Genomic DNA, 47,060 nt, shown 5'->3' with positions numbered 1-47,060 from the left:
GAACCCCGATTCTCCCTGCGCGGCAGGCACCTGTTCTCTTACGACGATCTACAAGACCCCAACATCAACGCCCAACTGGCGGATGTAGGTCTGACCAGGCAACCACCCGCCCCCGCCATGTCTCGGGCCGGCTCAACGCAACAGCGCCGCTCAAGCTTCTCGACCCGCGACCGGTCCCGCTCCCCCTGCCCTACACTGACCAGGAGGGGTTCCGCGCACATCGCACCGCGAACCCCTTCCGGTTCAGGCGGACGACTCCAGGGAGCACATGCCTAAGCAGGCCTGCGGATGTGGGTACCGATACTCACCTTGCTGGATCGCAGCAGCACGACTGGACCAAGCACCGCGATGCGCCGGGTTCGTCAGACAAGTGTTGGAGCGCACATCGGCAGTCGCATCCCGAAAGGACAGGTGAGCAGTGAGTCAGCCGGTGCAAGACGTCGCCTCCGCTTCAAGTCGACGGGATGGCGACCGGAAGGGAGAATGGCGCCGGTCCGCCGAGACGCGACGGGCTGTGCTCGACGCGGCTCGCCGCTTGTTCGGCAGCAACGGGTATGAGGGCACCAGTATCGACGACATCGTGCGTGAATCTGGTGTCAGCGTCGGCAGCATTTACCACCAGTTCGGTGGCAAGAGCGAAGTGTTTATGACACTGGTCGAGTCAGCTTTGGCAAGACACTCGGAGGTGTCTGCGCGGGAGACCCGTAGGGCGATCAATGCCGGTGAAACGGACCCACTCCGTATCTACATAGCCGGCGCCAAGGCATACCTGATGGAGACCTGGAAGCAGCGTGACCTAGATCGCATCAGCTTCGCCGAAGACGGTCCACCCGGGTTTGCAACGTTTCTTCGTGAGCGTCACGCAAGGTACTTGCGCGGTTCTCGCGGGCTCACTATCGGCAAGCCGCCATTGCCGGATTCAACTGCACATGCGCTTACGGCTCTCCTTCTGGCCGCAGCCACCCAACTAGTGGACGTCAATGACCGGCGCACCGCGAAGGCGGTTGTGGACTACTTTACGAATCTTATTCTCCGGATGGGTGATCAAGATTAGGTAGAGTGCGCTTCCGTCGAGCATGCCGGAGAGCTTGAGGGCGCGCAGGGTCTGGGCGAGGGCGGCGCGGTCGATCAGCGCGACGGGTGGGCTGGGGGTCATGGGGTGGGCTCCCGAGTGAGGTGGGCGAACACGTGCAGGGGGTGGCCGGCCAGCTGTCCGTCGGCCTCGTGGCAGCCGGCGAAGCCGCGCCGGTCGGCGCGGGTCGGTTCGGCGTGGTGGCCGGTCGTACCGAGGGCTTCGGCGAGGCGGTCGACGGCGGCGATCCGCTCGGCCTGGGAACGGCCGGTGGCGGTGGCGGGGTGGAGCTGGATGGTGATGCGGGCCGCATAATAGAATTGTCTACTAAATCGGGAACGCTCCAAACGGCAGCCAGCGGACCAGGATGGCGGCAGCTCGGGCACCTGCAACCGGTCGGTCGGCGAGCTCGTCCGGCAGTGGCGGCGCAGATCAGCCCCGACGAGTGCCCTACGGCGAAGGCCAGCCTCGCGGCCTGTGCCCGCTCGCAGCGGCCCGGGACTCACCGAGCCGGCCCGAGCTGACGGTAACGACTGGCGTGGAAGACCATCGGCGCGACCTCCGGGTGGCTCTGCAGCGCATGGATGCGCAGCACGACGATGTCGTGGTCGCCGGCCGCCACCTGGCGGTCGACCTCGCACTCGAGCCACAGGGTCGAGCCGTGCACGAACACCGCGCCCGTGGTCGACGCCGCCCAGGCGACCTCGGCGAACCGATCGCCTCTCTTGGCCGACAGCGCCGTGGCCACCGGGCCGTGGTCCTGCGCGAGCACGCTCACCCCGAGCCGCGGGAGAACGGCGAGCACCGGCCAGGTCGTCGAGGTGTGCGCCACGCACACGGAGACGAGTGGTGGGTCCAGCGACACCGACGTGAAGGAGCTCATCGCCATGCCCGTGGGCCGGCCATCGGCCATGGCGCACACCGCCGTGACGCCGCTCGGGAAGCAGCCGAACGCCAGCCGGAGCAGGGTCCCGTCGAGCGGGCCACCACCCTCTGAAGCCTCGGTCCAAGCGCCGGTCATGAACTCACCAGCCGCCGAGCGACCGGGCCCGGTCGAGCCAGGCGTCCAGGACCGGTCCCTCCTCGTACGCCGCGTCGAGCAGGTACAGCGCCGGCGTCGGGCCTGACTTCCCTCACGTTGATTCTTCTCGCAAGATCGTAAGGCTGTGACCTGCGGCTTCGCCGGCGCCAGCGACGAAAATTGTGCACTAATCGGAGGCGCCGAGTCGTTGCCGGAGACTGCCGCCGGGCCCACAAGGAGATCCACTCGCACGACACGGGCGGCAGTTGTACCAACAGATCGGCAACCAACTCTCGCGCCAAGCCCTCACGCCGGACCCGCGCCTCACTGTCCGTAGCATTACGATCTTGACCGCTGCATCGGGCCGCGCACGTGCGCACTAATTTGAGGGAAGTCAGGTCCACGGACATAGACGGACAAATTACCAAGATCTCTTAATCCGTGGGTCGACTCGTCTCAACGCTCCGTAGCCGCCGTTGGCGGGATGCCGCACGCCAGTCGTCCTGCAACGGGGGTGAAGGTCAGTGGACGACCGTGGACATCATCGTCGGTGGGGCATCGCCACCCTGCCTGCTGTGTGCGCCGTGATCAGGTGGCGCTATCGATCAAAATTCATTCGATCTTGGTTTCAGAGGCCGAAGTCATCGCCCAATGGCGTTTCGTGCGGGCCGGATGGCTGGCCCTCCTGCGGGTCCGCTGGCTCGGTCCCGGCCGGCCTCGGCAGCTGTCTGTCGGGCAGGCTTGGTAGCTCTACCCTGGGCCGCGACGATGGTTCTACCGCATGGTCGCCCGGCCGCTCGGTCTCGGAGGCGCCCGGCTGCTCGGCTTCGGGTGAGGTTGGTCGTTCTGTTTCGGGCGTTCTTTCGATGGGGCTGGGGAGGAGCTGGCGGGGGACGAGGCGGGCTACCGCTTCGGCGGCGTCGCGGTCGACTTCTTCGAAAAGGGTGGTGTAGGTGTCGCCGGTGAAATGGACGGAAGCATGGCCGAGGAGTTCGGAGACGAGCTTGAGGTCGCGGGTGGCCAGGTAGGTCAGACTGGCGGCAGTATGTCTGAGATCATGGAAGCGGATCGGTGGCAGCGGGCCGAAGGCCAAGGCGACCTCGATGACAGTGACGGGCATCCGGTGGCGGGTGGCGAGGTGGTCCGCTGACCAGCCTTTCGTGGCGTGCTCATGACGAACCTTGTTGAATCGGTCGATGAGGCGTCCGAAGCGTTGGCTGAGGCCGTCCGGGCGTAGGTGGTGCCCATCGGGGTGGGTGAAGACGCGGCCGTTGTCGATCCAGGCTGGGCCTGCCTGCTCTTGTTCCTCGATCTGCCGGGTCTGCCAGGTGTTCAGGACGCGCAGGCTCTGCTGGTCGAGGCTGATCGGCCGTGTTCCTCTGACACTTTTCGGGTCGGGCCATTCGTCGTCGTCGAGGTCATCGAGCTCGTCGGGGTCGGGTAGGTTGTCGCGGATGTAGACGGTCGCCGTGGTCAGGTCGGTTTCCGCCCAGCCGAGTGCGACGACTTCGCCGCGGCGCAGGGCGCGGTGCGCGACGAGGTGCCAGACCGGGTAGAAGCGGTCGTCGATCACGAAGTCGAGGAACGCGCCGGCTTGGGCCGGGGTCCAGACCATCACCTTCGATGGGCGCCGCCCGGTGCGGACCCAGGCGGCGACGCGTGGGGCTGTCCAGGCGAGTGGCTTGGGTACGCGGGCGGGTTCGAGCTCGACGTGCTCGGCCGGGTTGTACGGGATCTTGCGGCGTTTGACAGCGCTGTTCAGGGCATTGTTCAGGGTGGTGGCCACACTGTGGATCCGGGCAGGGCTGAGCCGCCTGCGCCGCGCCGGGTCGTCCTTGCGAGCCTCCAGCAGCCGGGTCAGCAGCGGGGAAGGGCGCTTGCCTTTGAGGTCGCGGCCGATCTGGCGCATCGCCGCGTAGAGCTGTTCGACGTGGTGGTCCCGGAGTTCGGTCAGGCGCAGATAGCCGAGGCCTGGTCTCAGGTACAGGCGGATGTGTGCCGCGTAGCCTTTGACGGTGCTCGGGTCGAGGCTGACCTTGCCCGCGAGCCAGTCATCCAAGTACTGGCCGACGGTCAGCCCTGCGGGGGTTTCCGTGCGCAGGCCCGCGTTCAGCTCGGCCAGGGACGCCGTCAACGCGGTGTCGGCGGCCTCCTTCGTCGGGAACGGGCCGACCGCGGGCCGGTGGCGCTTGCCGGCCTGACCTGTCGGCACGTCGTGCGTGAACCACCAGCCGCCGTGGTCTGAGCGGGCCACCAGCGGGCAGCTGCGGCCGTACTGCTTCCCGGTCGCGGGGTTCTTGCACGCGCACCGTTTGTACACCGAGCCCCTCATCGGCCGGCGCTCGCAGAAAGCCGCCCGCGGGCGCACCAGGTACTGGGGAGGGCGTGAAAATCCTCGGCAAATGGCCGTGGCGGAAAGATGAACCGGTCCATGACCGCGCAGCGTTCCGGCCGCTGTCACCACGGCGGCCATCCGCGACGACACCCTCGCCGACGTCGCCGAGGTTCGGGCATCGCGCAGGACACCGCACAGCACGCGGGGCGCTGGCACCGCGGTCACCCGCGCCAACGCCCCGCGACGTGGCTGTCTAGAAAGAGATCCCCGGGTACTCGCCTGCGGCTTCGCGTACCCGCCGCACGAACTCGGCGAAGACCTTCTGGTGAATCTCATGATGTTGCTCGTCATCGACGTCGTCGTCGTCGATCGGACGGTCGTCGTCTCTGTCTGTACCGGCTCGCTCGGCGACGACCGCGCTGTAGGCGTATTCGTCGAAGAGCAGGTAGCAGCCGCGCACGCCGCGCAGTAGATCCTCCAGGAGGTCGCGGGCCGGGCGCAGCGGGTCGAGCGGGGTCAGGCGATGGGGTATGACGTGCGCGTGGACGTTTTCGCCGTCGACCTCGAACAAGATGTCGGTCCGGCTGTTCGCCTCGTCGATCTGCTCGAGGAGCCGCGTCAGGTTCGGGATCACTCCGTCCGCGATGTCCCGTGCCTCAGCGACCAGGCCGAGGACGACATCCTGCGGCGACTCACCGTCCACGAGCCGTTCCAGGACGAAGGTCGGTGTCTCGTGCGGTAGGGCTTCGATGTTGTCGGACTCCACGAGGACCTGGTCCGGGTCCCCACCCCAGACCTCGGCGGTGACCGTCGCGGCCGCGTACAGCCACCGGGCCGCGGCGATCGCCGCAGCGGTCGGCTCGACCTCGGTAAACAGCCGGCCGTCACCGAACACGTTGTCTCGCAGCGCAGCGTCCGCCGCCGCGACCTGTAGCGGTGAGGCATCGGCCCGGGTGAGCACGACCGCCTGGCGGCCCCGACCTCGCAGATCCCCCCGTTCGGCCTGCTCCACCGCGTCAAGCTCGGCGCGGACGTCGTCGACGACCCGCCGGGTCAGCTCGCCGCTGCCGACGGCGTGCAACGCCCGGCCCGCACGGTGCGCCGCCTCCTCGACGACCCGGTAGAAGTGCAGCGTCTGCGCGGAGCCGTGAAGGTACGGGTTCTCGATGGCGGCCAGCACCTTGGCGAAAGCCTGCCGCGCCATGTCGCGGCGCCACCCTTCACCATTCACCTCAAGATCCGCGCTGCCGCTCGCCGGATGGGTGTAGGTCCGCCAGGCCGCCTTGGACAGGAACGTCAAGGCGTTCGCCAGGCGCAACACGTCACGGTCGGCCACCCCGTCCGGGAGCGACACGACCACGAGGGCTGTGTCGCCGGCGCCCGTCGCCCAGGACACCAGCAGCGACCGTGCCTCCGGATCAACCGCATAACGGCTCACGTGATCCTCCTCAGATAGATGCCGAGGTCCGGGCGCCGTGTGCTGCCACAACGTGGCGCCGGCGATGGGACAGGCGGGGCACCCGCACGAACCATCGCCTCCGGTGTAGGCGGCGATGTCATCGCGACCGTCATCCGCAGGGACATCGCGGACGCCCTCCGCGTGGAAGAGCCATCCGCGAACGCATCGCCGATACCCACCACCGCCGACCGTTGGACGGCCCGAATGTCGTGACGGACACCTGAGCTACGGCGTGGCACCAGAGCGGCGTGGGCTACCGCGCGTGCGGGATGAACCGGCAGCACGGTAGCACCGCGACGGCCATCGGGACCGACATCGTGCCGGCCACTGCGGCAAGTCTGTGCATCTGCGAGGACACCGCGAGCGGGTAGCCCTCGGGCGGATCGCACCGCCGTCGAGACCAAGGCTCGGTCGGTACATCCGGTCTCGCGCGACGCGACGCTGCTCACGACCGCTGGATGGCGCCCGCGCGCAGCGGGTCAGGGTGTCCTGAGTCCGGGTGGTCCGTCGGCGCGGGCACGTCGGATGAGGCTGGTCAGAGTGAGGGCCTTCTCGGCGGGCTGGGCGGACAGCCACGAAAGGACGTGTTCGTCGTCCGTGCCGAGGCCGAGGCCCGCCAGTGCGACGTGCAGCTCGTCGTTGAGGTCGCCGGGGGTGAAACCGGCGAGTTCTTGGCCGAGCGGGCCGGTCGGGGTCACGACGGCGAGCGGGATGAGATCGCCGGCGTCCGCGCGGGCCGCGGGAACCCCGGCCGGAGAGGGCGCTGCCTGGGGGCAGAACACCAAGGTGGTTTCGCCGAAACTCTCAGCGAAACGCGCTCCGGCGGGCAACCGGGCGAGGGCCGCGGTCAGGCAGGCGACGGTGTCCTCGGGGCGGACGGTGACCTCGAACGTGCCGTCGGCGGTGAGCCGCGCGCGGCCCGCACCGGCCAGCTGTTCGAGGGTCTGACCGGTGGCGATCCCGGGCACGGGAACCAGCCGTAGTGCGCCGGTGGCGCGCTCGTCCAGGACGAGGATCTCGATCACAGCCTCGGTGAAGCGCTGGTCGAAGACCTCCCATGCAGCCGGCGTGGCCGGCAGATGGGCCAGGTCAGGGATGATCAGCACTCCGTCCGGGTGAGAGGCGATCTCGTCCAGCAGAAGTGCCAACCCTGGGCGGTCGTCCTCGTCAGGACCGGTGTTCCGGTCCACGTAGACCTCGACCAAGGTCAGGCCGGCTCGTTGCGCGTGGGTGACGAGCCGGTGGTGCAGGCCGTTGATCCGATCCTCGTCGGCGTCGACGGTGGCGAGGTAACCGAACGCCGACCGGGCCGGCGTGGGCGGCGCCTCCGGATCCGGCTTGCTCGTGTGGGCATCGAGGGCGGGGTAGGGGCGTGGCGCGGGCTGGGCCATCGCGTCCTCCTGACCGGTTCCTGGAGTCATTCGGCTCCGCGGAGCCGTGGACGCCCCGATCGTCAGTCAGATTGCAATGAAATGCAAGTGCATCTCACGTCTCGCAGGATGAGATGCTGCTGCGGTGCAACCATGTCGGACTACGGTCGATCACCCGACGGTGACCGTCCCGGATCAGGCGAGGAGCAAGGAACCGATGGCAGCGGACACGACCCCTACGCTGCGGCGCCGCCAGCTCGGCGCCGAGCTACGCCGGCTACGGGAGGACCGCGGCCTGACCATCGACGACGCCGCGGCGCACCTCGACTGCTCCGCCTCAAAGATCAGCCGGCTGGAGACCGGCACCAGTTCCCAGCGCCCACGCGACGTCGCGGCCCTGCTCGACCTCTACCAAGCGCCTGACGACCACCGGACGCGACTGCTCGACATCACCCGCGATGTTCGCCAACCCGACTGGTGGCACCGCTACACCGATGCCGTCCCCCGCTGGTTCGAACGCTTCATGGCCGCCGAGACCAGCGCCACCACCTGGGACTGCTTCGACGCCCAGCTCGTCCCCGGTCTGCTCCAGACACGCGACTACGCCTTCGCCGTCATGCGCGCCGCCAACACCGCCCTCGACGACACCGAGATCGACCGCCGCGTCGACCTGCGCATGGAACGCCAGAAGCGGCTATCGGGCGAAGATCCGCTCGCCCTGCGGGCCGTCCTCGACGAAGCCGTCCTACGCCGCCACGTCGGTGGATCCGCCGCCATGCGAGCCCAACTCGACCACCTGGCTGCCGCCGCCCGCCAGCCGAACATCACCATCCAGATCCTGCCGTTCACCCTCGGCGCCCACCCCGCCCTCGGCTTCTCGTTCAAGATCCTCGGCTTTGGCGGGAACGGTGGCGGCGAGGTCGTTCACGTAGAACAGCTCAACAGCGGCCTCTACCTGGAACGGGAAGCCGATCTTCGCCGCTATAAGCTCGCGATGAACCGCCTCCGAGCCTTCGCGCTCGACCCCGAGCGGTCCCTCGACCTGATCACCAAAGCGGCGGAGGACCTTCAATGAGCACCACCCCGACCAGTCCCCTCGCCTGGCGCAAGTCCAGCCACAGCGCTGGCAACGGCGGCGAGTGCGTCGAGGTCGCCGCCCTCCCGGACGGTGGTCGCGCCGTCCGCGACAGCAAAGACCCTGAGGGCCCGGTCCTCCGCTTCACTGCTGCCGAGTGGCGAGCGTTCCTCGCCGGCGCCCGAGACGGCGAGTTTGATCGATGACAGGGGCGGCCGTGAACGAAGCCCGGCGTCGAACCGCATGAACCGCTCGACGGCAGACGATCGGGGCGCCTCCTCGGCGCGCTAAGGGTCGAGGGCCGCTCGCCCGATCCACCAGGGCCGGATGGTCGGAGTCTTCCGAGGGACGTATCAAGGTGGAGGCCTGGTTCCGGACCGCAAAGATCGCCTGCGACGGGCGGTCGGGGCGCCTCCCGGGGTGCTGAAGGTGGAGGGCGATCGCCATTCGCGCGATCCACTCAGACCGGACGGTCGGAGTCTTCTGGGGCCCGTATTAAGGTGAAGGGCAAATTTCGGACCCGAGCCCTTTGATCATCGGCGCGGTGAGCAGCGCCAGCAGGCGGTCAACTCCTCGATTCGTCGAGGATTTAACTGCTACATGACCACAAGTTGATGTTGCTCATAGATGCGCCAAAACCAAGGCAGAGCCACCAGATATTGGTGGTTCTGCCTTTTTCTATCTGATCGAGAATGAGCGAGGAGAACTGCCGTGACAATGGCCAACCTGTTGGACTTTATCCAGATCGCATCGGCGATCGTGACGGTGATCAAGATTTTTCCGCCGGTCCTGGCTGCGGCCAGGGCGATGCGGTCCAGTCCGTTCTCCTTGTTCAGGCTCCGGACACCATCCACGCACGCAGCCGGGCACCGGGACTCTGCCGGGACGGGCGGCCCGTCTTATGGCTGGTTGCTCATCTACCGCAGTGGTCGGATCTCCGCAGGTACGCTCATCATATGGCCAATCAGCGTTCGCGATTGGGGGACGCCACAGTTGCTGCTGGTTGGGACGTGCCAGGTTTCGACGCCCGCACCTTTCTGACCAGGGCAGGGCTGACAACTTGCCCATGCGGCCGGCTCCGTTCACTGCAATGGTCGCCGACAGTCTCGCCTGTGGCCCGGCTCAGGACTGAGCCGGGCCACAGGCGAGGCAGCACTACTCAACTACTGATGTGGTGCTCGCCGACGTCGTGGATAAGCCAGGTCCCTACCGCATCGGACAGGTCCCAGGGCCTGGTCAACATCATCCTGCGGACCGCGGTCAGGTCCGTTCCGGCTGGGGGTGGCGGTATCGGCCCCCCCCCAGCCAGATTGGGTGGTTCGGATTGTCGAGCGCAGCAAAGACAGCGGCGACATGTGCCGGATATCCAGCGGTTCCCCACCAGCCGGTGGCGGACAGGGTGCTGAACAACGCCGGGACGTAGAACACCAACCGCGGGTCGTGTTCGTCCATGCTCAGCAGCACGGATCCGGCCGCCTGGCGGACTTGTTCTTCGTACGCGGCCAGTTCGCTTGCCGGCGTGACGTCGTCCGGGACGTCGCAGTCAGGATCGGCACGCGCGTTGGCGAGTGTCGTGGCGACCACCGAGTAGAGCGTCGCGCCAGTCACGAGAACCCGCTTCGGGTTAATCATCCAGCGGTAGAGCCGGAAGAGGAGGTGTTCCAGCGGGCCGGGGTCTGCGGCAGCGACGTCGACCATGGTGCGGATGCTCTGCTGGCGGCACCACGCCCGGAGCCGGTCTCGTACCTTCGCGGTCGTGTGCGTGTTGATCCGGTACATGTCCACGTCCGACAACGCGCCGTCGGAACCAGCATGCCAGTCCTCGACTTTGGTGTTCCTCCACCATTCAACCGTGATGCCGGCCGCAGCCACGCCCAGCATCTGCCCAAGGTTATCCGGATCGAGCCCGGCCTCGGCGAGCAGCTCGCGGAGAGTATCTGGGGACAGGTACCGTGCCCCGTCCGCACCGCCGTCGGGAGAATCGCCGACTCTCATCCGCAGGAATCTCCTCCGCTCGATGTGATAGTAACTCGCCGTGCTCAGATACTGGCACATGGCAGATGTTGGAGTCCGGCGTCTTTCATGACCTCGCTTCGTTCAGAGGCCTCCGACGGCGGAGTCTGTCGCCCTCGCTCCCAGCCTGTGGTCATTGCTCCACGGCCATCCGGTCGATCGCCCCCACCGCCGCGGCTGGCTTACAAAGGCAACGTCGCGCTGAACGGTCCGTCGAACTGGCAGGCGTTGTCGTAGCTGGCTGCTGCCGGCCCATCGGGGCGAATTCCGAGGGCTCGCCGTGTTGGGTCGATGGCCTCCCTGTCGGCCGAAGTGCCGTAGGGCAGGCCGAGGTGGCGGTGGCGGTAGTCCTCGACGCGGTGCGCGGATTGCTGCCAGGCGGTGGCGGCGGGTTCGGTGTCGGGCTGGGGGCCGAGCAGGCCGGTGAGGTACTCGGCGGGTTCTGCGGTGGCGCGGGAGACGGCGTGGGTGATCTGGCGGTCGAGGGCGGCCTCGACGCGGGCCAGCCGGATGGTGCTCGACGTCCTGGGGGTCTGGGGCTGACCAGGTCGCGTCTGATGGTCGCCGACCGGCTCCGGACTTGCTTCGAGTAGGCCACTGTGGAGGTCACGCCAGGTGGCCGCGAGGGTCGATGTGGGCTGTGTCGCCAGATAGTTGATCTCGACCGTGCTGAGGATGCTCGTGACGGTGTTCCACTCCTGCTGCGCGGTCGTTGGGGCGGGCAGGTCGTAGAGCGTTGCGTCCACGCCGGCCAGGCGACAGAGGTCAGTGATCCGTTGGTCGAGCACGGCGGCTCCGACATGGACGTCGGCCAGCGGTTCTGCCGAGAGCGCCTGGTGGAGCTGGCCGGGGTGATGGCCGTGGTCAAGCAGGGCATGCAGGCCAGCGAGCGCGCGTTCTCGCGGGACGGTGGCGGCTGCCGCGTAGAACCGGTCGCGGGCCGGTGGCGGGAGGGCGCGGGCCCAGGCATCGACGAGACGTGCCGCCTCGTCGCGGTGGCGAATCCAGGGATCGGCCTGTAGGTCGTGAGGATGTGCCCCGGGTGGCGGTCCGGGGTCGTCGGTGTGGGCGGCCGGCTGGTGGCGAGCGTGGTAGACGGCGAGCGCGCCGACGGCCGCTTCCCAGGCGGCGCGGTCCGGGCCGGCCGCCGGACGCGCGCCGATCCGCGCCACCAGGGCCGGCGGTGGGGAGTGAACCGCGTCGATGCGCACGGCGGCTTCAGCCGCGAGTTCGGCGCGGCGCAGCAACACCTGGCTCGGCTCGTTGACGCGCCGAGCCGAGCTGTCGGGCGCCGGATTCGGCGGGAACGGCTCGTTCGGCGCGTCGTCAGGCCGCGCCGAACGAGCCGCGACGCGCGCCGCCGGCGGCGGCGGCGCGGTTTCGGGAAGGGCCGAAGGCGCGATGGCCGTCGGCGCGTCGTCGGTGCGGGTAGGCGTCGCCTCGACGCGGCGCGCCGGAACCTGGCTTGGCTTGGTCGGCTCGGACGCGCCGCGGCGCGAGCTGGCGCCGCGCAGCGCGGCCAACTCGGCGAGGGTGTACCCGCGGCGCAGCTCGTGCGCAGCCGCGGCGAGTGGGTCGTGATCGGTGGCGAGCCGTTCGGTGCAGGAGCGCTCGAGCCGGTCAGCGAGCCGGTCCAGCGGATCGCCGGGGTCGGCGACGGGCGGCAGCCAGGACTCGTCGTCGTCACGGTCGTCGAGATCGACACGGCGCACCACGTAGGCCGCGACGTCGGTACGAGCGCGGGAGAGCATCACGTACAGCCCGGAACGGCTCGTGTCATCGGAGACGACAGCGCGGGCGGTGTCCATCGTCGCGCCCTGCGCCTTGGCCGCGGTGATCGCGTAGGCGTGGCCGAGGCCGCCGTCGCGACCGTCGTCGAACCGGTGGGTCAGGTACTCCCACGGCACGCGGACTGTGCCCTTGCTCGGGAAGTACACCGTGACGAACTGTGCCGCCGGGTTATCGGGATCGACGTGCACGGCGGTGATGACCCCGACCGTGCCGGTGCGGATGTATGCCGATGCCCGCCGACCATCGGGGACCAGGGTGTGGCCGGCCTGGGTCAAGGTGATGACCTCGTCGCCCGCCTGGAACTCCTGACTCGCTGCGTGCAGCACCGGGCCGGTCAGCGTGCCGTCGGCGGAGAGGCGTGCGCGGGCGGCCCGGTTCAGCTTCTCGACGTCCCTGTGCCGCTCAGCCATCATCCGGACCTTCGTCGGTCCCGTGGCTTTCACGGCTGCGCGCCGATCCCGGTCGAGTTCGGGCTGCCCGATGGCGGTGTTGGTGACGATGTCCGTGTCGGTGCCCCGATCTTTGGCGATGTCGGCGCGGATGTCGTCGACGGTGTCCGGGACGGTGCGCGCCCGGCTAGCGACGCTGCCGAGGGTGGCCGTGCCGGCGGTGGCGCCGGTGTGCGCGCTGTCGGCGGACTGGTTGGCGCGGGCGTGCTGTTGGCGTTCGGCGTACCAGTCGTCGACGGCGCGTTCGAGGAGCGCGTCGGCGCTGTCGGCCAGGTGCAGCCGGCCGTCGACGGCGAGGCGTTGCAGCGCGGCACGGGTCGCCGCGCCGCTGTCCGCGCCGACGACGCCGAGGGCTGCGCGCGTCGCCGGGTCAGGAACGGCGCGAAGCGCGCCGAGGGCGGCGCGGACCGGCGCGAGGTCCGGCCCGGCCTGGCGGTGAACCGTGGCCAGCGCCGGGATGTCGGGCGTGTGGGCGGCCAGGTGGGTGAACCAGCCGCCGGCGGCGACCGAGCCGAGCTGGGCGGGGTCGCCGAGCAGGATGACGACTGTGCCGGTGCGGGTGGCGTAGCGCAGGAGCCGTTCGGCGTCGCGGGTGCCGATCTGAGTGGCCTCGTCGACGATCAGCACCGATCCGGGCGGCCAGACGTCGGCCGGGTCGTCGGTGTGGTCGAGCAGCGTCAGCCAGCTGGCCACGACTCGGGCGGGGATTCCGATCCGGTCGGCGAGCTCCTCGGCCTGCCGGCCGCCGTGCGCGGTCGCGAACACCCGCCGGCCGACGGTGTGCAGGATCGCGGTGAGGGCACGCATCGCCTCCGTCTTGCCTGTGCCCGCCGGGCCGACGGCGGGGCGGACCAGGTCCTGGCTGGCCAGCAGCCGACGCACCAGCTCGACCTGCTCGGCCGACAGTTCAGGCGCGTCGCGCCGACCCGCGCCCTCGCCCGCACCGGCCTCGCTGCCGTCCACGCCGTGCCCGCGTGACGCGGTGGCGGTGGCTGTGGCGGTGATGGCTTCCAGGTGCCGCCCGAGAATCGCCGGGTCGACGAGCAGGCGGGGAACCGCGCCGGCGGCGACCTCGCCCTGGCGGTACAGGGCGAACAGGGTGTCCTCCGCTCGAAGCAGCCCTTCGACGGTGTAGAGCGGTTCGGGCTTGTTGCGGCGCCGGTGGCCGGGACCAGTGACCGTGGCGTGCAGGACCACGACCCTGGGGTCAGTGAGGAACCGGTCAGCCAGCCGCTCGACCGCCTCGTCGTCCAGCCGGTCACCGGCCCAGGCCGCGACGCATTGGACGACGTCGCGGCGCAGGAACGTCGTGGCCTGCCCGGTCAACCCGGCCGGGCCTGCGAGCAGATCAAACAGGTCAGCCAGATCCCGCTCGTCAGGCGGTTGCGGGCGATGCTCGGTCGTCGTGGCGAGTGCGCGAACCTGGTCGACGGTCCACCCGGCGGCCGTCAGACGCTCGACCTGAAGTGCCTGCACGGCGGCGTCGGCGAGGACCCGTTTGGGTGCCCGCGAGCCCCGTTGGGCCGCGGCCGCCGTCGCCCCCGAGGGTTCGAAGCCAGCGGCGACGAGCTGCGCGAACTCGTCCATCACCTCGCCGTGCCGGGTCGAGAACGCCCCCAACAGTTCGGTCGGGAACGCCGCCAACTCCGCGACCCCGTTGCGGACCGGTCCCCACTGCACGCCGCGCCGCACAGACAGCTCGTGGCGCAGGACCGCGGCACCGAGATAGCCAGCCGTCTTGACATGGCCGAGCAGCACCTCCCCGTCGATCGCCCGCCATTCCCATCCGGCCGCCCGCGCCGGCCGGCCGGCGGACGAGGCCGTCTCCCCGCCGGCAGCTCCTGCGCGGTCAGGGTCGCCGGTCTCGGTGGGTACGGCGACCGCGTTGATGATGATGTTGTGGATGTGCAGGTGGGCCTCGGTACTGCGGGAGACGTCATGCAGGTAGGAGGCGACCCCCAGGCCGAGTGCCTGCCGGTTCACCCCACCGACCATCCCGAACGTCGCGTGACGCTCCAGGTAGCCGATGACCGCGTCGACCGCGGCGTTCAGCGCGGCCGCGACGTCCGCGCGCAGCGCCTCATCCCCGAACGCCCACAGCAGGCTCACCGACTTCGGCGCCGCGCACACCACGTCATAGCCGAGAACCGTCGCCGGCGGCGTCCGCTGCGCCGACCAACGGTCCAGCTCATCGCGGCGTACCCGCCAACGTCCGTCCGCCCCACGTTCCCCGACGAGTTCGTCGACCTTCAGTGGCCCTCCCGGTCGGCGGCCGGATGCCGACGCACGGCGGGCGCCGGCCGTGGCCGTCGTGTCGGTTCCCGCCCGGTGCTGCTTGTCGTCGTTCGCCTCGTTGCTCGGATCGGCGCTGAGGCCCTGAGCCCGTGCGGCAGCAGCTTCGGCCGTGCGGCGGGCGAGCCGACGTAGGTAGGTCGCGCTGACCCCGACGATCGTCGACGCCTCCGCCAACGTCAGCAGCTCCGCGTCGCGCGGCTCATCTGGACCCGCACCGTTCTGGAGCCCGCCGGCACCACCAGCCGCGTGGGCAGTGCGTTCAGCTGTGGCCCCGCCGCTGGCGTCATCGGCAGCGGCGGCAACGCGCGAGACCCGGCCGGCGGAGCCCTTCCCGACCGGGGCCAGCAACAGCCGGCCGGTCACGGCATGCTCACCACGCAGCAGCCGGGCCAGCGCCTCGCCCGGCACGTCGCCGCGCAGACCCACCAGGTCGGCAGCCAACCCGCGGGCCCGGCCCCGAGCGTGGCCCCGGCCGTAGTAGCCGGCCAATCCGGCACGACTCTCCGGTTGCCCGCCCTGCACATAGGCGACCACCGCCACCGCGGCATCGGCGATCGCGCCGGGATTACGAGCCCGGACCCGCAGCACCTTCGCCGTCGCGATCACCGCGTCGCTCGCAGCTCAGCGCGAGGCCAGCCGGTCCGTGGACAGCGAGCCAAGGGTTGGACCTGGTGCGGCATCGGGCTCTCCGAGCGCCGAGGGCCGGTCGCCCCGGCCAGGGCCGGCCGGCTGAAACACCGGACCGGCCCTGCACGCTGCCCGGGACTGTCATCGCAAGGGACATCGCGAAGGTCCTCGCGCACGACACCACAGGCACCATCCGCGACGCGATCACCAGGCCCGGCCTGCCGATCACGCGACCGAGTACGGCCTGAGCATCACGCCGGCCTTCGTGGACGACATCGCGGCTGTCATCGCGTTCAACTCGGTCATCGCGCGGGACATCGCGTTGGGACCGCTGCCGCATCAGGCCCATCAGGCGGTGCTGGGCTGTGGATAGCCAGACCGGCCCGAACCATTCGTACATATCATGATGCTATGAACGAACGAACGGACGTGGTGGATCGGCGGACAGTCTGTGCCTACCCCGGCTGCGGCGAGCCGGCCGCGGCGCCGCCGGCGACCGGCGGACCACCCCCCCGATACTGCGTCCGGCCGGACCACACGGCGCAGACGGCGTTCCGTGCGCGCCGAGCCGGCAAGTCCACAGCCACGCAGCCCGAATCGGCGGGTGGCGGCGATCGGCCGGCGAGCCTCGCGGGCGCGTCGCTGCGGGCAACCGTCGATCGGCTCGGCGAGCTGCTCGCCGAGTTCGAGGCCACCGCCGGGACGGCCCGGGAACTACTGGGAACCGCGACCGATCCGGAAGCTGTCGCCGCCGAACTCGCGGCCGTGCGCGCCGAGGCGATGAAGACGGTCGCGGACGCGGAGGTCAACCTGGCCGCCGAGCAGCAGGCCCGGCTGACCGCCGAGGACGCCGCGTCCGAGATGCAGGCCGAGTTGGAGCGTGCCCGCGCCGACGCCGCCCAGGCCCGCCAGGAGGCCGCCACGGCAGCCGCGCAGGCGGCACAGCAAGCACAGCGGGCGCAGGCCGCCGACGACCGGGCCACGGAAGCCATCCGCCGTGCGCAGGTCGCCGACGCCGCACGCGCCGCCACCGAGGCCGGTCGCGACCAGGCACAGCGCGCAGCCGAGGCCGCCGTCCACCGCGCCGAGATCGCCGAGACCGAGGGTGCGCACCAGCGGACCGACCTCGACCGGGCGATGGAACGCGCCGCGGCTGCCGAGACCGGCCGGGACGAGGCGCACCGGGCGCGAATGGACGCCAGCCAGCAGCTCGCGGTGGCACGCGGGGACGAGGCTTCCGCCCGCCAGGCCGCCGAACTCGCTCGGCTGCGCGCCGCCACCACCGAGGAGCTTCTTGTCGCCGCCCGTGAGACCGCCGCCGCACAGCAGGCCCGCGCCGAGCAGGCCGTCACTCACCTGGACGCTGCCCGAGCCGAAGCCCGCGATGCCATCGGACGCGCCGCCCGCACCGACGCCGCCCGGCAGGCCGCCGAGCAGGCCCGGGACGACGCCCTCCATCAGCTCGCGACAATCACCCTGCCGATAGGCCAATAGGCAGTCGGCGAGCCGTTGACCGCGCCCACCTCCTGATCACCCATCCCGATCCGGTTGCCGCGGCGTTTTCCGCCTGATGGAACGGGCGGTCCGATCGTGGGGCCCGGCGTACAAACACCTATGTGACGGAGAACGGTGCCGCGCGGCGGCGCGCTGGGCGGCTGGGCCTTCGGGTAGCGGCCGGGATCGCTGGTGCCGGAGCCGGCGCCGCGGGCGTGGCGATCTGGCTTTTGCCAGCTCAGATGTATCCAGACGCAGGAGACGCGGACGCGCGGGCGGCGCTGCAGTCCGGTTTGCTCACCGCGTCCGCCGCCCTGATCGCCGTCGTCGGTGGCCTCATTGCCTTGGACGAGACCAGGCAGGCCAACGCGGAGATTCGGCGGGCGAACGAGAACACCCATGTGCGCGAGCTGTATACGCGTGCCGTGGACCAGATCGGTTCAGAGATCATCACGGTACGCCTCGGAGGGATCTACGCCCTGGAACGCATCGCCGAAGATTCTCCGCCAGACCAGCGCACCGTGGTCGAGGTCCTTTCTGCCTTCATCCGGGTACGTAGCACCGCGCTCTCCCAGCGGCTTGCCGCGCGTGCCGGAACCGACGGGGAATCGCCGACACCGACGTATCCAGCGGCAGACATCCGTGCCGCGATGCAGGTCCTCGCGCGCCTTCCCGTCCGCGAGAAAGTTCCGCGTTGCGACCTCACCGGCACCGACCTCGCCGGACCTGCCAGCCTTGCCCACCTCACCCTGACCGACGCGAACCTGGCCGATGCGTGGCTGAGCGGAGCGGATCTGAACGGCGCCGTGTTGAGCGGAACGAACTTGACCAACGCGCGGCTACGCGGAGCCGACCTGACCGGAGCCTGGCTGGACGGCGCGAACCTCACTAATGCAAGGTTGAGCGGCGCGAACCTCACTAACACCCTGCTGAACGGAGCCATCCTCACCGGCACCCGGTTGAGCCGCACGAACCTCGTCCGCGCGGTGGGGCTCTCGCAGGAGCAGGTCAACGCCGCATGGGGGGACAGCGAGACCCAGTTACCGGAATGGCTGACACGCCCAGAGTCGTGGCCGGCTGGGAGCTGATTCGCGCAGACAGGACGGCAACGAATGTCCTCATCCGCACAAGGAGATCCTGCCCGCTGGACCTCCCGACCGCGTCTTCACATCAGCGCACGGAGCCTCATCTTCCCTAGATCAAGATCGGCGGGACGGTCTCATTCCGAAGCCGGGGTGTATTTCGCCAGGACCTGTTCGATGCGGTCGACGAGGCGGAAGTCGAGTTCGGTGATCTTCTGGCCGGCGGAGTAGGTGGTGAGGCTGAAGTGGAGGGTTTCCCAGCGCAGGTCGATGTCGGGGTGGTGCTGGAGTTCCTGGGCGGGGGTCATGACGTCGTTGATGGCTTTGACGGAGGTGTAGTAGTCGAGGTGGAACGTCTTGTGGATCTCGTCGCGGTCGGGAGCTTTCTCCCAGCCGTCGAGCTGTTCCAGTCGGTGGGTGACCTCGTCGGCCGGCAGTGGGGCGCGTAGTCCCATTTCTTTGCTCCTCCTACAGTGTCGCGAGCAGTGCGTTGGCGTCGCGTCCTGACTGGGTGTCGTGCCAGGGCGTGAGCTGGTGCCATACGTCGGCCAGTTCTTGGCGCAGCCGGGCTGAGCCGGTCTCGTGGGCGATCGTGACGGCGTCGTCGAGTGCGCGTACGGCCTCGTCTGGCTGGCCGGCCTGGGCGCTGGAGAGGGCGAGCCGGGCCTGGTAGACGCCCGTGTCGCGGCGGGCGGTGGGTGGGAGGGCGTCAATGACCTGTTGCCAGAGTGTGCGTGCTTCGGTTCCGAGGCCGAGGCGGTTGTAGCAGGTGGCGCGCTGGGCTTCGAGGTAGTTCGGGGTCCGGCGGCAGGCGTTGTACCAGGGGTAGTCGTCGTCGACCTGGGGCAGCAGGGACGCGGCCCGGTCGAGGGCGGCTTCGGTCGCGGATCGGTCGCCGCTGAGCGCGTGGCCGTGGGCGGACTGCTGGAGGGCCTGGATCCGGACCTTCGCGCAGAGCATGGGCTCGTCGGCGAGCGCCGCGCCGGTCAGGTCGAGCGTTCCCGCTCCGTCGCGCTGGTCGGTGCAGATCATCGCCTTGTTCACCAGGGCGTGGCGAATGAGCTGGGCGTCGCCGACCCGGTGGGACAGCTCCAGGGTCTCGTTGGCCCACTGCGCCGCGGTGACGAGGTCGCCGGCGTCCTGGTGCAGCCAGGTCAGCAGGCCGGTGTAGGCGGCGCTGGTGCGCAGCAGGTCGTGGCGGATCGTGCCCCGGGAGGCGCCGGCCAGCTGACGGGTCAGCTCCTGTTGGACGAGGACAGATGGGATGACAGCGCGCGGGCCGTGGACGGCTTCGGCGGCGTAGAAGCTGTCGATCTGGTCGGTCAGGTGCTCGACGACCTGCCGCGAGATCTGGCCTGGTGACTCCACCGGAACTGCTTTCCCGCCGGCGAGGAGCCCCGCACCGCTGCCCGCCAGGAACGTCCGCCGGTCGACCGCCACGATGACCACCTCTCCCACCTCGGCAAGAACCCGATAGGGGCCTACCCGCCCGCCTGCGGTCACACGGCAGCTGATATCCGCATCGGACCCGCTGACCGGCGGCGGATCGGCGGATTGCCAGCGGCGTGGTTCGCCGGGGCGGTCGAACCACAGGAGGTCGGCGGGGATGCCGAGGATCTGGCTGTAACGGACCAGCTTGCTGAGCTCTTCCGGTGCGCGGCCGTTCTCGATGCGGCTCAGCTGCGCCTGGGTGAGCCCGAGCCAGCCCGCGACGACCTCCTGCGGCAGGGCCTGGCCGTGCCATTGATGGCAGCGGTAGGCGTAGATCACGCGGCCCATGTGCCAGGTCGCGAGAGCCTCGCGCATCTCGGTGGACCGCCAGAACTCGCCCGCGACGGCGGGCGGGTGGCCACGGCCGCCGGTCGCCGTGCTCTGGCAGGCGCTGCAGGTCGCCGCTCGGTTGTCGGCCGCGAGGCGGTGGCCACAGCGGGAACAGTGGCGGCGCGGGCGGTCGCCGGTCATGCCAGGCCGTCTCCCCGGGGTCGCTGGTTGGGGCGGTCAACAGGTGGACGCTAGCACCGGCTGTAGCGGTGTCTATGCGTGATGCGTATGGGCCTGTATCCGTTCGTCGCATGGCGGCGTCGTTTGCCACGGCCGACGCTCTGAACGTCACAACCAGGTTCTCCGGGGGCGCGGCCCTCCAGGAGAGCCAGATCTGGCACTCAGGAAGGGGAGCATGAGCAACGCGCGAGTGGAACCCGGCCCCGCCGCGGACGACCGAGCCGGCGTGCTGCGGGCGGCGATGGTCGAGCGGCTGCGTGAGCTGGGCGCGGTGCGCGGCGAGGAGGTGGCGCGGGCGTTCGCGACGGTGCCGCGGCACCTGTTCGCGCCGGGCGCGAGCCTCGAGGCGGCGTACGCACCGGAGAACACGGTGCTCGTGCGGCGGGACGCGGCCGGGTCGCTGGTGAGCACGGTCTCCGCGCCGCACATCCAGGCGATGATGCTGGGGCAGGCCCAGGTCCGGCCCGGGATGCGGGTTCTTGAGGTCGGCAGTGGGGGCTACGACGCGGCGTTGCTCGCGGAGTTGGTCGGGCCGTCGGGTGCGGTGACGACGGTCGACATCGATCCGGAGGTCGTCGACCGGGCGCGCGCCTGTCTGGCCGCCGCCGGCTACGACCGGGTGAGTGTCGTGCTCGCGGACGCCGACGCGGGTGTCCCGGAGCGGGCGCCGTTCGATCTGGTGCTGGTGACCACGGGGATGTGGGACATCCCGCCCGCGTTCACCGACCAGCTCGCGCCGCGTGGGCGGCTGGTCGTGCCGCTGCGGCTGCGGGGTCTCACGCGGTCGGTGGTGTTCGAGGCCGATGGCGGCCGGCTGGTGAGCCGGGGTTACGAGCTGTGCAGCTTCGTGCCGGTGCGCGGCGCGGGCGCCCACCTCGACCAGGTGATCCGCCTCGACGGTGACGACGCGGCGATCCGGTTTGAGGACCCGCCGGACGCCGACCCGGCCTTGGTCCGCCAGGCGGTGTCCTGGCCGCGCGTCGAGGTCTGGTCGGGAACACGCATCGGGGAAGGCGGGCAGTTCGAGGGCCTGCTGCTGTGGCTGGCGACCGGGCTGGACAACTTCGGGCTGCTCATGGCCCGACCGGCGGCCGTCGAGCGTGGCGTCGTCGGCCACGCCTGGCCGCTGGGGGTTCCCACGATCGTCGGGAAGGGCAGCTTCGCGTACCTCGCGCTCAGTCCGAAGTCCCCGGGTCAGGAGTCGCGCGAGTTCGGCGTGTACGCGCACGGTCCGGACGCCGATGCGCTCGCCGAGCGAATGGCCGCCCGGATCCGGACCTGGGACGGCGGGAGCCGCACCGCACGCATCGAGGCCTTCCCCGCTGGCACCCCTGACTTCGTACTTCCCGCGGGAGCCGTCGTTCTCGACCGGCGCCACCGGCGGCTGGCCCTGTCCTGGCCGTCCGCCACTGATCTTCTGATCTGACCCTCGGAAACCCCGCATGTCTCTCGTTCACCAAGGAGGAAATCCCGTGACCCTGCACGCGAACGCCGCCGCGCCGACCGTCGAGGCCGATTTCGATCTCGACGTAAGCATCGTCGAGTCCGGCCCGATCCTCGACGAGCTGATGCGCCTGACCGACGACAACTGCGGCACCACCTGCCAGAGCGCCTGCAGCACCACCTGCGCGTAACCGGCCTCGACGCCGGACGCTGACCCCGTCCATACCGGCACAGCCCGGCCGGATCCTCTCCACCGGCCGGGCCGTGCGGTTTGAAAGGCCTGACTCATGCAGATCGCCCTCGGCGCACGGCCTGGAGCCGATCCGCCGGCGACCGGTGCGGGGCCTCGGCCGAGCGCTGCCGCTGCCGAGAATCCGGCTCGCGGCCGGTTCGCCGACGCGACGGCTGGCGCGGGCGGCCCCCTGTACGAGGTCGTCGACGCGGCGATGGTCCGGGTGGCCGAGTTGGTGCCTGAGCTGGCCGCCCTCCCCTGGCCGGATCTGGCCGGCGGCGCCGAGCAGGCCGAGCACTGGCGTGGCTGGCTGTGCCAGATGTGGGCCTGCAAGCCGTTCGCCGCGGCGGTCGAGCTGGCCAGCCCGGCGCTCGCCGGACAGATCAAGCGGGTATACGCGGGCGAAGAACTGCCGGCACGCCAGGTACGGCGTGCGGTGGTGTCGGTCCTGCGCTACCGGCTGCGCGCGGCGAGCCGGGCGACCCCGTTCGGCCTGTTCGCCGGCGTCGCACCCGTCACCTTCGCCCCGGCGCTGACCTTCGACGACAGCGGTCACCCCCACGAGGTCGGCCGGGTTGACGCGGCCTGGCTCGACGGCGTCATCCGCCGACTCGAGCGGTGCGGCGAGCTGCTGCCGCGCCTGCTCGTCGCCGTGAACAACCTCGCGTTCGTACGCGACGGGCGGCTCGTGCTCGGTTGCCGGCGGCCAGCTGCCGAGGCACCGCGCGGCTCGGCCCTGGAGGTGTCTGTGCGGCTCACCCCTGCGGTCGAGACAGTCCGCAAGGCGGCGGTGATGCCCGTGCCCGCTGGTGATCTGCTCGCCAGGCTGGCGGCTGAGTTCCCCGCCGCGCCGGCGGGCGCTGCCAGCAGGCTGGTCAGCGACCTGCTGGACCAGGGCTTCCTGCTCTCCGCGCTGCGCCCCGCTGCGACCGCGACCGATCCGCTCGGACACGTCGTCGCCGCCCTGGACACCGCGGGCGCTGGCACGGCGGCCGAGGCCGCCGGGATGTACGACGAGCTGCGCCGGCTTCACCGCGGCCTGGCCTCCACCAGCACCACACTCGCAGCCGTCGACCGGCGTGCTCGCCGCGCGGCGACGGCCTCAGCCATGGCGGACGTATGCGCCGCACAGCGGCCGTTGGCCGTCGACCTGCGCTCGTCGTGCGCGCTGGCACTGCCAGCGGCGGTTGCACGCGAAGTGGAGCGGGCGGCCGCGCTGCTGACCCGGCTCGCGCCGCACCCCGCCGGCAGCCCGGTATGGCGCGACTACCACGCCCGCTTCGTCGAACGGTTCGGCGTCGGCGGCCTCGTCCCGCTCACGGACCTGCTGTACGCCGAGACCGGCCTCGGGTTCCCCGCCGGATACCGCGATACACGGCTGGCGCCGCCGCGGTCGCCGGGCCTGACCACACGCGACGAGCTGCTGCTCGGCCTGGCCCAGACCGCCGCCGCGACCGGCCGCCGCGAAGTCGTCCTCGACGAACGGCTGCTCGCCCAACTGGTCACCGACGTCGGGGCGGTACAGCCACACACCGAGATGCGCTTCCGGCTGCACGCCCCGACCCGGGCCGCGGTTGAACGCGGCGAGTTCCGACTGGCGGTCGCCGGAGTCTCCCGATCGGCCGGGACCACAACCGGCCGGTTCCTCGACATGTTCGACGGCGCCGACCGCGAACGGATGCTCATCGCGTATCGACGGCTGCCGACGCTGACCGACGGCGCGCTCGTCGCGCAGGTATCCGGCGGGACGCTCTCGACGCTGGCCGAGAACGTCGCCCGCGCGCCGCGCGTCCTGCCGCACCTGATCGCGCTCGGCGAGCACCACCCACCCGGCGACGGGCTGATCGATCTGGCGGAACTGGCGGTGACCGGGGACGCCGACCGGCTGTGGCTGGTGTCCCTGGCGCGCGGCGTGGCGGTCGAGCCGGTCGCGTTCCACGCCGTCGAGCTCACCCGCTCGGCGCATCCGCTACTGCGTTTCCTTTGTGAGATCGCCACGGCACGGGTCGCCGCGTGCACCCCGTTCTCCTGGGGCGCGGCCAGCCGGCTGCCGTTCCTGCCCAGCCTCCGCCCCGGCCGCACAATCCTCACCCCGGCCCGCTGGCTCCTCCCCACCGACGCCCTTCCACCGGCCGCCGACTTCGACGAATGGGCGGCGAGCCTGACCGCCTGGCGGGACCGCTTCGGCGTCCCGGACGTCGTCTTCGCCGGCAAGGACGACCGGCGGCTACTCCTCGACCTGACCGAACCCGCCCACCTTCACCTGCTGCAGAGCGACCTGGACCGGGCCGGACAGGTCACGCTGCGGGAGGCGCCGCCGCCGGATACGGCCGGCTGGTGCGACGGACGCGTCGTCGAGATCGTCGTGCCACTCGCCACCACCCAGCCCGCGATCCGGCGTCCCCGCGTCTCGCCCAGCCGGGCAGCGCGGGTGCAGGACGGCCATCTGCCAGGCGCCGGCGACTGGCTGTACGCGAAGCTCTACACCCACCCGGACCGGCAGACCGCGATCCTCACCCGTTACCTGCCCGAACTGCTCGCCTGCTGGCCGGAACCGCCCCAGTGGTGGTTCCTGCGCTACCACGACCCCGAAACCCACCTACGCCTCCGGCTCCGCCTCCCCGACCCGGACGCCTTCAGCGACGCCGCAGCGACGGTCGGCCGGTGGGCGCGTCGGCTGCGCCGGCTCGGACTGCTCGCCACGCTGCAGTTCGACACCTACCTGCCGGAGACCGGCCGGTTCGGTGCCGGAGCGGCGATGGCCGCCGCCGAGGCGGTGTTCGCCGCGGACTCAGCCGCCGCCGTCGCCCAACTCGCCGCGACCGGCCGCGGCGGAGCGCACCCACACGCTCTCCTAGCCTCCAGCTACCTCGACCTCACCGCCGCCTGCCTGCCTAGCCGCGACGACGCGGCGCACTGGCTCGTCAGGCGCCTCCCACGCACACCAGGCCCCACCCTCAACCGCGACCTGCTCGGCGAAGCGATCCGCCTTGCCAGCACCGACGACCCGCCGAATGTGCGGTCCCTGCCCCGCGGCGACCAGGTCGCCGACGCCTGGGCGCGCCGCCGCGCCGCGATCGACGCCTACCGGGACACGCTCGCCGCCACCGACGGGACCACACCGCTTGACGTACTGCCCAGCCTTCTTCACCTGCACCAGACCCGCGTGACCGGGCCCGACCCCGACGCCGAGACCGATTGCGCCCGGCTGGCTCGCGCCGTCGCCCTCACTCTCACGCGCCGCAGTTCGGAGACCTTGTGACTGCCGTGCGCGCCCGGGCACTCGCGATGGTCGCGGCCATTGCTGACCGGCTCGCGGACCCCGCCGCCGTCCCGCCGGGCCCGGGCCGTCGCCGCGGCCAGTCGCTCGCCGGCGGCGCGGCGGGCATCGCGCTGCTGCACATCGAACGCGCCCGCACCGGCCACGGCGACTGGTCCACCGCCCAAGCCTGGCTGCGCGAAGCCACCGCCGAACCCATCAGCGCCGGCCCCAACGCCACCCTCTACTTCGGCGCCCCCGCACTGGCGTTCGTTACCCACACCGCCGTCAACCGGCCCGGCCAACTCCGCGACGCACTCGCCACACTCGACGCGGCGACGGTCGCCATCACCCGCCGCCGCCTCACAGCCGCACACGCCCGCCTCCGCGCCGCCGGCCGGCCGCCGCTCGCGGAGTTCGACCTGATCCGCGGGCTCGCCGGACTCGGCAGCTACCACCTACGCCGCGGCCACCCGATCACAGTCGACATCCTCGCCTACCTCACCCAGCTCACCGAACCGCAGCCGGACGGGCTGCCCGGTTGGTGGACCGACGTTGACCCCAGCGGCGCCCCATCCACCGACTACCCGACCGGGCACGGCAACGCGGGCATGTCCCACGGCATCGCCGCGCCCCTGGCCCTGCTCGCCACCGCCGTCCTGCACAACATCGAAGTCGACGGCCAACTCGCTGCCATCGAGCGCATCTGCGCCTGGCTTGACCAATGCCAGCAGGCCAGCCCTTCAGACGCCTGGTGGCCCGGCATCGTCACCGAGCCGCAGGCCCGGCCAGGCGAGACCCAGACCGCCAGCCGGCGGCCCCCGTCCTGGTGCTACGGCCTGCCCGGGATCGCCCGTGCCTACCAGCTCGCCGCACTCGCGACCGGCGACACCGCCCGCAGGCACACCGCCGAGACCGCGCTGCTCACCTGCCTACGCGACTCTAACCAGCTCGACCTGCTCACCGAGCCAGGCCTCTGCCACGGCCTCGCCGGCCTGATCCAGACCGCCCACCGCGCCGCCGCCGACGCCACGACTCCGGAGCTCGCCGCCGAACTTCCGGGTCTCGTCGAGCGCCTCCTCGCCCGGCTACCGACCCAACTGGCCGCCGACCCGGAACTGCTCGACGGCCTCGCCGGCGCCGCCCTCGCCCTGCACACCGCCGCCACCAACACCTCCCCCGCCACCGGCTGGGACGCCGCACTCCTGCTGACCTGACCTGGAAGAGCCCCGATGACCACCAGCCCAACTCGGCTCGCCACCGCCGAACCCACCACCCCGCAACCAACCCGTCCAACGTGGCACCAGGCGACCCTCCGGTTCGCCCACTACGACGCAGCCGACACCATCGCCACCCAGCTGATACAGGCCATGACCGAAGCCGAGGACGACGGCCTCCTCACGTCCTGGTGGTTCATCCGCAAGGCGCCCTGCTGGCGACTGCGGATCCAACCGGCCACAGATGTTGCCAGCCCCGCAGGCCCCGGCGCGGCGGCCGCCGTATTCGCTCGGCTCGACGCGCTGCGCGACGACGGCCATCTCGCCGCCTGGACCGAGACGATCTACGAACCCGAAACCCACGCGTTCGGCGGTCCGGCCGCCATGAACCTCGCCCACCGGCTCTTCCACCACGACAGCCGCCACGTCCTCGCGCACCTCGCCACGCTCACCAGCCATACCGACCTGCGCCGCGAACTGTCAGTCCTGCTCTGCTGCGCACTGATGCGCGCCGCCGGCCAGGACTGGTACGAACAAGGCGACATCTGGGCACGCGTCGCCGCGACCAGGCCCAACCCACCCGCCGCCACAGGCGCCGCCCGCAGGCTCGAATCCCGGCTACACCGACTCCTCACGACCGACACCAGCCCCGGAACACCCCTGACCAGCGCAGCTGGGCCGCTGGCCTCGTTCACCGGCTGGGCCGGAGCGTTCACCGACACCGGCCGGAACCTCTACCGCCTCGCCCACGACGGCAACCTGCAACGCGGCCTACGCGCCGTCCTCGCCCACCACGTCCTCTTCCACTGGAATCGCCTCGGCCTGCCCTACCCGACCCAGGCCCTGCTCGCCCACACCGCCGCGAACGTGATCCTCACATGACCAGCCGGGACCTTCCGCGGCCGATTGTCGACTGGTTCCCGCTCGTACCCCGCTCACGCCCGCCGGCCGGAAGCCTCACAGCCCGCCTCGCAGAGATCCACCGGCTCGCCCGAGCGCCCCAGCCCATTGAGGGCGCGGGGTTGCCCACCGCCGAGGCATTGAACAAGGCAGCGCTCCTCGCCAGCGACCACAGCATGGCGAGCCTCGCCGCAGACCTGTGCCGACGCCAACTCCAGGTGTTCGTCGATGCCGCACCGCTGCCGCCAGTCCTCCTGAAAGCAGCGCTACAACCGCTGGTCAACCTCGGTCGCCTCGCCACCCGCGCCGGAGACACCGCCCGGGCCTATGCAATCTTTACCGGGCTCTACGACGCAGCCCGGACCCGCGGCACCGTCAGCATCGAGCAGACCGACGTCGACTTTGCCGAACTCTCCGACGGCCACGACGCGTTGCGCACCGCCGAACGGTTCCTCTGGACCGTGCTACTCGCCGACGGCACCCGCGCCCTGACCCAGGCAGGCCGCTGGGCAGATGCCCTCGACCACGTCCGCCGGCACAACGGCATCGGCCAGCGCCTCCTCGACGGCCGCCAGGTCCTCATCCTCGCTCACTGCGCCACCCGCAACTACCGCGAAGCCCTTGGCCACCTCGACGCCAGCCTCACTCAGGATCCGTGGGAGAAAGCCGTCGCCGCCGTCCTGCGCCTCCTATGCCTGCGGACGGGCAACCTGCCATCCGAGGCCGCGTCCGCCGCGGCCACAAGCGCCTACCTCACGCTCGGCACCGACCGCGCCCACGTCGTCTTCCGCACTCGCCTCGGCCTCAGCCTCCTTGCCCTCGCTCCCAGAGGCCCCGCCGTCAGGGCCGTCGCCACCCGGCTTGTCCAGGACGCGCGTTGTCACTCCGACGGCCGCGCCGTTGCGATGGCTCTCAACGATCCCTACCTGCGGCCTCACCTGACCGTCGACGAGCTGGACTGCCTGACTCACATCGCCGCCGAAGCCGGCCAGGCCCGCGATACCCTCCCGCTCGGACTCCTCGCCGACCTGAAGACCTCCGCGGACATCGCCGAGAACAACCTCAGATACGCCATCGCCCGACTCATCACGGGCCACCACCACGCCAGCGGTGTTCCTACGAACACGTCGCATTGACACAGACCGCGCCTGGTTCCACCGGGGGGCCTCAGTCGCCAGCCCACCTGCGGGCCGACGCCCAGCGTCGTCCGGTGGGCGGAGAAGCCAGACTTCACGGCTACCGCAACCCCGAATCTTGCGGGGGTCACCGCTCTACGTCCGGCACACATGGAAATTGCGGCTACGCCGCAATTTCCCAGGAGTCATCGTGGTCGACATCGCGAGTGCATCGTCCTGCCGCGTAGCCCGTGAATGTCGTTATGTGCCGTGGCGTGTCGGATGGCTCGTAGCGTGCCGCCGTGCGAACGCGCGGCCCCGTCCGGGACCGCGTTGGCGCCGGCTCGCGGACCACGGGCATCGCCCCCATCCGTCCCCTGCCCCTGATGCGGCACGCGGGTTACCAGATTCCGTCCAGGCCCGCGGTTCGGCGCTGTCGGTCGGCTCGGGCTCGGTTCGCGGCGATACTTTGCCGCCGGCATGCGAGGAGAGAAACGGTGGCTGCCACGGAAGGTAACCGTCGTCCGTCTGCCGAACGCCCATGGCGCGATCGGCAGGGCGGGTCGGCCGGCATGGGACCGACTCGGTCTGTCGTTCGCACCGATCCGAACCGACGAGGTTCTCGCGGCTCTCACCAAGGCCGACTGGCCCATCCAGGTCGACAACGTCGATTTCAGGACCGAAGCTATCAGGACGAGGCCGAGCCAGCCGCGTCGGCGACTCCCGCGAGGTGAGTCCCAGCGGTCCCCTGGGCGATCGCTTGCACGCCGCTCATCGGCGTCGTCTTCAGGATCATCGCCGTGGCAACCGCAGCACCGTGCTGGGCGAGCTCGCCCTGCCGATCAGCCTCCTCCTGATGTGGCTGCTCTCCCCGTTCTTGCGGTCGTCGACATCCGCTAGCTGCGGGCCGTGACCAGGACCCACCCCGCTCGCGCCCCAAACGACAGTCGGCCTTGACAGCAGCCACAACCGGGCCGCCGCCGTGCGAATGATCTCTACTGTAGTCCAGCAGCGGTAGAGCGGGGCTGGGACACCAGAGACGGCGTCGGGAACCAAGGGAGAGGTGTCCGCTCTCCCGGGCCGCCTGCCTCGCCGGCATCATCACGTCCTCACCATCGGCGAGCATCCAGCAACATCCTGCGCGAACAGGGCAAGGCGCAAAAGTCATTATGTAGGGCAATGTCGATATACTGGATATTACTGTCATTCGCTAACGCGGCCGAGTCTGAGAGAGAAGATGCCGCCGCAGCATGAGTGACCGCCTAGAATCAGTTAAAGATGTTGCTGTCGTTGTACATATCGCCGATCGGACGAGGTCCGGCCATGCAAGCGGCGACATCTGTCTTCAAGCCTCCTCTGACGACCGCGATGATCCCTACCCTGACGAGGTCTCGATGAATGACTCGACTCTTGCGAAGCAGTTCGCAGAGGACGCCGGCGGTGCGTTCGTTGAGCTGATCAAATGTTCTGGTGGCCCCATACGACTTCAGGAGATTAGAGAGACGCTAGTCGGTGTGGGTATATCTCCCGAAGACGTGAACCGACAGTGGAACCGTCTAAGGCCGTTCTTCAGAACGCACCCTCACATCTCCAAGCCAAAGCCGGCTCTGTATGAATGGTCGCTCGTACCAGGGCCATCCAAACTATCTCTAGAAGCGCTGTCGGCGCACGCGAGCCGTCGGGGCCTGACCTGGCTAATCCAGGCGCACGTGGACAACATCGCGGATAGCCTCGCCCGGGCCGAGACGGCAGGACCGCAGGCCCAGATCGGCTGGACAGAACAACGGGAGCAAGAGAAAGCAGCGCTCGTGGCGGATATCGCAGGCTCTGCCGCAATGCTCGCTGCCGACGGGCGCTCGACGCCGGAAATTGCGACTTTGCTCGCGGAGGAGACGAGCCGCCGACGGCTCGCTCCAATCGGTCATATCGGTGAAATTGTCCTGTTCAATGGCGATCTACACGATCCCAACGGCTCGACCAGTCCTCGCGCTGGGCAGGAGGTCCGGGTCGTGCGGCCAGGTTACTCCTGGACGGGCGGCGCTCGATCGGTCGTAGTTGCGAAAGCTCTGGTCGCAGGTTAAGCCTTTTTTGATTCCGGCTTCTGTCCGGGTTCGTCTTGGACAAGTAAGCGTCCAGGAGAAAAGAGTATGGCGATAGCGCCGATTCTTCGGCGCGGTGCCAAGATGCGGTGAGGAGCATCGTGCAAGCCCCACGGTCCGCGAAGCCTCTCGTTTCAGCTCGGGAACTTTCGGTTCGCGACCTTTTTAACGGGAAATCCTATCATCTCGATTTCTTTCAGCGTGGCTACGTCTGGGAGCGTCCGCAGCTGGAGAAAATCATTGACGACCTGACGGCCAAGTTCCAGCCGCAATGGGACCTCGCGCACACCGTGGACGATGTCGAGAATTACGATCCCTACTTCATGGGCTGCATCATCACCTACCAAAAGGATGGCGCAACATACCTGGCCGACGGCCAACAACGGGTCATAACTCTTCTTCTGATGTTGATCATATTGAACAGGAGAACAGTTCATCGGGAAGAGGCTAGAGGCCTAAACGCGCAACTACGTATGCTAGTGCGCGGCGGCGACCGGAGCGACCGGCGGTTTGCGGTCCGCGTTGGCCCCTACGAGACATATTTTGGCCAGCTTCTGGACGGTAGACCGGTCAGCGAGGACGGCGCTTCTCCCGACCTGCGGCGAGTGCAGAGCGCATCAACGCATCTTCTCGCTCGCTGGCCGGAGGAACTTCGGCAAGACGCTCTCCTGCATTTCGCGCGGTGGCTGCTCGACCGGGTTTCGTTTGTTGAGCTCGATGCCGGTGACGCGGTTCGGGGCAAGGAGATGTTCAATGCGATGAATGATCGCGGGCGTCATCTTGGTCCGCTTGACCATCTAAAAAACTATCTGCTCACCGACGCCCATGAAGACCCCGAACAGCTCGACCAGCGATGGCAGAGCATGGTCAATTCGCTGCAGGCGGATTCAGAGGCGCCACTAAACTACATTCGCACAGTAATTCGCGCTCGCTATTTTGATATCGACCGTTCGGCGGAATCCGACCATGCTAAGGAGGATTCCCCGCACGAATGGCTTCACGCGCACGCCAACGCAATCTGGCCAAGCAAAAGAAGGGGAAAACAGGCTGCACTATTCACCGAGTGGCTTGAGCCTCTGCACGGACGTTACGCGACGCTGCTAAGAGCAGTCGACCAGCTCCAAGGTGGGCTGGAGGCGGTGTGGTTCAACAGTCACAACGACATGCCGCGGCAGTTCGACCTCACGCTCGCAGCCCTCCAACCGGAAGACTCAGAGGGGACCACGTGGCGCAAAGCCAGGCTGGTTGCCAACTTCATCGACCTGTTTGTAGTTACCCGGGGCCTGAGGGACCTGCCCTACAACCGGGACGAAGTCCACGAACTCGTGGCGGCCCTGCTGCCGGCAGTGCGCGAGTCTCGCACTGAGGACGACCTAAGTGGGGTACTCGGCAGGGCGGCGGCCGACTGGTATCCGCATTTTTCGCACGTACGGGAAGCGCGCTACCGCGAAGGATCTAACCGGGCATTCGTTCTATATTTTCTCGCCCGGCTGACTGCGTGGCTGGAAAGAGGAGTTGGCGGCGGTGAACAGGCGCAGCGGCTACTCACCGCTCAGGCAGACCGACGGCGCTTCGAGGTTGAGCACCTCTTTACCAAGAAGCTGGGGGTTTACCCGGACCAGGCGACTCCGGACGAGGAGATCCAGTTGAAGCGGGGAATGCTCGGCGGCCTCGTGCTGATAAATGGCGCTGACAATGCCAGCCTCGGCGGCCTGCGCCTAGAGGACAAACTTCTCCCATATCAGAGGTCAAACTCGCTTGCAGCCTCGCTTCATCCGAATGCTGTCAAGGGCAGGGGTACTCGTGTATTTCGCCAATTCGTCGCTCAGCACAACCTGACGGACAAATTCCAGCCCTATCAACCCGGAGAGCCGATCGGTCCTTTCATTGAAAGCCGCGGCCGGCTCTACCAGGCGATCGCCGAACTGGTGTGGTCCCCTGAGGAGCTTGGGCTAACGATGCCTGCCAGTAGGGAGCCCTCCGGCCACACCAAAAACGGCGCGAGCATTGGCGTCTACAAGGCGCGGACCCGTCATACGACGACCCTCGCAGACATTGCCCGAGAGGGAATGATTCGACCCGACGAGCGCCTAATCGGACGGCGCAACGGACTCGCGCACCGGGCGACGTGGTTGCAAGACGGACGGATCCGAATCGAGTCGGGCGAGATATTCACGACACCCACCCCCGCAGCCAACAGGGCCACCGGCAACGAGGTTGGGAGCGGATGGACCTTCTGGACCGTCGAACGTACCAAGGCTACGCTTGCCGCCGTACGAAGTCAGTATCTGCAGGCGGTAAGCGGGACCGCGAACGGTCCTTAACGTCATGGCAGTCAAGCGGTCGCCGGTGGCGAATATAGGCCTATACGAGGCGCGTGTGGATGGCGTGTCATTGGGCGGCGAGTCCCTGCGCGCAGATGCTCTGACCAGGCCCTCACCGCCAGCTGGCTGGCTGGGCGATGTCCGGGCCGCCGGTGTGCGGCGTGGGGATGTAGCCGTGCTCAGGTGTCGGTAGGTCTGCCACGCAAACCGCCGAGCACGCGTTCACTAGGAAAGGGAACACGTCGGTCCCGACGGCGATAGAGATCCACACCTGTCGCAGTTCCCGGTCCACCGGCCCGTAGCAGACGCTGCAACTACGCACCGCCTCCGCGCCCCACACACCGGGATCGAGCGCGCTGAGGTCCACGTCCCTGGCGGCCGTCACCGGCCTCAGCGCCGGAAAGGGCGGCCGGAACTTGAAATTGCCGTAGAGGGCGCGGGTACTCACCCTGCTGTCGGCAAGCAGCACGCACCTCGTGAGCTCGTACGGGTACCAGTGCAACCGGTGCGAGGTGTAGGGGTCGAAGTTCTTGAGGCTGGCCATGGACCCGATCTCGGGCGGGATCCGTACCAGGTTGGTCCCGTAGAGCCCGAGGTGCTCGACCGAGGTCAGCGTCGCGATCGTGGTCGGCAGTGTGATGATCTGGCGCCGCTCGGCGGCGCTCAGTTCCACAAAGGGCGTGAACACAGGCCGCCGATCCGCGGCCGCTTCCTCGATCAGCGCGAGCAGGCGTAACCACCCCACCGCCCTGGTGTCCTGCACCTCGTCGTGAAACGAGACGGCCGCCGGCCGCGTCTGGACCGAGTAGCCGACGCATAGACACCGGTCTCGGCTAGGGCCTGCCGACATAGGCCCGACCGCATTCGCGAGCCGATCCGGAGACACCGGCGGCAGGACCTCATCCGTCCCCATCGAGCGAGCATACCGATAGCCGCAGGAGCGCCAGCCGCGGTCCGTGTGCCCGCCGCTGGAGGGTCGTTCCATACCCGAATCGAGAGGACGGGCATGCACCCTGTGCGTGCCGAAAACCCCATCCGCGCTGGTCAGGGCAGTCGCGGCCACGAGGATTGATCATGAACTCGCCTGCGTCCGGTCCTCGTTCGATGGGACCGGGGCTGGATGAGAGTGCCTTTGGGAGGCGAACCGCTGCCAGTCCGGTGTTGTTGGCGAATGGCCTCGCAGCGTAGAGGTGAGACAGGTTTCTTGGTGGTCAGGAGTGGAGTTCTGCGCCGATCGGCCTGCGGTGCAGAATTGGGAGGACTGCGTCGCGCAGAATTCGCGTGAGCGAGGCCGCATTCGGAACTACGTGGGTCAGTGCCGAGGCCAGTTCCTCGGCTGTTTTGGAGTCATCGAGCGCCATGATGATCGCGTCGATGGCGGATTCGTCGGCAGATCCCTGCTTCGCGATCTGGCGAAGAGCATCGGCCGCGGGTAGCAGGACGGCAGATGTCGTGGCGGAGGCAGGGAAGGTGGTGATCTCTTCGTCGAAGTCGTCCCAGGCTGCTGCCAGGTTGGGTGGAAAGGGGACGTCGGGTCGCCTGCGCACGTGCCTGAGCCCAAGCACGTCGGGGCGGGCTCCCACTTCGCGGGCGATTGCTGGGATCAGTTCCTGGACCTTCGCCGCTGTGGCGCGGCTGACCGGGTGGCCGCCGAGGGCATCGCGCAGCGCCTCGGCGACCAGCTGGCGCTGGTCGTCGCCGGTGTCGGCGAAACGGACCAGTCCACGAGTGATGATTGAAATATCCGCCGCGGGCGGCTCGTCCAGCACTCGGAGGCCGTGCTTGATCAGCCGGTCGCGCCATCGCGGCAGGGAGCGGGCCATGCCATCCTCGACGATCTCAAGGGCGAGCCGGGGCCCGACCGGCACGGCGGCGGCGAGACGGCTGTGGGCCTTCTCATCGACGGACTCGACGAGGTCCACGACCGCGTCGTGCTGGTGATGTTGGGGGATGGCGAACAGGCGTCCCGCGGCGAACAGCCTGTGGGGTGCGAGAAGTCGGCCTGGGCCTGTGAGCTGGGACGATGCGACGGCCAGGCCGTCGGCATGATAGTCAGCTATGTCCGTACGCCTGCTCTACCTGATCTTCATTCGGGTCTGTGGCTGGCTGGTGTTGCTCGGTCGCTCGTCGGCGTCGAAGGACATCGAGCTACTCGTGCTGCGGCACGAGATCGCGGTGCTACGCCGCACCCAACCCAAGGCCCGGTGGGACTGGGCCGACCGCGCCGTGCTCGCCGCGCTGATCCGACGCCTACCGAGGCGACTGCGGATGCACCGACTAGTCACCCCCGGCACCGTCCTACGGTGGCACCGCCGCCTGGTCACCAGGAAGTGGACCTACCCCCACCGGACCGGACGACCGCCTGTCAACGCGGAGATCGCGGCCCTCATCGAACGGCTCGCCACCGACAACAAGACGTGGGGATACAAGAGGATCCAGGGCGAGCTGCGCAAGCTCGGCCACCGGGTCAGCGCGTCCACGATCCCCCGCGTCCTGAAGTCCCTCGCGCTCCCCCCAGCACCTCAACGTCAGACCGACGCGACGTGGCGGCAGTTCCTGCGCACCCAAGCCTCGACCCTGCTGGCCGTTGACTTCTTCCACGTGGACTGCGCCGTGACGCTGCGCCGTCTATACTGCTTCTTCGTCATGGAGGTCGGCACCCGCTACGTCCACCTCGTCGACGTCACCGCCCACCCAGACCGAGCCTGGACCACCCAGCAGATCCGCAACGCCCTCATGGATCTCGGAGATCGGGCGGCGGAGTTCCGGTTCCTGGTCCGCGACCGCGCCGGGCAGTTCACCGCCTCGTTTGACGCAGTCCTCGCCGACGCGGGCATCACCGCGGTCAAGATCCCGCCTCAAGCTCCCCGAGCAAACGCCTACGCGGAACGGTTCGTCCGCACCGTCCGGGCCGAGGTCACCGACCGCCTCCTGATCTTCAGCGAACGGCACCTGCGGGCCGTCCTGGCCGAATACCTGCGGCACTACAACGGACGACGACCCCACCGCAGCCGCGATCCCCGGCCACCACCACGCGACCACCCCATCGCCGACCTGACCAAGGAACGGATCAAGCGCCGGCCCGTCCTGGGCGGCCTGATCGGCGAGTACGAACGAGCCGCATAAAAGCCCAGCTCAACGCCGGTGGCCGAGTTCTGGAACCCCACACGTGTTTGACGGTCCGCAGGACCTGGTCGAGGTTGCGGGCGGCGAGATTCGGCAGGGTGGTGCGTTTGAGCTGGGACCAGACGCCCTCAGTCGGCTTGCCGCGGTGCAGGGAGAGTTGGACAGGGTGGCGCTGACGCGCCGATTATCGGTGGGGAGGGGTTGCTGCGGCTGGTCGAAGTGGTCGATCAGCTACGGGCCCGTGAGCGGTGTGAAGGCGGTGCGTTGTGGACGGCACCGGATCAGACGGCCTCCCCAGATCCCGGCGGGCATGCCGTGGGCGCTGCTGCCGGAGCCGAGCCGGCGGGAGGCAGTCGCAGTCCTGATCGTGCTGGTGGAGCGGCTGGCGGGTCGGGCGGTCGGCAGCGGCGGGCGGGACGGCGGTGACGTCGATGCTGCTGTGTGAGCGTGAGATCGGGAAGGTCCAGGGCCGGCATCGGGATCGCCTGGCGGTGGTGTATGTGCGCCAGTCCTCCCGTCAGCAGGTGCTCGATCACGGCGAGTCGACCCGGTTGCAGTACGGGCTGGTCGAGCGGGCGGTGGCGCTGGGGTGGTCGTCGTCGCGGGTGCTGGTGATCGACGAGGATCTGGGGCGTTCGGCGGCCGGGGTGGTCGAGCGGCCGGGGTTCGCCCGCCTGGTTACCGAGATCAGCATGGGGCATGTGGGCCTGGTGGTGGGGCTGGAGATGTCGCGGCTGGCCCGCGCTGGACGTGACTGGCACCAGCTGGTCGAGCTGTGCTCGCTGGCGGGAGTCCTGCTGGCCGACACCGACGGGGTCTACGATCCGGATGAGTACAACGACCGGCTGCTGCTCGGGTTGAAGGGCACCATGAGCGAGGTCTTATGCCGACGTCGGCATAAGGCCTCTTATGCCAACCTCGGGGTTATGCCGACCTTGGGTCGGAAGCCGCTGGTGGTGGCGGCTCCCGGCGGCGGGATGTCGGCGTAACCGCTGGGGTGACACCTGCCATCATCAAGATGATCATCTTCTCTGTCGGGTCGGTCCTGACGAGAGGAGAAGATGATGGTCAAGCCGTCGTGGGCCCGGGTGTGTGGCCCGCTGGGGCCGTATGCCGCGGGGTTCCGGGGTGAGTTGGAGCGGTTGGGGTACACGCCGCTGTCGGCGGCGGGGCAGGTGCGGTTGGCGGCGCACCTGAGTCGCTGGATGGTCGGAGAGGGCCTGGCGGTGTCCGCGTTGACGCCGGAGACGGTGGATGCGTACTTCGCCGCGCGCCGTGCGGCTGGCTATACCAACTCGCTGACGCGCCGATCGGTGCGGCCGCTGCTGGACTATCTGCGGCGGCTGGGGGTGGTCGCGTGCGCGGAGCCGGCGGCCCCGACGACGCCGGCGGAACGGTTGCTGACCCGGTTTCGGGATTATCTGGTCACCCAACGGGGCCTGGCGGCCTCCACGGCCGAGTTGAACATGCGACTGGCGCGGCTGTTCCTGGCCGAATGTTCGCAGGCTGACGGGCAGCTGGACCTGGAGCATCTGGACGCGGCCGTGGTGAGCGCGTTCGTGGTGTCCTGGGGTGCCGCATGGCCACGGTCGGTGGGCCGGATGGTGACCGCGCTGCGGTCTTTGCTGCGGTTCTTGCATGTCGACGGCGTTCTGGATCGTCCGGTGCCGGTGCCGTCGGTGGCTTCCTGGAAGCTGGCCGGGCTGCCCCAGGCGTTGGAACCGGGGCAGGTCACGGCGTTGCTGGCCTCCTGTGAACGGTCCACCGCGACGGGATGCCGGGACTACGCGATCCTGTTGCTGTTGTCCCGGCTGGGGCTTCGGGCTGGGGAGGTCGCGCACCTCGGGTTGGCCGACATCGACTGGCGCCACGGCGAGATCACGGTGCGGGGCAAGGGCAACCGTCAGGACCGGCTTCCCCTGCCGGCCGATGTCGGGCAGGGGATCGTGGACTATCTGCGTCGCGCCCGCCCCGACACCGCCCAGGACCGGACGGTCTTCGTCCGGGCGCAGGCCCCGCACCAGGCGCTGACCTCGACCGGGGTCACCACGGTGGTGGCGATCGCCGCGGGCCGCTGCGGGCTTGGGCCCATCCATGCTCATCGGCTGCGGCACTGTGCGGCCACGGCCATGCTCGGCGCGGGTGGGTCCCTGACCGAGATCGGCCAGGTGCTGCGCCATCGGCGTCCGTGCACGACCGCGATCTATGCGAAGGTCGACAGTGAGCGGCTGCGGCGCCTGGCCCGCCCCTGGCCGGGGGTGGCGGCATGAGTACCTATCCGCCGTTGCGGCAGGCGTTGGCCGACTACCTGGCCCTGCGCCGCACGCTCGGATTCGAACTGCGCACCGCCGGCAGGCTGCTGGGCCAGTTCGTCGACTACCTCGACGACCACGGTGTGCAGACCCCGACCATCGACCACGCGGTGGCCTGGGCGAACCTGCCAGACGGGGCGTCGAGGGCTTGGCGAGCGATCCGCCTGAGCGCCGTGCGGGGCTTTGCCACCTACCTCCACGGCCTCGACCCCACCGTCGCGGTGCCTCCGGCGGATCTGATCCGCCACGGACCCGACCGCGCCACCCCCTACCTGTATTCCGACCGGGAGATCGGTGACCTCGTCAGCGCGGCGGGCACCCTGCGGCCACGGCTGCGGGCGGCCACCTACCAGACCCTGATCGGCCTGCTCGCGACCAGTGGCCTGCGGGTCAGTGAAGCGATCGCCCTGGACACCAGCGATCTCGACTGCGAGCGCGACCTCCTCACGATTCGTGACACGAAGTTCGGTAAGTCCCGGCTGGTGCCGCTGCACCCGACGGCGACCAGCGCCCTGGGCGACTACATCCACCTGCGCGACCAGACCCGACCCCGCCCGATCAGTCCGGCGCTGCTGGTATCGACCGCCGGAACCAGGCTGCATGAACCGCCCTCGGCGTGCGGGACGTGTCGGGCTTCCTGCTGCGGCAGCGCGGGCTGCGGGGCAAGACCGTCGCGAGCATGAGGTCGTCCCTGGCGGACTTCCTGGCCTTCCTGGCCGACGCGGGCCGGGGACCGCAGGGCCTGGCCGACCGGCTGCCGCCGCACCGGCACCTGCGCCACGAGTCCGAGCCGCACCTGTGGACCGCTGAGGAGATCCGGCGGCTGCTGGCCGTGATCGACCGCCAGTCCGCCACCGGCAAGCGCGACTACGCGATGATCTTGATGACCGCCCGGCTCGGCCTGCGGATCTCCGACCTGCGCCACCTCGAGCTCGGCGACCTGGACTGGCGGGCGAAGACCCTCACGATCATCCAGCACAAGACGGGCCGGCCGCTGAGCCTGCCGCTGCTGGACGACGTCGGCTGGGCAGTCATCGACTACGTCCGGCACGGCCGCCCCGGGACCGCCTGCGCGAAGGTGTTCATCAAGCACCGTCATCCCTTCGGCGCGTTCGGCGGCTCCTCGTCGGTCGCCACCAGGCTGTCGCGCTACGCGGCCCGCGCGGGGATCGGGTTCCCGCCCGGCCAGGCGTGCGGGATGCATTCCCTGCGCGGCGCGCTGGCCGTGGCCATGATCGGCAGCGGCACGCCGATCCCGGTGGTGTCAGCCGTGCTCGGACACGCCTCAAGCGACACGACCCAGGCCTACTACCTGCGCTTTGGCACCGAACGGCTGCGTTGCTGCGCGCTGGACGTCGAGGACGTCCTCAGCCGGGCGGGGGCGGGTGAGCGCGGTGCCTGAGGCGACGCTGGAGGGCCTGGTCGCCGATCTGGTCGCCTCGCGCCATGCTGGCGGGTACAGGTTCAAGGTCCAGGAACGGGTGCTGCGCCAGTTCGCCGGCCACTGCCGGCAGGAGGGCTACCCGGACGGGTCCATCACCAGGGAAGCGGTCGACGGGTTCCTTTACGGCCGTCACCTGCGGGTCTCCACCATCCGGCGCAACGAGCTGGCGCTGCGCCAGCTGGCCGAGCACGCCCGGGCGGCCGGCTGGGATGCCTGGACCCCGGCCGCGGCAGCCCAGGCCGTGTCCGCCACCAGCCCCCGTACGTGCTCACCGACGACGAGGTGCGCCGCCTGTTCACCGCGATCGACTCCCAGCCCATGTCCAGCTTCTCGAACAAGGCCATGGTCGACCCGGTCCTGTTCAGGGTGCTCTACGGCGCCGGGCTGAGAGTCTCCGAGGCACTCGGCCTCACCCTGGCCGATGCGGACACCCGCGGCGGGATCCTGCGGATCCGCGACTCCAAGAACGGCGAGAGCCGGACCGTCCCGGTCACCGGCCGGCTCACCGCGACCCTGGCGGGCTACATCGCGGCCGCGCACCCCGCCCCCGAAACCAGCGACCACGTGTTCTACAGCGTCGCGCCCGGCCGGCCGATCAACCAGTCGACCGTCTACCTGCGGTTCCGCGGCTACCTGGCCGACGCCGGCATCCCCCACTTCACGGGCGGCCCTCACCCGCACTCGCTGCGCCACGGATTCGCTGTCGCCAACCTGCGGCGCTGGGCCGCGGAAGGCGCTGACCTGGCCGTGGTGCTGCCCTACCTGGCGTGCTACCTGGGCCACGCCGACCTCCGCGGCACCCAGTACTACCTGAGGCTGACCGCGGACGCCTACCCCGAGGTGATGGCCAGGGCCCAGGTCCGGTTCGGCTACGTCATCCCCGAGCCCCCCGGGGACCAGCCGTGAGCCCGCGGCCAGCGCCGCCGCCGGACCTTGCCGGGCGCTGGCTGTCGAAGTTCTTCACCAGCCACCTCGCCGGGGAGCGCGCAGCCTCGCCGAGGACCGTAGCGTCCTACAGAGACGCGATGAAGCTACTGCTCACCTGGTTCAGGGCCGCCGAGCGCATACCGCCGGAGCAGCTGCGCCTGGCCGACATCGACCGGCCCCGCGTCCTGCGGTTCCTGGACTGGCTGGAGGCCGAGCGGGGCTGCTCGGCCGCGACCCGCAACCAGCGCCTGGCGGTGATCAAGTCGTTCTGCCGCTACACCGCCGTCGAGCAGCCCGACCTCCTCGGCCAGGTCACCCAGGTCCTCGCGATCCGGCAGAAGAAGACCCCGGCCCCGCAGCTGGACCACCTGACCGGCGACGAGGTCAAGGCACTGCTCGCCGAGCCCGGCACGGCCAGCGCACGCACCGTCAGGGACACCGTCCTGCTCGCCCTCGCCTACGACACCGCCGCCCGCGTCCAGGAGCTCTGCGACCTCGACATCGCCGACATCCGCCGCGGCAGCCCCATGACCGTCGTGATCCGCGGGAAGGGCTCCAAGATCCGGTACGTGCCCGTGATGGAGCCGACCGCCCGGCTCGTCGGCGACTACCTCGACCACCGCGACCGGCATCCCGGCGTCGGCACAGACGCAGACCCGCTGTTCGCCGGGCCGCATCACTCCAGGCTGACCCGGTCCGGGGTGGCCAAGCTGCTGGCCCGACACGTGCGGGCCGTCCGGGCCCACGACCCCGGCTGGGCTCCCGGCCTGCCGGTCACTCCTCATACGCTCCGGCGGAGCCGGGCCATGCACCTGGTCCAGGCCGGCGTCAACCTGATCTACATCCGCGACCTGCTCGGCCACGCCGACGTGTCCACCACCGAGATCTACGCCCGAGCAGACGCGGAGGCCAAACGCAGAGCGATTGAGGATGCCTACGAGCCACTCACCCCGGACGCCCTGCCGGACTGGACCTCGGACTCGTCCCTGCTCGGCTGGCTCGACTCGCTGGGGCGATGACCCCAGCCCAGGATTATGCGGACCACCAGACGAGCCCCGCCGCCCCTGCCAGCGGAAACACCACGGCAGGACACATAACCCGGCCGTCCGCCTAATGCCGCAGTACGTGGGGGGTCAGGTCGTCGATGCCGACGGAGCGGCCGAGGTCGGCGACGACCTGGTCGACGGTGCGGGTCGAGAGCCGCCGGCCGTAGCGGTTGAGGAACAGCGCCGGGTCGTCGTCGGCGCCCGGCCAGGCGGCCCGGGCCGGCTTCCAGTCGGTCAGCGCGCGGCGGGCCCGGGGGTTGGCCGGGATGGTGCGTGGCTTGCCGCCGTCGCGGCCCTTGCCGGTCCGGACGTGGACGGCGCCGGTGCGGGCGGTGACGGGGACGTCGTCGACGTCGAGGGCGACGAGCTCGCCGCTACGGACGCCGGTGTTGTAGAGCAGCTCGACGATCGTGCGGTCGCGCAGCGAGGGCAGCCGTTCGGCGGCGCGCAGCACGCGGCGGGCCTCGTCGTCGGTCAGGGCGCGGGGGGCCTGCTCGGGTAGGTCGGCGCGGTCGACGGCGGCGCGGACGAGGTGGCGCCAGGTGAAGAAGTGGTCGAGCGCGGTCAGGTGCGCGTTGACGGTCGCGGGCCGCTTCTTCGCGACGGCGAGCAGGTGGGCCCGGTAGTCGCGGACGGCGAAGTCCCGGGCGTGGGCGTCGGACAGCGGGTCGGCGCCGGTGGGGTCCGCGGCGGCGCCGTCGGTGTCGAGCCAGCGCAGGAAGCCTGCGACCCGGGAGGCGTAGGCGCGCCGGGAGTGGTCGGCGAGCCGGACGTGGTCGAGCTCGGCGCGGTAGGTGGCGAACAGCTCGGCGTACCGGTCGGGCGGGCGTTCGCCGCCGCGCCGGCCGCGGCCGGGCGTCGTGGCGGTGGCGCTGGTCGTCACCGACCACTTCCTCTCGTCGCGCGTCCCGGTATCAGAACCATCTCGGGGACGATCGTAGCGCCGTTCGCCCGCAGTATCAGAACCAAACGGCTGCTATGGTTCTGATACTGGTAGGTATCAGATCTGCGAGGTCTCCCCATTGAACTGGGCACCACCCTGACCGATGTCACGAAACCCGCCGCGGCAAGTCACGAAACCCCTGTGTGCGTGCGGGTGCGGCCAGACGGTGGTCCGCGGCGCGACGGGCCGGCCGGGCCGGTTCGCCTCGGCTGCCTGCCGGCAGCGGGCCCGCCGCCGAGCGCTGGCCAGCGCCGCCCCAGTCGCGCCGTTCCATGACGACGAGTCGGTGACGGGGTCTGGGGAACATCAGAACGAAGAACAACGCCTCGCTCGGCGAGGACCTTCCGCTCGCCGCCCTCGAGACCGACGCGAGCGCCGATGCCGCGGGGGTCGGCACGTCCAGCGGGCGACATGTGGCCGAGCATGCCGGGCCCTTCAGAGAGCGGCACGAGGCGGGCGCCGGCCTCGTCCAGGAACTCGAACGGCTCAGCCTGGATGCACCGTCCGATTTGCCCGGTGATCGGCGTGGTGAACGAGAAAGTGCCCTCTGACCTGGGACGATGGGGTTGCTGAGGCCACCATCCATCCGACAGGCGAGGGCACTTCCGAAGTGCGATTGTTGCATACCTCATCGAAGATCGATCTCCGGTTCGACGACCCGAACCTGGTCGCTGCGGCCGGTCTGGTGCCGGTGATGCGGCTGGCTGAGCGGGCCGGGCTGGCGGACCTGGTCGCCGAGCACGTCCGCCTGCCGGCCTCTGCCGGGTCGGCGGGGGCGAACGTGGAGGCGAAGGTCGGCTGCCTGGTCGCGGGCATGGCCGCCGGGGCGGACAGCATCGACGATCTGGCGCTGCTGCGCCACGACGCGCTGGCCGAGGTGTTCGGCGGGATCCGGGCGCCGTCCACACTCGGGACGTTCCTGCGGGCGCTGAGGTGGGGCAACGTCCGCCAGCTGGGCAGGGTGCACCGGCGGCTGCTCGCCGCGCTCGCCGAGGCGGCGGCGCTGCTCGGTGGGGCCGGCACGCTGGCGTTCGTCGATCTGGACTCCTGCCAGCGTCGGGTGTTCGGCCCCGGCAAGCAGGGCGCCGCCTTCGGTCACACCAAAATCGCGGCCAGGTCGGTGTTCGTGCGCGGGCTCAACGCCCTGGTCGGGACGGTGTCGACCCCGACCGCGGCGCCGCTGGTCGCGGCCACCCGGCTGCGCGGCGGGAATGCCGTCTCGGCGAAGGGAGCGGCGGGCTTCCTCGCCGAGACCGTCGGCGCCGCCCGCGACGCCGGCGCCACCGGGATCATCATCGCCCGGGGCGACTGCGGCTTCTACACCGCCGAGGTCGTCGCCACCGCGCGGCGCCACCGGGTCCACTTCTCGATCACCGCCCCGCAGAACACGGCGATCCGCGCCGCCTGCGCGGCCATCGACGACACGGCGTGGGCCCCGATCCGCTACCCGCGCGCGGTCTGGGACGAGGACCTCAAGGAGTGGATCTCGGATGCCGAGATCGCCGAGACCACCTACACCGCCTTCGCTCACACCACGTCCCCGGTCACCGCCCGCCTCATCGTCCGCCGCGTCAGGGCCCGCAACCCGAAGGCGAACCCCGGCCAGGGCGAACTGTTCCCCACCTGGCGCTACCACGCCGTGTTCACCGACAGCCCGTTCACCCTGCCCCAGGCCGAGGAACAGCACCGCGACCACGCGATCATCGAACAGGTCAACGCCGACCTGATCAACGGCCCGCTCGCGCACCTGCCCTCCGGCCGGTTCACCGCCAACGCCGCCTGGCTCACCCTCACCGCGATCACCCACAACCTGCTACGCGCCGCCGGCGCCCTGGCGTCGGCGTTCCACGGCCGCGCCCGCGGCGCGACCCTGCGCGCCCACCTCGTGGGCGTCCCCGCCCGGCTCGCCCGCCACGGCCGCGGGCAGATCACCCTGCACCTACCCACCGGCTGGCACGCCGAGAACGCCCTGACCGGCCTGTTCGCCGCCGTCCACGCCCCACCACCCGCCCGGGCCACCTGACCGGCGACCCGCCGGCACCAGCACACACCCGGCCAGCACGCACCCGGCCAGCACCACCCACGCCCCAGCCTCCAGCCAGGACCCCGGACGAGCCGTCGAACCGTGAGCGGCCAACCAGCCACACCCCCGACCGGCTACTACCAGTTAACGGTCGTCACAGGTCGACCGAAACGACCCGAGAATCAGATCGGTGCATCCAGGCTCAGTGCCCCGGACCGGCGGCCGTGGTAAGTGGCGGTTCGTCACCAAGGAGTGGGTCGGTGCATGGCAGGTTCGTTACAGCCAGGTATACCGCCAGGTCATTTCACCGGCCGATGATTACGGAAAGCTAGGAATTGCCGTCTATTGCGCACAGGACCGACGAGCGCTACTGTTATGGCGCGGCCAAGCGAGAGTATCTGTCTCAGGAGGCGAGGGAATCGGCCGGTTTCCTCTACGGCTGCAGTCCATCGCACCAGCCCACGTCCGCTACCGGATCTGTGCTGCACATTCTGGTGCGCCAGATCTCTCGGGTAGCGCTGTCAAATGTCACCTCACTGGGCGGCGGCCGCCAAGGCCTGCCGCACGCCAAAAAAAGGGGGTAATTGAAATTAGCGGCTCGTTCGTGTCGGCTCGCCGCGCTCGCAGTATGATCATGGTCACCGTCATCACCATTCTTTTCGCCGCCCTCTTCATCACTTCCGGCCACGTGGTCGCGCGGGCGGACGCGTTGCCAACCCCTTGGTGCAGCGAGGAGCAGGAAGGGGACACCCAGGAGCACATAGCGACCGGTGAATGGTGGATCTGCGAATACGATCCAGCATTCGGGTGGATATGGAAGCCGGCCCAATGGCTTTTTGACGAGGAGGACACGGAGGACGACTTCTCGATACAGCAAGGCTCCAACATCTACCTGAACAGGACGCTGTCGCGGGTAGAAGACCTTTGGGACGGTCTGCACACGGGTGCGGATGTATTCTCCGCGCTCAACGGAACGCGATGGAGTGTCCCTGCCGGATGGCTGCAGAACCAAATGATAATCCAAAAATGGAACGGAAGTTCCTGGGTAAACTGCAACAGTTCCCCTTGGTACTCCAACAATAGTGCCACTGATGCCTTCACCCCCACGGTCTACTGGGGAAGCGCCTGCGGCGAGAACGGTTGGTACTCGTCGTGGGGTGCCGGATACCAATGGACTGGTAGCGCCTGGAACGGGGGCTCCGTGTGGTCCGGCCTCATCTACCTTGACTGCAAGAGCTGCCGCTCCCAGCAGCAACCCGAGCCTCCGACCACGACTCCTCCGACCCCCAAGTTCGATGTGCCGCGCGGCACGCCGGATGACCTGAAGGGCAAGCAGCGTCGCATCCCGGCGAGCAGCTCGGTCACCATCCACATCTGACAGATCTGCGAGGGGACCCGGCGGAGGCTCCGACAGAAGCGTCGGGCTCTCCGCCGGGTCCCCGGTGGTACAGTTGATCAGGATCAGCATTGCGTCTCATGGCCTCACTCGCCGCCAAGAAGGGGGGCCAGTATGTTGATGCGCGACGCGAAGGAACACGCGCGCCGGGAGTCTGCGACCGCTGTGCGCCTGCACCATGTTCTGTTGGCCTATGCCGACCGAGACGACACACCTGCCGGGCGGATCCTTCACGAGGCAGGCTGGCGTGCCCCGCAGGAACTCTCCACCACCACGAAAGGCGAAGGCGGAAACCCGCGTCGCCTGGCCCACGATCTCGTCCTTAATCTTGCCTGGGTGAACGGGCTGCGCGTGGCACTGCCACAGCCTTCAGACTTCGGAGTCTGCTTCCTTCTCAGCTGTGTTCTCGGCCCCTCGTCATCCGCACACGCCTGGCTTGGCCGACATGGCGTCGATCTGGACCGGCTGTGTGTCCTGTCATCGGCGACGATCGGCTTGCCGGACTCGGCCTGCATTCACAGGACGCGGTGGGCCACCGAACCTGTCATCGTTCCTAGCGAGGATGCGGCGGAGATCATGCGGGACCTCCGGTCGCGTGGACTGCTTTACCAGTTCAACACGTTCCCCGACGGAACGACGCTGATTGTTCCCGAAGAATCGTCTGGCAGCCTGAACTCGCCGCAACCCGAATAGCTTCTTCAGGCCGTAGCGCCCAGCCCAAGATCGTGGCCTAGCGCTGGTTTTCGTTCCGGTGTTCGACCCCAACCCGCCCGGCGACGTCGCCGCCGGCTGGGTCGAGAACCTGTAACCGCCGCCGGGTCACTCCTCGTCCTCGTCGTCAGGCTCGTCCGGGTCCGCAGCGGCCGCAGCCCGTCGGCCAGGTCCGGGAGCTGGAAGGCGTAGCGGCCCTGGACGTGGATGTGCCGGGAGACGAACGGCGACAGGTGGGCGACGTCCTTGTCCCGGACGGGGTGGCCGTCGGCGCGCCGACCGAACAGAAGGACGGCGGCTGACCAGCATCTCAACGGCACCGCGGCAGGTTTCTGGCGTATTCCGGTCCCACCACTAGTAGTTAGGTCGAGTCGGGCCGACGGGCGAGTCAGGTTTTGGTCATGGCGACCGCGTGATCCGTGGTGCCGGCGCTGTCGGTGCGGTCGCTCAGTAGGAGCC

At 69.5% G+C, this 47,060-nt stretch carries 37 protein-coding genes; 24 read left to right on the top strand and 13 right to left on the bottom strand.

Annotated elements, in window-relative coordinates; translation table 11 throughout:
• The first annotated feature begins 514 nt into the window (after positions 1-514).
• The gene (locus tag BCD48_RS45775; protein WP_157910459.1) at positions 515-1,054 is read left to right on the top strand and encodes a TetR/AcrR family transcriptional regulator; all 540 of its coding nucleotides are present in this window, start codon (positions 515-517) and stop codon (positions 1,052-1,054) included.
• A 98-nt stretch (positions 1,055-1,152) separates the two neighbouring features.
• On the opposite strand, the gene BCD48_RS54790 is transcribed toward BCD48_RS45775, so the two are convergent.
• The 5 genes from BCD48_RS54790 to BCD48_RS09355 all read right to left on the bottom strand — a co-directional run bounded on the left by BCD48_RS54790 (position 1,153) and on the right by BCD48_RS09355 (position 7,278).
• Entirely contained in the window at positions 1,153-1,419 is a 267-nt protein-coding gene (locus BCD48_RS54790) for a hypothetical protein (protein WP_131803868.1), read from the bottom strand.
• Positions 1,420-1,574: 155 nt separating this feature from the next.
• Entirely contained in the window at positions 1,575-2,093 is a 519-nt protein-coding gene (locus BCD48_RS09370; RefSeq protein WP_071047937.1) for a flavin reductase family protein, read from the bottom strand.
• Positions 2,094-2,721: 628 nt separating this feature from the next.
• Complete coding sequence (locus BCD48_RS09365; protein ID WP_241841610.1) at positions 2,722-4,413, bottom strand: tyrosine-type recombinase/integrase; 1,692 nt, start codon at positions 4,411-4,413, stop codon at positions 2,722-2,724.
• 268 nt (positions 4,414-4,681) lie between these two features.
• Complete coding sequence (locus BCD48_RS09360) at positions 4,682-5,866, bottom strand: hypothetical protein (RefSeq protein ID WP_116271464.1); 1,185 nt, start codon at positions 5,864-5,866, stop codon at positions 4,682-4,684.
• 500 nt (positions 5,867-6,366) lie between these two features.
• On the bottom strand, positions 6,367-7,278 hold the full coding sequence (locus BCD48_RS09355; protein ID WP_071047935.1) for a hypothetical protein: 912 nt from the start codon (positions 7,276-7,278) through the stop codon (positions 6,367-6,369).
• Between the two features lie 196 nt (positions 7,279-7,474).
• On the opposite strand from BCD48_RS09355, the gene BCD48_RS09350 reads away from it, so the two are divergent.
• Together BCD48_RS09350 and BCD48_RS09345 are read left to right on the top strand one after the other, a co-directional pair.
• On the top strand, positions 7,475-8,332 hold the full coding sequence (locus BCD48_RS09350; protein ID WP_071047934.1) for a helix-turn-helix domain-containing protein: 858 nt from the start codon (positions 7,475-7,477) through the stop codon (positions 8,330-8,332).
• Positions 8,329-8,538 (top strand): DUF397 domain-containing protein, encoded by a 210-nt coding sequence (locus tag BCD48_RS09345; RefSeq protein ID WP_071047933.1) that lies wholly within the window; start codon positions 8,329-8,331, stop codon positions 8,536-8,538. The genes BCD48_RS09350 and BCD48_RS09345 overlap by 4 nt, the downstream gene beginning before the upstream one ends.
• Positions 8,539-8,928: 390 nt before the next feature.
• Here BCD48_RS09345 and BCD48_RS50555 read toward each other — a convergent pair whose 3' ends face one another.
• The 3 genes from BCD48_RS50555 to mobF all read right to left on the bottom strand — a co-directional run bounded on the left by BCD48_RS50555 (position 8,929) and on the right by mobF (position 15,486).
• Entirely contained in the window at positions 8,929-9,186 is a 258-nt protein-coding gene (locus tag BCD48_RS50555; RefSeq protein WP_131803866.1) for a hypothetical protein, read from the bottom strand.
• A 406-nt stretch (positions 9,187-9,592) separates the two neighbouring features.
• Positions 9,593-10,387: a hypothetical protein gene (locus tag BCD48_RS09335; RefSeq protein ID WP_131803864.1), complete on the bottom strand. Its 795-nt coding sequence runs from the start codon at positions 10,385-10,387 to the stop codon at positions 9,593-9,595.
• Between the two features lie 140 nt (positions 10,388-10,527).
• The gene (gene mobF / locus BCD48_RS09330) at positions 10,528-15,486 is read right to left on the bottom strand and encodes a MobF family relaxase (protein WP_071047930.1); all 4,959 of its coding nucleotides are present in this window, start codon (positions 15,484-15,486) and stop codon (positions 10,528-10,530) included.
• Positions 15,487-15,918: 432 nt separating this feature from the next.
• Between mobF and BCD48_RS09325 the strand changes: the two genes are divergently transcribed.
• Together BCD48_RS09325 and BCD48_RS09320 are read left to right on the top strand one after the other, a co-directional pair.
• Positions 15,919-17,001 (top strand): hypothetical protein, encoded by a 1,083-nt coding sequence (locus tag BCD48_RS09325; protein ID WP_071047929.1) that lies wholly within the window; start codon positions 15,919-15,921, stop codon positions 16,999-17,001.
• 215 nt (positions 17,002-17,216) lie between these two features.
• Positions 17,217-18,089 (top strand): pentapeptide repeat-containing protein, encoded by an 873-nt coding sequence (locus BCD48_RS09320; RefSeq protein ID WP_349308003.1) that lies wholly within the window; start codon positions 17,217-17,219, stop codon positions 18,087-18,089.
• A gap of 131 nt (positions 18,090-18,220) precedes the next feature.
• Here the strand turns inward: BCD48_RS09320 and BCD48_RS09315 are convergent, their stop codons facing one another.
• Together BCD48_RS09315 and BCD48_RS09310 are read right to left on the bottom strand one after the other, a co-directional pair.
• Positions 18,221-18,538: a 4a-hydroxytetrahydrobiopterin dehydratase gene (locus BCD48_RS09315; protein WP_071047927.1), complete on the bottom strand. Its 318-nt coding sequence runs from the start codon at positions 18,536-18,538 to the stop codon at positions 18,221-18,223.
• A 13-nt stretch (positions 18,539-18,551) separates the two neighbouring features.
• Positions 18,552-20,045 carry a helix-turn-helix domain-containing protein gene (locus tag BCD48_RS09310; protein WP_071047926.1) on the bottom strand — a complete coding sequence of 498 codons (1,494 nt, stop codon included), beginning with the start codon at positions 20,043-20,045 and terminating at the stop codon, positions 18,552-18,554.
• Positions 20,046-20,259: 214 nt separating this feature from the next.
• On the opposite strand from BCD48_RS09310, the gene fxlM reads away from it, so the two are divergent.
• The 8 genes from fxlM to BCD48_RS45765 all read left to right on the top strand — a co-directional run bounded on the left by fxlM (position 20,260) and on the right by BCD48_RS45765 (position 32,673).
• Positions 20,260-21,510 (top strand): methyltransferase, FxLD system, encoded by a 1,251-nt coding sequence (gene fxlM, locus BCD48_RS09305; RefSeq protein WP_071047925.1) that lies wholly within the window; start codon positions 20,260-20,262, stop codon positions 21,508-21,510.
• A 46-nt stretch (positions 21,511-21,556) separates the two neighbouring features.
• On the top strand, positions 21,557-21,718 hold the full coding sequence (locus BCD48_RS45770) for an FxLD family lanthipeptide (protein WP_241841609.1): 162 nt from the start codon (positions 21,557-21,559) through the stop codon (positions 21,716-21,718).
• A 96-nt stretch (positions 21,719-21,814) separates the two neighbouring features.
• Positions 21,815-25,021 carry a lantibiotic dehydratase gene (locus BCD48_RS09300; RefSeq protein ID WP_198543168.1) on the top strand — a complete coding sequence of 1,069 codons (3,207 nt, stop codon included), beginning with the start codon at positions 21,815-21,817 and terminating at the stop codon, positions 25,019-25,021.
• On the top strand, positions 25,018-26,235 hold the full coding sequence (locus tag BCD48_RS09295) for a lanthionine synthetase C family protein (protein WP_071047924.1): 1,218 nt from the start codon (positions 25,018-25,020) through the stop codon (positions 26,233-26,235). Before BCD48_RS09300 ends, BCD48_RS09295 begins: the two co-directional genes overlap by 4 nt.
• Positions 26,236-26,250: 15 nt before the next feature.
• A complete protein-coding gene (locus tag BCD48_RS09290) occupies positions 26,251-27,117 on the top strand; it encodes a thiopeptide-type bacteriocin biosynthesis protein (protein ID WP_071047923.1) in 867 nt (288 codons plus the stop codon).
• Positions 27,114-28,271, top strand: a complete 1,158-nt coding sequence (locus BCD48_RS09285; protein ID WP_071047922.1) for a tetratricopeptide repeat protein — start codon at positions 27,114-27,116, stop codon at positions 28,269-28,271. Before BCD48_RS09290 ends, BCD48_RS09285 begins: the two co-directional genes overlap by 4 nt.
• Before the next feature lie 1,229 nt (positions 28,272-29,500).
• Positions 29,501-30,331, top strand: coding sequence for a hypothetical protein (locus BCD48_RS50550; protein ID WP_131803862.1), 831 nt, complete (start codon positions 29,501-29,503; stop codon positions 30,329-30,331).
• Between the two features lie 119 nt (positions 30,332-30,450).
• Positions 30,451-32,673 carry a GmrSD restriction endonuclease domain-containing protein gene (locus BCD48_RS45765; protein ID WP_198543167.1) on the top strand — a complete coding sequence of 741 codons (2,223 nt, stop codon included), beginning with the start codon at positions 30,451-30,453 and terminating at the stop codon, positions 32,671-32,673.
• Between the two features lie 112 nt (positions 32,674-32,785).
• On the opposite strand, the gene BCD48_RS09270 is transcribed toward BCD48_RS45765, so the two are convergent.
• On the bottom strand, positions 32,786-33,418 hold the full coding sequence (locus tag BCD48_RS09270; protein WP_198543166.1) for a hypothetical protein: 633 nt from the start codon (positions 33,416-33,418) through the stop codon (positions 32,786-32,788).
• 466 nt (positions 33,419-33,884) lie between these two features.
• Positions 33,885-34,595: a hypothetical protein gene (locus BCD48_RS09265; protein WP_071047919.1), complete on the bottom strand. Its 711-nt coding sequence runs from the start codon at positions 34,593-34,595 to the stop codon at positions 33,885-33,887.
• Between the two features lie 136 nt (positions 34,596-34,731).
• On the opposite strand from BCD48_RS09265, the gene BCD48_RS09260 reads away from it, so the two are divergent.
• From BCD48_RS09260 to BCD48_RS09225, 8 genes are all read left to right on the top strand, one after another.
• Positions 34,732-35,799 carry an integrase core domain-containing protein gene (locus BCD48_RS09260; RefSeq protein ID WP_071047918.1) on the top strand — a complete coding sequence of 356 codons (1,068 nt, stop codon included), beginning with the start codon at positions 34,732-34,734 and terminating at the stop codon, positions 35,797-35,799.
• Positions 35,800-36,040: 241 nt separating this feature from the next.
• Entirely contained in the window at positions 36,041-36,244 is a 204-nt protein-coding gene (locus BCD48_RS51135) for a hypothetical protein (RefSeq protein WP_157910458.1), read from the top strand.
• Positions 36,231-36,788 carry a recombinase family protein gene (locus BCD48_RS09250; RefSeq protein WP_071047916.1) on the top strand — a complete coding sequence of 186 codons (558 nt, stop codon included), beginning with the start codon at positions 36,231-36,233 and terminating at the stop codon, positions 36,786-36,788. Before BCD48_RS51135 ends, BCD48_RS09250 begins: the two co-directional genes overlap by 14 nt.
• Positions 36,789-36,860: 72 nt before the next feature.
• Entirely contained in the window at positions 36,861-38,069 is a 1,209-nt protein-coding gene (locus tag BCD48_RS09245) for a tyrosine-type recombinase/integrase (RefSeq protein WP_071047915.1), read from the top strand.
• On the top strand, positions 38,066-38,794 hold the full coding sequence (locus tag BCD48_RS09240; protein WP_071047914.1) for a tyrosine-type recombinase/integrase: 729 nt from the start codon (positions 38,066-38,068) through the stop codon (positions 38,792-38,794). The genes BCD48_RS09245 and BCD48_RS09240 overlap by 4 nt, the downstream gene beginning before the upstream one ends.
• On the top strand, positions 38,728-39,513 hold the full coding sequence (locus BCD48_RS09235; RefSeq protein WP_071047913.1) for a site-specific integrase: 786 nt from the start codon (positions 38,728-38,730) through the stop codon (positions 39,511-39,513). Before BCD48_RS09240 ends, BCD48_RS09235 begins: the two co-directional genes overlap by 67 nt.
• 306 nt (positions 39,514-39,819) lie before the next feature.
• Positions 39,820-40,461, top strand: coding sequence for a tyrosine-type recombinase/integrase (locus BCD48_RS09230; protein ID WP_071047912.1), 642 nt, complete (start codon positions 39,820-39,822; stop codon positions 40,459-40,461).
• Positions 40,458-41,501: a tyrosine-type recombinase/integrase gene (locus BCD48_RS09225; protein WP_071047911.1), complete on the top strand. Its 1,044-nt coding sequence runs from the start codon at positions 40,458-40,460 to the stop codon at positions 41,499-41,501. Before BCD48_RS09230 ends, BCD48_RS09225 begins: the two co-directional genes overlap by 4 nt.
• A gap of 91 nt (positions 41,502-41,592) precedes the next feature.
• Here BCD48_RS09225 and BCD48_RS09220 read toward each other — a convergent pair whose 3' ends face one another.
• Positions 41,593-42,411 carry a tyrosine-type recombinase/integrase gene (locus BCD48_RS09220; protein ID WP_071047910.1) on the bottom strand — a complete coding sequence of 273 codons (819 nt, stop codon included), beginning with the start codon at positions 42,409-42,411 and terminating at the stop codon, positions 41,593-41,595.
• 670 nt (positions 42,412-43,081) lie between these two features.
• Here BCD48_RS09220 and BCD48_RS09215 point away from each other — a divergent pair.
• From BCD48_RS09215 to BCD48_RS50545, 3 genes are all read left to right on the top strand, one after another.
• Positions 43,082-44,494 (top strand): IS1380 family transposase, encoded by a 1,413-nt coding sequence (locus BCD48_RS09215; RefSeq protein ID WP_071047909.1) that lies wholly within the window; start codon positions 43,082-43,084, stop codon positions 44,492-44,494.
• 634 nt (positions 44,495-45,128) lie between these two features.
• Positions 45,129-45,872 (top strand): hypothetical protein, encoded by a 744-nt coding sequence (locus BCD48_RS09210; protein ID WP_131803858.1) that lies wholly within the window; start codon positions 45,129-45,131, stop codon positions 45,870-45,872.
• Between the two features lie 132 nt (positions 45,873-46,004).
• Positions 46,005-46,583: a hypothetical protein gene (locus BCD48_RS50545; protein WP_131803856.1), complete on the top strand. Its 579-nt coding sequence runs from the start codon at positions 46,005-46,007 to the stop codon at positions 46,581-46,583.
• Positions 46,584-47,060: the final 477 nt, after the last annotated feature.

The organism is Pseudofrankia coriaricola (assembly GCF_001854805.1).
In the GTDB taxonomy this organism is placed as follows: domain Bacteria; phylum Actinomycetota; class Actinomycetes; order Frankiales; family Frankiaceae; genus Pseudofrankia.
This window is presented reverse-complemented; position numbering and strand designations above follow the sequence as displayed.

Bases quoted from the DNA above. Each gene is read 5' to 3' on its own strand.
- BCD48_RS09370 (WP_071047937.1), bottom strand. From the start codon at position 2,093: ATGACCGGCGCTTGGACCGAGGCTTCAGAGGGTGGTGGCCCGCTCGAC.
- BCD48_RS09355 (WP_071047935.1), bottom strand. From the start codon at position 7,278: ATGGCCCAGCCCGCGCCACGCCCCTACCCCGCCCTCGATGCCCACACG.
- BCD48_RS09350 (WP_071047934.1), top strand. From the start codon at position 7,475: ATGGCAGCGGACACGACCCCTACGCTGCGGCGCCGCCAGCTCGGCGCC.
- BCD48_RS09345 (WP_071047933.1), top strand. From the start codon at position 8,329: ATGAGCACCACCCCGACCAGTCCCCTCGCCTGGCGCAAGTCCAGCCAC.
- BCD48_RS09335 (WP_131803864.1), bottom strand. From the start codon at position 10,387: ATGTGCCAGTATCTGAGCACGGCGAGTTACTATCACATCGAGCGGAGG.
- BCD48_RS09325 (WP_071047929.1), top strand. From the start codon at position 15,919: ATGAACGAACGAACGGACGTGGTGGATCGGCGGACAGTCTGTGCCTAC.
- BCD48_RS09315 (WP_071047927.1), bottom strand. From the start codon at position 18,538: ATGGGACTACGCGCCCCACTGCCGGCCGACGAGGTCACCCACCGACTG.
- BCD48_RS09310 (WP_071047926.1), bottom strand. From the start codon at position 20,045: ATGACCGGCGACCGCCCGCGCCGCCACTGTTCCCGCTGTGGCCACCGC.
- fxlM (WP_071047925.1), top strand. From the start codon at position 20,260: ATGAGCAACGCGCGAGTGGAACCCGGCCCCGCCGCGGACGACCGAGCC.
- BCD48_RS09300 (WP_198543168.1), top strand. From the start codon at position 21,815: ATGCAGATCGCCCTCGGCGCACGGCCTGGAGCCGATCCGCCGGCGACC.
- BCD48_RS09290 (WP_071047923.1), top strand. From the start codon at position 26,251: ATGACCACCAGCCCAACTCGGCTCGCCACCGCCGAACCCACCACCCCG.
- BCD48_RS09285 (WP_071047922.1), top strand. From the start codon at position 27,114: ATGACCAGCCGGGACCTTCCGCGGCCGATTGTCGACTGGTTCCCGCTC.
- BCD48_RS50550 (WP_131803862.1), top strand. From the start codon at position 29,501: ATGAGTGACCGCCTAGAATCAGTTAAAGATGTTGCTGTCGTTGTACAT.
- BCD48_RS09260 (WP_071047918.1), top strand. From the start codon at position 34,732: ATGTCCGTACGCCTGCTCTACCTGATCTTCATTCGGGTCTGTGGCTGG.
- BCD48_RS09250 (WP_071047916.1), top strand. From the start codon at position 36,231: ATGCTGCTGTGTGAGCGTGAGATCGGGAAGGTCCAGGGCCGGCATCGG.
- BCD48_RS09245 (WP_071047915.1), top strand. From the start codon at position 36,861: ATGATGGTCAAGCCGTCGTGGGCCCGGGTGTGTGGCCCGCTGGGGCCG.
- BCD48_RS09240 (WP_071047914.1), top strand. From the start codon at position 38,066: ATGAGTACCTATCCGCCGTTGCGGCAGGCGTTGGCCGACTACCTGGCC.
- BCD48_RS09210 (WP_131803858.1), top strand. From the start codon at position 45,129: ATGGTCACCGTCATCACCATTCTTTTCGCCGCCCTCTTCATCACTTCC.
- BCD48_RS50545 (WP_131803856.1), top strand. From the start codon at position 46,005: ATGTTGATGCGCGACGCGAAGGAACACGCGCGCCGGGAGTCTGCGACC.